Annotated in this window: 64 protein-coding genes (2 of these 64 cut by a window edge); 49 read left to right on the top strand and 15 right to left on the bottom strand. The window is 49.5% G+C overall.

Going from position 1 to position 57,013, the window contains the following annotated elements; genetic code table 11:
- Together HZB62_02545 and HZB62_02550 are read left to right on the top strand one after the other, a co-directional pair.
- Positions 1-66, top strand: partial view of a DUF47 domain-containing protein gene (locus HZB62_02545; protein ID MBI5074039.1) — the end only. The gene continues 552 nt to the left of window position 1, outside the view; the window shows 66 of its 618 coding nt (coding positions 553-618); the start codon falls outside the window, past its left edge; its stop codon occupies positions 64-66.
- Positions 67-139: 73 nt separating this feature from the next.
- Positions 140-1,132 (top strand): inorganic phosphate transporter, encoded by a 993-nt coding sequence (locus tag HZB62_02550; protein MBI5074040.1) that lies wholly within the window; start codon positions 140-142, stop codon positions 1,130-1,132.
- A gap of 62 nt (positions 1,133-1,194) precedes the next feature.
- On the opposite strand, the gene HZB62_02555 is transcribed toward HZB62_02550, so the two are convergent.
- Positions 1,195-1,632 (bottom strand): CBS domain-containing protein, encoded by a 438-nt coding sequence (locus HZB62_02555; protein MBI5074041.1) that lies wholly within the window; start codon positions 1,630-1,632, stop codon positions 1,195-1,197.
- A 270-nt stretch (positions 1,633-1,902) separates the two neighbouring features.
- Between HZB62_02555 and HZB62_02560 the strand changes: the two genes are divergently transcribed.
- The 4 genes from HZB62_02560 to HZB62_02575 all read left to right on the top strand — a co-directional run bounded on the left by HZB62_02560 (position 1,903) and on the right by HZB62_02575 (position 4,899).
- Complete coding sequence (locus tag HZB62_02560) at positions 1,903-2,808, top strand: nitroreductase family protein (GenBank protein ID MBI5074042.1); 906 nt, start codon at positions 1,903-1,905, stop codon at positions 2,806-2,808.
- A gap of 73 nt (positions 2,809-2,881) precedes the next feature.
- Positions 2,882-3,529, top strand: coding sequence for a LysE family transporter (locus HZB62_02565; protein ID MBI5074043.1), 648 nt, complete (start codon positions 2,882-2,884; stop codon positions 3,527-3,529).
- Positions 3,530-3,535: 6 nt separating this feature from the next.
- Positions 3,536-4,309, top strand: a complete 774-nt coding sequence (locus HZB62_02570; protein MBI5074044.1) for a response regulator — start codon at positions 3,536-3,538, stop codon at positions 4,307-4,309.
- 116 nt (positions 4,310-4,425) lie between these two features.
- A complete protein-coding gene (locus tag HZB62_02575; GenBank protein MBI5074045.1) occupies positions 4,426-4,899 on the top strand; it encodes a VOC family protein in 474 nt (157 codons plus the stop codon).
- Between the two features lie 48 nt (positions 4,900-4,947).
- Here HZB62_02575 and HZB62_02580 read toward each other — a convergent pair whose 3' ends face one another.
- Complete coding sequence (locus tag HZB62_02580; protein ID MBI5074046.1) at positions 4,948-5,169, bottom strand: hypothetical protein; 222 nt, start codon at positions 5,167-5,169, stop codon at positions 4,948-4,950.
- 98 nt (positions 5,170-5,267) lie between these two features.
- Here HZB62_02580 and HZB62_02585 point away from each other — a divergent pair, with 98 nt between their 5' ends.
- The 3 genes from HZB62_02585 (at position 5,268) to HZB62_02595 (ending at position 8,139) form a co-directional block, all read left to right on the top strand.
- A complete protein-coding gene (locus HZB62_02585) occupies positions 5,268-5,423 on the top strand; it encodes a hypothetical protein (protein MBI5074047.1) in 156 nt (51 codons plus the stop codon).
- Positions 5,424-5,475: 52 nt separating this feature from the next.
- Positions 5,476-6,975, top strand: coding sequence for a hypothetical protein (locus HZB62_02590; protein ID MBI5074048.1), 1,500 nt, complete (start codon positions 5,476-5,478; stop codon positions 6,973-6,975).
- Positions 6,976-7,209: 234 nt separating this feature from the next.
- The gene (locus HZB62_02595) at positions 7,210-8,139 is read left to right on the top strand and encodes a radical SAM protein (GenBank protein ID MBI5074049.1); all 930 of its coding nucleotides are present in this window, start codon (positions 7,210-7,212) and stop codon (positions 8,137-8,139) included.
- Positions 8,140-8,161: 22 nt separating this feature from the next.
- Here HZB62_02595 and HZB62_02600 read toward each other — a convergent pair whose 3' ends face one another.
- Entirely contained in the window at positions 8,162-8,914 is a 753-nt protein-coding gene (locus HZB62_02600; protein MBI5074050.1) for a tetratricopeptide repeat protein, read from the bottom strand.
- Positions 8,915-8,959: 45 nt separating this feature from the next.
- Positions 8,960-10,045 carry a bifunctional diaminohydroxyphosphoribosylaminopyrimidine deaminase/5-amino-6-(5-phosphoribosylamino)uracil reductase RibD gene (gene ribD, locus HZB62_02605; protein ID MBI5074051.1) on the bottom strand — a complete coding sequence of 362 codons (1,086 nt, stop codon included), beginning with the start codon at positions 10,043-10,045 and terminating at the stop codon, positions 8,960-8,962.
- A gap of 115 nt (positions 10,046-10,160) precedes the next feature.
- Here ribD and HZB62_02610 point away from each other — a divergent pair, with 115 nt between their 5' ends.
- From HZB62_02610 to HZB62_02770, 33 genes are all read left to right on the top strand, one after another.
- The gene (locus HZB62_02610) at positions 10,161-10,544 is read left to right on the top strand and encodes a DUF948 domain-containing protein (protein MBI5074052.1); all 384 of its coding nucleotides are present in this window, start codon (positions 10,161-10,163) and stop codon (positions 10,542-10,544) included.
- Entirely contained in the window at positions 10,541-10,849 is a 309-nt protein-coding gene (locus HZB62_02615; protein ID MBI5074053.1) for a YtxH domain-containing protein, read from the top strand. The genes HZB62_02610 and HZB62_02615 overlap by 4 nt, the downstream gene beginning before the upstream one ends.
- Before the next feature lies 1 nt (position 10,850).
- Positions 10,851-11,195 (top strand): hydrogenase maturation nickel metallochaperone HypA, encoded by a 345-nt coding sequence (hypA, locus tag HZB62_02620; GenBank protein ID MBI5074054.1) that lies wholly within the window; start codon positions 10,851-10,853, stop codon positions 11,193-11,195.
- A gap of 2 nt (positions 11,196-11,197) precedes the next feature.
- Positions 11,198-11,845: a hydrogenase nickel incorporation protein HypB gene (hypB, locus tag HZB62_02625; GenBank protein ID MBI5074055.1), complete on the top strand. Its 648-nt coding sequence runs from the start codon at positions 11,198-11,200 to the stop codon at positions 11,843-11,845.
- 14 nt (positions 11,846-11,859) lie between these two features.
- Entirely contained in the window at positions 11,860-14,265 is a 2,406-nt protein-coding gene (locus HZB62_02630; GenBank protein MBI5074056.1) for a carbamoyltransferase HypF, read from the top strand.
- Entirely contained in the window at positions 14,262-15,356 is a 1,095-nt protein-coding gene (gene hypD, locus HZB62_02635) for a hydrogenase formation protein HypD (GenBank protein ID MBI5074057.1), read from the top strand. Before HZB62_02630 ends, hypD begins: the two co-directional genes overlap by 4 nt.
- The gene (gene hypE / locus HZB62_02640) at positions 15,352-16,356 is read left to right on the top strand and encodes a hydrogenase expression/formation protein HypE (GenBank protein MBI5074058.1); all 1,005 of its coding nucleotides are present in this window, start codon (positions 15,352-15,354) and stop codon (positions 16,354-16,356) included. The genes hypD and hypE overlap by 5 nt, the downstream gene beginning before the upstream one ends.
- Before the next feature lie 10 nt (positions 16,357-16,366).
- Positions 16,367-17,266 carry a SurA N-terminal domain-containing protein gene (locus HZB62_02645; protein MBI5074059.1) on the top strand — a complete coding sequence of 300 codons (900 nt, stop codon included), beginning with the start codon at positions 16,367-16,369 and terminating at the stop codon, positions 17,264-17,266.
- 19 nt (positions 17,267-17,285) lie between these two features.
- Positions 17,286-17,720 (top strand): hypothetical protein, encoded by a 435-nt coding sequence (locus tag HZB62_02650; protein ID MBI5074060.1) that lies wholly within the window; start codon positions 17,286-17,288, stop codon positions 17,718-17,720.
- Between the two features lie 20 nt (positions 17,721-17,740).
- On the top strand, positions 17,741-18,466 hold the full coding sequence (locus tag HZB62_02655) for a pyridoxine 5'-phosphate synthase (GenBank protein ID MBI5074061.1): 726 nt from the start codon (positions 17,741-17,743) through the stop codon (positions 18,464-18,466).
- A gap of 15 nt (positions 18,467-18,481) precedes the next feature.
- Positions 18,482-18,859, top strand: coding sequence for a holo-ACP synthase (acpS, locus tag HZB62_02660; GenBank protein ID MBI5074062.1), 378 nt, complete (start codon positions 18,482-18,484; stop codon positions 18,857-18,859).
- On the top strand, positions 18,856-20,436 hold the full coding sequence (locus HZB62_02665; protein ID MBI5074063.1) for an NAD(P)H-hydrate dehydratase: 1,581 nt from the start codon (positions 18,856-18,858) through the stop codon (positions 20,434-20,436). Before acpS ends, HZB62_02665 begins: the two co-directional genes overlap by 4 nt.
- Entirely contained in the window at positions 20,414-21,091 is a 678-nt protein-coding gene (pgeF, locus tag HZB62_02670) for a peptidoglycan editing factor PgeF (protein ID MBI5074064.1), read from the top strand. The genes HZB62_02665 and pgeF overlap by 23 nt, the downstream gene beginning before the upstream one ends.
- 81 nt (positions 21,092-21,172) lie before the next feature.
- On the top strand, positions 21,173-21,646 hold the full coding sequence (locus HZB62_02675; GenBank protein MBI5074065.1) for a CBS domain-containing protein: 474 nt from the start codon (positions 21,173-21,175) through the stop codon (positions 21,644-21,646).
- Positions 21,618-22,064: a tRNA (adenosine(37)-N6)-threonylcarbamoyltransferase complex ATPase subunit type 1 TsaE gene (gene tsaE / locus HZB62_02680; GenBank protein MBI5074066.1), complete on the top strand. Its 447-nt coding sequence runs from the start codon at positions 21,618-21,620 to the stop codon at positions 22,062-22,064. The genes HZB62_02675 and tsaE overlap by 29 nt, the downstream gene beginning before the upstream one ends.
- A complete protein-coding gene (locus HZB62_02685) occupies positions 22,033-22,884 on the top strand; it encodes an NAD(+)/NADH kinase (protein MBI5074067.1) in 852 nt (283 codons plus the stop codon). Before tsaE ends, HZB62_02685 begins: the two co-directional genes overlap by 32 nt.
- Before the next feature lie 4 nt (positions 22,885-22,888).
- Positions 22,889-23,593, top strand: a complete 705-nt coding sequence (locus tag HZB62_02690; GenBank protein ID MBI5074068.1) for a uracil-DNA glycosylase — start codon at positions 22,889-22,891, stop codon at positions 23,591-23,593.
- Between the two features lie 11 nt (positions 23,594-23,604).
- On the top strand, positions 23,605-24,120 hold the full coding sequence (locus HZB62_02695) for an HIT domain-containing protein (GenBank protein MBI5074069.1): 516 nt from the start codon (positions 23,605-23,607) through the stop codon (positions 24,118-24,120).
- Entirely contained in the window at positions 24,108-25,058 is a 951-nt protein-coding gene (locus tag HZB62_02700) for a peptidylprolyl isomerase (GenBank protein MBI5074070.1), read from the top strand. The genes HZB62_02695 and HZB62_02700 overlap by 13 nt, the downstream gene beginning before the upstream one ends.
- Positions 25,007-28,909: a hypothetical protein gene (locus HZB62_02705; GenBank protein MBI5074071.1), complete on the top strand. Its 3,903-nt coding sequence runs from the start codon at positions 25,007-25,009 to the stop codon at positions 28,907-28,909. The genes HZB62_02700 and HZB62_02705 overlap by 52 nt, the downstream gene beginning before the upstream one ends.
- Position 28,910: 1 nt before the next feature.
- Positions 28,911-30,044 (top strand): hypothetical protein, encoded by a 1,134-nt coding sequence (locus HZB62_02710; protein ID MBI5074072.1) that lies wholly within the window; start codon positions 28,911-28,913, stop codon positions 30,042-30,044.
- 23 nt (positions 30,045-30,067) lie between these two features.
- Positions 30,068-31,495, top strand: coding sequence for a hypothetical protein (locus HZB62_02715; GenBank protein MBI5074073.1), 1,428 nt, complete (start codon positions 30,068-30,070; stop codon positions 31,493-31,495).
- 78 nt (positions 31,496-31,573) lie between these two features.
- Complete coding sequence (locus HZB62_02720) at positions 31,574-33,706, top strand: hypothetical protein (protein ID MBI5074074.1); 2,133 nt, start codon at positions 31,574-31,576, stop codon at positions 33,704-33,706.
- Between the two features lie 102 nt (positions 33,707-33,808).
- Positions 33,809-35,053, top strand: coding sequence for a cobalamin B12-binding domain-containing protein (locus HZB62_02725; protein MBI5074075.1), 1,245 nt, complete (start codon positions 33,809-33,811; stop codon positions 35,051-35,053).
- 108 nt (positions 35,054-35,161) lie between these two features.
- Positions 35,162-35,380, top strand: coding sequence for a NifU family protein (locus HZB62_02730; GenBank protein MBI5074076.1), 219 nt, complete (start codon positions 35,162-35,164; stop codon positions 35,378-35,380).
- A 12-nt stretch (positions 35,381-35,392) separates the two neighbouring features.
- The gene (locus HZB62_02735) at positions 35,393-36,571 is read left to right on the top strand and encodes an N-acetylmuramoyl-L-alanine amidase (GenBank protein ID MBI5074077.1); all 1,179 of its coding nucleotides are present in this window, start codon (positions 35,393-35,395) and stop codon (positions 36,569-36,571) included.
- Entirely contained in the window at positions 36,561-37,178 is a 618-nt protein-coding gene (locus tag HZB62_02740; protein MBI5074078.1) for a hypothetical protein, read from the top strand. The genes HZB62_02735 and HZB62_02740 overlap by 11 nt, the downstream gene beginning before the upstream one ends.
- Positions 37,162-38,748 (top strand): D-aminoacylase, encoded by a 1,587-nt coding sequence (locus tag HZB62_02745; protein ID MBI5074079.1) that lies wholly within the window; start codon positions 37,162-37,164, stop codon positions 38,746-38,748. The genes HZB62_02740 and HZB62_02745 overlap by 17 nt, the downstream gene beginning before the upstream one ends.
- Positions 38,749-38,752: 4 nt before the next feature.
- Positions 38,753-39,418: a gamma-glutamyl-gamma-aminobutyrate hydrolase family protein gene (locus tag HZB62_02750; GenBank protein MBI5074080.1), complete on the top strand. Its 666-nt coding sequence runs from the start codon at positions 38,753-38,755 to the stop codon at positions 39,416-39,418.
- Positions 39,405-40,472, top strand: coding sequence for an AI-2E family transporter (locus tag HZB62_02755; GenBank protein ID MBI5074081.1), 1,068 nt, complete (start codon positions 39,405-39,407; stop codon positions 40,470-40,472). Before HZB62_02750 ends, HZB62_02755 begins: the two co-directional genes overlap by 14 nt.
- Positions 40,450-42,024, top strand: a complete 1,575-nt coding sequence (locus HZB62_02760; GenBank protein ID MBI5074082.1) for an ABC transporter substrate-binding protein — start codon at positions 40,450-40,452, stop codon at positions 42,022-42,024. The genes HZB62_02755 and HZB62_02760 overlap by 23 nt, the downstream gene beginning before the upstream one ends.
- Positions 42,025-42,053: 29 nt before the next feature.
- Positions 42,054-42,953 carry an ABC transporter permease gene (locus tag HZB62_02765; GenBank protein ID MBI5074083.1) on the top strand — a complete coding sequence of 300 codons (900 nt, stop codon included), beginning with the start codon at positions 42,054-42,056 and terminating at the stop codon, positions 42,951-42,953.
- On the top strand, positions 42,937-43,749 hold the full coding sequence (locus tag HZB62_02770; protein ID MBI5074084.1) for an ABC transporter permease: 813 nt from the start codon (positions 42,937-42,939) through the stop codon (positions 43,747-43,749). The genes HZB62_02765 and HZB62_02770 overlap by 17 nt, the downstream gene beginning before the upstream one ends.
- Positions 43,750-43,834: 85 nt before the next feature.
- Here HZB62_02770 and HZB62_02775 read toward each other — a convergent pair whose 3' ends face one another.
- The 11 genes from HZB62_02775 to trxA form a co-directional block, all read right to left on the bottom strand.
- The gene (locus HZB62_02775) at positions 43,835-44,758 is read right to left on the bottom strand and encodes an NAD-binding protein (protein MBI5074085.1); all 924 of its coding nucleotides are present in this window, start codon (positions 44,756-44,758) and stop codon (positions 43,835-43,837) included.
- Positions 44,759-44,902: 144 nt separating this feature from the next.
- Positions 44,903-45,754 (bottom strand): hypothetical protein, encoded by an 852-nt coding sequence (locus tag HZB62_02780; protein MBI5074086.1) that lies wholly within the window; start codon positions 45,752-45,754, stop codon positions 44,903-44,905.
- Between the two features lie 34 nt (positions 45,755-45,788).
- Positions 45,789-46,454: a FeoA domain-containing protein gene (locus HZB62_02785; protein ID MBI5074087.1), complete on the bottom strand. Its 666-nt coding sequence runs from the start codon at positions 46,452-46,454 to the stop codon at positions 45,789-45,791.
- 26 nt (positions 46,455-46,480) lie between these two features.
- The gene (locus tag HZB62_02790) at positions 46,481-47,101 is read right to left on the bottom strand and encodes a ribonuclease HII (protein ID MBI5074088.1); all 621 of its coding nucleotides are present in this window, start codon (positions 47,099-47,101) and stop codon (positions 46,481-46,483) included.
- Positions 47,102-47,107: 6 nt separating this feature from the next.
- Positions 47,108-47,458: a 50S ribosomal protein L19 gene (gene rplS / locus HZB62_02795; GenBank protein MBI5074089.1), complete on the bottom strand. Its 351-nt coding sequence runs from the start codon at positions 47,456-47,458 to the stop codon at positions 47,108-47,110.
- Positions 47,455-48,159 (bottom strand): tRNA (guanosine(37)-N1)-methyltransferase TrmD, encoded by a 705-nt coding sequence (trmD, locus tag HZB62_02800; GenBank protein ID MBI5074090.1) that lies wholly within the window; start codon positions 48,157-48,159, stop codon positions 47,455-47,457. Before trmD ends, rplS begins: the two co-directional genes overlap by 4 nt.
- 80 nt (positions 48,160-48,239) lie before the next feature.
- A complete protein-coding gene (rimM, locus tag HZB62_02805; GenBank protein MBI5074091.1) occupies positions 48,240-48,764 on the bottom strand; it encodes a 16S rRNA processing protein RimM in 525 nt (174 codons plus the stop codon).
- 87 nt (positions 48,765-48,851) lie between these two features.
- A complete protein-coding gene (gene rpsP, locus HZB62_02810; protein MBI5074092.1) occupies positions 48,852-49,088 on the bottom strand; it encodes a 30S ribosomal protein S16 in 237 nt (78 codons plus the stop codon).
- 62 nt (positions 49,089-49,150) lie between these two features.
- Complete coding sequence (gene ffh / locus HZB62_02815) at positions 49,151-50,470, bottom strand: signal recognition particle protein (protein ID MBI5074093.1); 1,320 nt, start codon at positions 50,468-50,470, stop codon at positions 49,151-49,153.
- Positions 50,470-50,994: a TlpA family protein disulfide reductase gene (locus HZB62_02820; protein ID MBI5074094.1), complete on the bottom strand. Its 525-nt coding sequence runs from the start codon at positions 50,992-50,994 to the stop codon at positions 50,470-50,472. Before HZB62_02820 ends, ffh begins: the two co-directional genes overlap by 1 nt.
- A gap of 36 nt (positions 50,995-51,030) precedes the next feature.
- Positions 51,031-51,360: a thioredoxin gene (gene trxA / locus HZB62_02825; GenBank protein MBI5074095.1), complete on the bottom strand. Its 330-nt coding sequence runs from the start codon at positions 51,358-51,360 to the stop codon at positions 51,031-51,033.
- Between the two features lie 141 nt (positions 51,361-51,501).
- On the opposite strand from trxA, the gene HZB62_02830 reads away from it, so the two are divergent.
- The 7 genes from HZB62_02830 to rplU form a co-directional block, all read left to right on the top strand.
- Positions 51,502-52,281: a hypothetical protein gene (locus HZB62_02830; protein ID MBI5074096.1), complete on the top strand. Its 780-nt coding sequence runs from the start codon at positions 51,502-51,504 to the stop codon at positions 52,279-52,281.
- Between the two features lie 17 nt (positions 52,282-52,298).
- Complete coding sequence (gene tatB, locus HZB62_02835) at positions 52,299-52,577, top strand: twin-arginine translocase subunit TatB (protein ID MBI5074097.1); 279 nt, start codon at positions 52,299-52,301, stop codon at positions 52,575-52,577.
- Position 52,578: 1 nt separating this feature from the next.
- Positions 52,579-53,349: a twin-arginine translocase subunit TatC gene (gene tatC / locus HZB62_02840; protein MBI5074098.1), complete on the top strand. Its 771-nt coding sequence runs from the start codon at positions 52,579-52,581 to the stop codon at positions 53,347-53,349.
- On the top strand, positions 53,342-53,620 hold the full coding sequence (locus HZB62_02845; protein MBI5074099.1) for a hypothetical protein: 279 nt from the start codon (positions 53,342-53,344) through the stop codon (positions 53,618-53,620). Before tatC ends, HZB62_02845 begins: the two co-directional genes overlap by 8 nt.
- A gap of 43 nt (positions 53,621-53,663) precedes the next feature.
- Positions 53,664-55,313, top strand: coding sequence for a HEAT repeat domain-containing protein (locus HZB62_02850; GenBank protein ID MBI5074100.1), 1,650 nt, complete (start codon positions 53,664-53,666; stop codon positions 55,311-55,313).
- Entirely contained in the window at positions 55,303-56,706 is a 1,404-nt protein-coding gene (locus HZB62_02855; protein ID MBI5074101.1) for an HD-GYP domain-containing protein, read from the top strand. Before HZB62_02850 ends, HZB62_02855 begins: the two co-directional genes overlap by 11 nt.
- Before the next feature lie 88 nt (positions 56,707-56,794).
- Positions 56,795-57,013, top strand: the 5' portion of a protein-coding gene (gene rplU, locus HZB62_02860) for a 50S ribosomal protein L21 (GenBank protein MBI5074102.1). It continues 102 nt past the right edge of the window; 219 of the gene's 321 nt are visible here — the first part of the coding sequence; the start codon lies at positions 56,795-56,797; the stop codon falls past the right edge of the window.

Genomic DNA, 57,013 nt, shown 5'->3' on the forward strand with positions numbered 1-57,013 from the left:
GATGCATCGGATAAGTGCGAGGACGTGGCGAATGTCCTTGAAGCTATTGTTCTGAAGTATGCATGATGCGCTTCATTCATTGATTTCTGCTTATTGGCCGCCACTGCTGCATCTTCTTTGCAGTCTGCAGGATTGAGGCATGGAATTAACCGTAATCCTGCTTATTCTGCTCGCCCTTGCATTCGACTTTCTGAACGGGTTTCACGATTCTGCCAATTCCATTGCAACCGTGGTTTCGACCCGCGTTCTTTCGCCAAGGGCAGCTGTGCTCTGGGCGGCCTTCTTCAATTTCATAGCATTCCTCTTTTTCGGGCTGCATGTTGCCAATACGATCGGCAAAGGCATCATCGACATCGCGATTGTGGACAAAACAGTCATATTCGGGGCTCTGATGGGAGCCTGCAGCTGGAACCTTATCACCTGGTATTTCGGTCTTCCGACCAGCTCATCTCACGCATTGATCGGCGGTATGATCGGCGCTGCACTGGTGAAGGCAGGCACGTCAGCTCTTGTCTGGAAGGGTATTATCAAAACCGTCGTCTTCATTGTTATATCGCCGACTGTCGGGCTTTTGCTGGGCCTCGGCTTCGGCCTCCTTATTTACCGAATTTTCAGAAGCAGCCCCAGAACGCTGGTTGACGGTTTCTTCAGGAAGGGCCAACTGGTCTCGGCTGCAATGTATAGTCTTGGCCACGGCGGCAATGATGCGCAGAAGACTATGGGTATTATTGCAAGCCTGCTTTTCAGCGCCGGTCTTCTTGGGGAGAAGTTTTATGTTCCATTCTGGGTTGTGATCACCTGTCATAGCGCTATTGCGCTTGGTACGATGATGGGCGGCTGGCGTATCGTCAAGACCATGGGTCAGAAAGTGGCAAAATTGACGCCTGTTGACGGGTTCTGTGCGGAAACAGGGGCTGCAACTGTACTCTTCGTCTCTTCTGCTTTGGGTGTCCCGATAAGCACCACGCATACCATCACCGGATCAATTATGGGGGTAGGTTCAATTAAGAGGCTCAGTGCGGTTCGCTGGGGTGTGGCAGGAACCATTGTCTGGGCATGGATAATAACGATCCCCTGTTCGGCAGCGGTTGCCGCTGTCTCCTGCCTGGCTGTCAATCTCTTTTCCCGATAACTGCAGGCCGTAAGGAATTACCGGCCCTGTTTCTGATCTTCAGAAAAGCCGGTATCTGCAGGTCACTTCAAATGTCTGAGAACTGCCTTGAGTATGTCGGCCCTTGAAATGATCCCTACCAGCATATTCTGCTCATCCACCACCAGGAGCCTGCGAATCTTCTTCTCGTCCATGATTTGTACGATTTCCGCGATATTCGTATCGGGTGTTGTGGTCAGCGCAGGGGATGTCATAACATCTCCCACAATATCTCCCATCTTCCGCTCCGGAAGAGGCTCGCCCAGCATATGTTTCAGAAGGTCCTTGAATGTCCGGTCTTTTCGGATTCCTACCACAGACAGAATATCAGCCTGCGTTATAATGCCGACCACCTTTCCCTGTTTGTCCACAACCGGGATCCCGCTGATATTGCGTGAGGCGAGGATGTCGGCTACGGCAAGGACACTCTCGAACTTCTGCACGGTAATGACGTTGGTGGTCATCACATCCTTTACCAGCATATCTAATCCTACGGTTGACCGTAAATGGCTTTTGCTCTGTGGGCTCATCATTTCTCCTTCGTTAATTATAAGTTTCGATACTTATTATAAATGACCGGTTCAAAAAAGGAAGCAAAAAAATCGTATTATTATTTCAACAGGTACAGCGACGAAGGCGCGAAGGTCAGAGCCTGTTACGAGGCACAGTATCAGAGAGAAGAATGCTATAATTGACTCTCGGGAGTGCTATCATAACCACGGCAGATACCTATCAATAAAGTGAGGTCCATAATGGCGGAAAACCGAATAGAAATAGACAGCGATCTTTGCACCGGCTGCGGTTTATGCATCAGCGTATGCCCCACAGGCACCCTCTCGCTCGTGGACGGAAAGGCTGCTGTCACGGAAGGGGATTCGATCTCCTGCGGCCATTGCGAGGCAGTCTGTCCGCAGGCTGCAATCCGTGTCCCTGCTATCGATGAAGCGATGTCGGACTATACAACCTTTAATGCAAAGAAAGACTGGCTTCCTCCCGGAACATACAGCACGTCCGGCCTGGTGCAGCTTATGGCCTCCCGGAGGTCCTGCCGAAGCTTTAATGACAAGTCCGTAGACCGGGACATTCTTGAAGACCTCGTAAAGATCGGCATCACTGCACCGTCCGGAACCAACAGTCAGGCCTGGACCTTTACCATTCTGCCGACAAGGAGAGCGGTGATTTCCCTTGCAGGTCATGTCGCATCCTACTTCGGGAAATTGAACAGTACTGCAGAAAAGACCCTGCTTCGTCTCTTCCTGAAGCTGATAGGCAAAGGAGAGCTTGACGCCTATTTCCATGGCTATTATCAGAAGGTGAAGAGGGCGCTTGAACAATGGCATGATGCCGGCAGGGAACATCTCTTTCACGGAAGCACAGCGGCTATAGTTATCGGCTCCAGACCCGGGGCAAGCTGTCCTGCTGAGGACGCCCTGCTCGCTGCGCAAAATATCCTGCTTGCTGCACACAGCATGGGCCTCAGTTCCTGTCTTATCGGATTTGCCGTAGCAGCAATGAGGAAAGATCCCTCGATCCAGCAGTCCCTCAATATGCCGGCTGAAGAAGCGATCCATGCAGTTATCGCCCTCGGATACTCCGACGAAGTGTATCAGCGCACAACTGGCCGCAAGAAGCCCATTCAACGCTATTTCGAAGGCTGACAGGCCCCTTTTTGTAATTCCGCATGGAGATTTCCACCTGAACAGTTAGGTTATAATAACCATAGTTTTTATCATGCACTACACTCTTTTTCTTATATCAGCGTTCTTTCTGGGATGCCTGGCAGCAGTGCCTGCCGGACCTGTCCAGATCGAGGTCTTGCGGCGGTCGATAAACGGCAACCTGAAGGCCTCTTTTATGGTTGTGCTCGGGGCTTTTCTTGTTGATCTGGTCTACGGTTTTATCGCTTTTTTCGGGATCGCGCCTTTTCTGAAGAATGAGAAGGTCATGGCGTTATTCTGGCTGATCGGCGGACTGATCCTGGGACTGCTCGGCATACTCAGTCTGCTGCATGGAACAAGGGAGCAGGAGAACGTCCCGCATCCTGCACATCTGAAGAGAAAGCGGTGGGCACTTCTGTCAGGGTTGACGCTTTCGGCCACAAACCCGGTGATGGCGCTTTGGTGGCTTTCTGGTGCACGTGTTTTTCAGGATATCGGCCTGATCAGGGAGCTCAATACCGTGATCGCGCTGTCATTCCTTGCAGTAGGCAGCCTTGGCCTTGCTGCGTATCTGATCGGACTCTCCCTGTTCATCTACTGGGCCAAGAAGTTCATCTCAGGCAGGACACTCAGGAGGATCAATATCTTCTTCGGCCTTCTGCTTATCCTTACCGCGTTCTATTTCCTCTATACCTCTCTCCATTCACTGCTGCATATCTAGGTCCTTGTGAACCTGGCGACGAACGCCCGGGATGCCATGCCAAAAGGCGGCACCTTCACGATCAGCACTGAAGTGGTTGCCCTGGATGAAGAGTTTACCTCCAGCCGGGGGCTCAGTATGCCGGGCATGTATGCCCTGATCAACATTTCAGATACAGGCCTTGGTATGGACAGGGAAACCCGGCAGAAGATCTTCGAGCCCTTCTTTACGACAAAAGAGGTTGGCAAAGGCACAGGGCTCGGTCTTGCCGTTGTGTACGGCATCATCAAGCAGCATGACGGATATATCAATGTGTACAGTGAAAAGGGGACGGGTACAACATTCCGGATATATCTTCCGCTCATGGCCTCTGAACAGACAGAAGACAGAGCAGCTATAGCGCAGGAGCTGCCTGTTGCAGGAGGCACGGAAACGATTCTGATGGCCGAGGACGAGGAAGCGCTGCGGAAGCTTAACCACAGCGTACTTGAGCAATATGGGTACACGGTCATCGATGCTTTTGACGGCGTGGATGCTGTTAACAAGTTCAGGGCGAATAAAGACAGGATCAGTCTCCTCCTGCTTGACATCATCATGCCCAGGATGAACGGCAGCGAAGCCTATGATGAGATACGGAAGATAAATCCTGATATAAAGGTCATCTTTGCCAGCGGGTACTCGCCTGAAATTGTCCGGCAGAAGGTGCTGCTTGATGATGAGGCCCCGTTGATCTTCAAACCGATCTCTCCCTTTGACCTTTTGAGAAAGGTAAGGGCAACGCTGGATTACGCCGGAGCATAGCCGCGCGGCTTCTCCATTTGCTTGACCGAAGATAATTATCTGATAGACTAAGGTATGCAGGTAACCTTTACTGCACGGTAAGCAACAGATCCATTCCCGAATATGGAGGCATAATTATGACAAAGGCAAGACCGGAAGGGTATCAGAGCGTTACACCGATGCTTGTGTTGAAGGATGTACGTAAGGCGATTGAGTTCTACAAAAAGGCGTTTGGAGCTGTGGAACGGTATGTTATGCCCGGGCCGGACAACAAGGGAGTGATGCATGCCGAGATCCTGATCGGCGATTCGATCCTCATGATGGGAGAAGAAAGTCCGAACGAGCCTTGCAAGAGTGCGGAAACCGCGGGCGGCTCACCGGTCAGTTTCTACATCTACCTTGAAGACGTGGATAAGGCCTTTCAGGTCGCACTGGATGCCGGCTGCGTAATGCGGATGCCTGTGCAGGAGATGTTCTGGGGGGACCGCTTCGGCTCACTGAATGACCCCTTCGGGTACAATTGGAGCCTTGCCACGCATACCAGGGACCTGACAGATCAGGAAATCCAGGAAGGCGCCAAAGCCATGTTCGCGGCAATGGAGAAGAAGTAGAAACTCGGAAGACCGATCAATATTACGGTCGTCATTGACCGCTTTTCATCAGTTATCCAGGTGACCTGAGTGAAGTATATCCTCAACCATCCTATCAGGGGTATATTGTCCGCTGTACAGAGCAGTCAGGGCGCCGGTCATAAAGGCTATCTGCCGGTCAACAGAACCGGTATTCCCCACCCAATCTTCAACTATTTCCCGGGTTATATCCTTGTTGGCTGTCTGGACCTTTCTGGTAAGAGTATTATATAAGCTGTCTAATATGGGCATTTGTTATGCCTCCTTTATCTACACCTTTATTATACCATGCAGAGGCAATGGGGCTTCTGATAAAGGTTTCCGTTGATTATGCCGGGGGATGCTGTAGAATGAAACTAAGACTTATCAAGGAGGATACCATGAGCAAGGAAAAGAACAAACAGAAACCGAATGCAAAGAAAAAAGCGCAGCACAGCCTGAAAGAAAAAAGACTGGCAAAAAAAGAGAAGACTGACGGCAAGCCCGCCCAACTGATGTCCAGGTGAAGATGCAATGGGCAGGGCTGTCCTGATGTCATGACCAGAACTGACCCGAATAATGCAGAATAACGATACGCGATCCGGCAGCGAACTTCACCACGAGATCTTCGGTTCGATCCTTGACCGGACCGAGATGACGCCCTTTCTCCTGCTCCCGGCAACAGGTTATGCGTCAGCACTCACGCAGGCTGCCAGGATCATGGCCAACCGCGGCTTCGACATCATCAACAACACCGAACTTCAGGAGAGTGAGAAGGAACGGGCAGACGGGTACATCGAACGTGTGTACCGGTATTTCCTCTACTGGCTCTTCCCCTTTGTGAGAAGTCAGATGGAAGGACTCGCTCGACTGCAGTCCCCTAACGCCGCTCTCTACAGTCAATGCCAGAATGCCCTGGCAGAGATCGAGGCGGTCCTGTTGGACACGGAATTCAGGCGGATCGTGGGCCAGGACCCGCGGCATCTTTTCCTCCTCGCCTCGTCGCGCAGATATCCGCATGTTTTTTACGGTCATGCGAACAGGGACCGCGACGTTCCAGAGGCATGGCAGCAAATGGCCTGTTCAATGCTCAAGATGGCACATCTTATCAAGTCAGTGGAAGAAGACAGCCAGGATATCAATGACTATGCCCGGCTCGGCTTCTTTCTGGAGGCCCAGGGCCAGAGCCTTGACGACCTGTACCACTATGACTGGGACAATCCGAAGCATATCCCTGACAATGAGCCTGCGCAGAGGGCATTTGTGAAGGTCTCGACCTTCTTCCACAAATTGAAGGAATCGCTTGCGTTCGATGCGAACGAGGGCTGTCTTGTCTTTAACAGCGGAGATGGTGTATCCGTCCCTATCGTTGAGATCAAGGCAAGGCTCAAGAGCCCTGAGAGCATGTTCACCAAGCTTGGCAAGGACCTGGAGGCTGAGGCGTATGATATCCTGGACATCCTGGCAATAACCTTTATCCTCAGGAGCATGGACGACACGTTAAAGCTCTTCCATTCCCTGCAGAAGAGGGGAGTCATCCTGCAGGAAAATACGGTCTCTCAGTCGATCACCCAGACCCTTTTTGATAGTCCTGAGAGCATGCGGGAAGCGGTGAGGCGGCTGATGGTCAGTCTTGCGCAGAGCGGCGGGAGCTATGAACTGCCGTCCGAGGGCGATCTGCTTGCCAATGCCAGGACGTTCTACGAGGCCTTGAGCGTGAACGCTGCAAAGAACCTGCACTCATCGGTCGGGCATAGGAAGTTCCAGTGTAAGCTCGCATTCTCCGTGCCGATCCACCATACTGCCGAAACGAACGAGATCATGATACCCGGCACTCCTGCCTATGCCTTTCGCGGCCAGGTCAGCAAGAAGACCCAGCAGCATACGCTGGGGGTGGAGCTGCGCATATCAGACGAACAGAGCTGGCGCGCTTCCGAGCTGAAGGGAGACTCTCATCATGATGCGTATAAGTTCCGGCAGCTTGTTGCAGTGATGAACAAGATCTTTCATGGCAGGTTCCCGATAGTGAAAGAAAGCCTTGCGCAGCTCAGAAGAGACCAAAGAGCTCTTTTCCCATGAACGAGAGCCAAAACTCTGCAAGTGGTATTACTGATTGGCAGGTTGCGTATTGACATCACAAGAGAACAGGGCAAGGAGACCATATGGGAGGGAGGGGTATTGATAATATTATTAAAACCTCCCCATACCCCTCCTTGGTAAGGAGGGGATTATTATCCAACAAGCCTGTAACTGAAGGGCTACTCTCATTAGCAAGGAATCTATTGGCAGGCCAGCAGGAATGATAATACAATTATGAATAAAGCGTTAACAGATCACCTGTCCCATTGTAAATGTTGCCCGCGCAGATGCGGGGTGGACCGGCTTAACGGGAAGACCGGTTTTTGCGGGGTGAGTTCAGACATTTTAATTTCCCATGCAGGTCTGCATTTTGGGGAAGAACCGCCCATCTCCGGAACAGGAGGTTCAGGCACCATTTTTTTCAGCGGCTGCAATCTTCGCTGCGTGTTCTGCCAGAATTTTCAGATAAGCCAGGAATTTAAGAAGGGATATACCCGGATTCTCTCAGAAGATGATCTGGTATCTGAAATGCTGCGGCTTCAGGATGCCGGTGCACATAATATCAACTTTGTCTCGCCGTCTCATATGATCTTTCAGATGGCTGATGCGATCAGGAGTGCCAGGCAAAAGGGACTGGTTATTCCTGTTGTGTACAATTCGAACGGTTATGATTCCGTGGAAGCACTCCGGCAGATTCGGGGTCTTGTTGATATTTATCTTCCGGATATCAAATATCTGGACAACAGGCCCGGAAAAAAGTTTTCTTTGGTAGACGACTATGCAGATATTGTTCCCGATGCTCTCAGGGAAATGCTGGATCAGACAGGCAGCCTGAAAATGGATAACGCAGGCATAGCCATGCGCGGGTTGCAGGTCCGGCATCTGGTATTGCCCGGGCAATTGGACAACAGCCGGAACTGCCTCCGTTTCCTGGCAGACTTGTCGCCGGATATTCATGTCAGCATCATGTCGCAGTATTCTCCACAATATAAGGCAGGCGCTTATCCCCGGATCAACCGGTCACTGACAGAAGATGAATATGACGAGATTACGGACTATGCACTTGGGCTGGGCCTTAGGAATGCCTTTGTACAGGAACTCAATAGCCGTGACCATTATCTGCCTGATTTTGATCAGGAAAGTCCTTTCAACCCGAACAGCTAAAGAACTTTACAAGAGAGCAGTGCTACTTTGCAGGCTTGCCAAGGAGCAGGCCGATGTATTTATTGATCGGATTACTCCTCTTCAGAAATGGTACAGGCGGTTTTTTTCGTGAGCCGAGCTTTCTCATCTCCCACTGAATGTCGCTGTTTTCAGGGTCGTTCTTCAGACCCTGCTGCAGTGTCTTGATCGCTTCAGCCTTGCGGCCTGCCTTCAGATACGCCCTTCCGAGGTTCAGATAAAAAACAGGATAAAAGAATTCACTGCCAAAGGGCATAGAGATATCCAGTGCTTTAATGGCGTTTTCGCAGATGGCAATGCCATCCTTGGTGTTATTCTCGACGAGGGCGATGAGACAGCCGTAGTATGAGAGAAGAAAGGCATCTGTGGGATAGTTCTCAAGTCCCTCCCGAAGCGTATCGAGGGCCTGCCTGCCCTTGCCACGTCTTAACAGCTGCTGCACTTCCGAGAAGTATTCCGCCTTGAGTTTCTGTTTCTTTGATTGATCCGCGATAAAACTGGCGATAACGTTCTTGTGATGCTTCTCCATAAGGTCAGCTATCCGCGCATCAAGATCTTTTATTTTGAGCAGATGGGCATAATCAGATTTCTTTGAGGCAATAATCTCCCCCTTCAGAAAGACATTCGTAATAATCTTGCAGGATTTTCTGCCCATGTCCTCGGTCTGGACATGATAGGTCACATTGTCCACTGATATGTTGCTGCTGAACTCGTGAGAGGTCTTTGAGGTGATTTTGATTTTCGTCTTGTCTGTCATGTCTTCATTGTATCAAAAAATTAGAATAAGATAGCCATATGGTTATCATTGCTTATGAACGTAACCTTCGATAACAATATCATCTCCGAGGCGACGGACTGATGTTCTTGTCAGCACATGAGCGTCCTGAAGGCGTCTGAAGGCCTTTCCCCCGACTGCCGGAAATGATCTTTCTCCCCCGATGATCTTCGGCGCAATATAGAAAATGACCTTATCAACGATCCCTGCCTCAAGACAGGAGGATGCGAGGGATGAGCCCCCTTCGACGAGCACTGAAACGATCCCCTCAGTTCCAAGCTGTTTCATGAGCCATTGCAGGTCAACTCTGCTGCCAACATGTTCCATAATCGAAATGCCTCTTGTCTGCAGCATCTTCAGCTTTTTCTTTGATGATCCATCACTCGCAACGATGATTGTCCCGGGCGGACAGTTCAGCACGTTTGCATCGGATTTGATCTCCAGATGCGGGTCAAGGATAATCCGTATCGGGCTCTTCATCCTGCCGGTTCTGCAGGTGAGCAGGGGGTCATCAGCCTTTATGGTGCCAATGGCTGTCAGAAGAGCATCGACCTTTCCCCTCAGCATGTGTACTTCTTTTCGGGCTTTATCGCCGGTGATCCATTTTGATTCTCCCTCCGGGGTCGCGATCTTCCCGTCAAGGGTCATGGCGACCTTGAGGATTACGAAAGGGCGATGCGTCGTAATATGGCTGATATAGAATTCATTAAGTTGTCGGGCCTTTTCTTCGAGAATGCCTGAAATGACCTCGATACCGGCTCTTCTGAGTTCATCGATACCCTTGCCCGCCACCTTGGGATTTGGATCTTTCATTGCCACAACGACTTTTTTTATGCCTGCTGTCCTGATCTTCTCGGTGCAGGGAGGTGTTCGCTTGTCCTTATGGCAGCACGGTTCAAGGCTGACATAGAGCGTTGAATCCGATGCATCCAGACCGGCCTTTTCGATCGCAATCACCTCGGCATGCGCTGTGCCTGCCTTTTTGTGATAGCCCTCGGCGATGATCCTGCCGCGCCTGACCAGCAGCGCGCCGACCATCGGATTAGGGCTTGTCATGCCTTCTGCTCGTCGGGCAAGCACGAGTGTCCGCCTGATATACGCTTCATCTGTCATATTTTTTAGCTTAGCATAAATTTCTTTTTAGATAACAGGTTGGGACGGATTGAGGGGCGCAGAAAAGAACTGAAGAAATGTCCCGTAATTATGATATAATTTTACCGGAGGACCAATGAATACGATTATTTTAACTGTCTTAACCGGTGTTGTGACCATTCTCGCTGCGGTAATGATCCCTCTGCTCCTTGAAATCAGACGCACCGTAGCTGCGTTGCGCCAGACAACCGAGCAGAACCTGAACCCTGCGCTTCAGGAACTCCAGGAGACGCTGAAGAGCGTGCGGCAGATAACGGATAATGTGAATGTTATAACCTATGACGTTAAGCAGTTCTCCGGCGCCATCCAGCAGATCGGCAGCAAGATCAACGCGGCAAATGCAATCGTGGACAGCATCACCTCATCAATGACCATACGGACTCTAAGCCTGAACGCAGGCGTCAGGGCAGCTGTATCATTTTTTATTGCCAATTTACGCAGAAAAGGAGAGAGATCATGAAAGACGAAGGTTTTGGATCAGGATCACTATTATTATCATTTCTTCTGGGAGGCGTTGTAGGTGCCGGCCTGGCATTGCTCGTTGCACCCCAGTCCGGAGAAGCGACCCGCAGGAAGATAAAGGAACTGGCCGATGATATCAAGGACAGGACGAATGACTATATCAATGAGGCCAGGGAAAAAGTCGGTTCTGTCACTGATGAAGGCAAAGGATTCTATGACGAGAAGAAGTCCCTGATCAAGGCTGCCATCGATGCAGGCAAAGAGGCTTACGAAAAGGAAAAAGAGAAGTTCGCAAAGGGTTAAGATGCATGAGCTTTCGATCGCTCAGAACGTGCTCGAGATCGTTTCTGAACAATGCACCAGGAGCGGGCACACAAAAATAGATTCGGTTAATCTCCGGATAGGCAGGGCGTCAGGGATCATGCCTGACGCCCTCATTTTTGCTTTTGACGCGATCAAGTCAGACTCGATCGCCCGGGATGCTGTGCTGAATATTGAAGAAATCCCGGTGACAGGCCTTTGCAATGATTGCTCTCACAGCTTTATCGTTCAGGAGGAATACATTTTGAACTGCCCGGCCTGCAAAGGCAGCTCCTTTCAGATCAGATCAGGCAGGGAGCTGGATATTATAGATATGGAGGTCTCGTAAACGTGAAGGTCAAGGTCGTAACCAAAATACTTGAAGCAAATGAACGTATAGCACGCGAAAACCGCAGGCTTTTTGATAATGCCGCCCTGTTTGTGATCAACCTCATGAGTGGCCCGGGGGCAGGCAAGACTTCCATCCTTGAAAAGACCCTGACCCTAAAGACCGGACTGAGGATCGGCGTTATTGAGGGCGACATTGCAGGCAGCGACGATGCAGAGCGCATTGAAAAGCACGGGGCTCCGGTTGTCCAGATCAATACCGGAGGCGCCTGCCATCTCGACGCCAACATGATCCATGAGGTGCTTCAGGACCTCCCGCTCCAGGATCTTGACCTGCTCTTCATAGAGAATGTCGGGAACCTTGTCTGCCCTGCTGAATTCAAGGTCGGCGAGGATATCAAGGTCATGGTCTTAAGCATTGCAGAGGGCCACGACAAGCCGCTCAAGTATCCTCTGATGTTCCAGGAATCATCTGCCCTGCTTCTGAACAAGATCGACCTTGCTCCTTATCTTGATGTTGATATCAACAAGATCAAAAAAGACGCATTGTCCCTTAATCCGGGCCTGAAAATTTTCGAGATCTCCTGCAAGACCGGTGAGGGCCTTTCTGCATGGACCGACTGGCTTAAGGAGAAGGCGCTGAGAAGCTGATCAGCAGGCCGTCTATGCCTGACCGGAAAGATTGCATTACCATAGCCATTCAGGGGATCGTTCAGGGCGTCGGCTTCAGACCCTTTGTGTATAAGCTTGCCACTGAATTAAGGATCAACGGTTTTGTCTCGAATACCTCAGAAGGTGTTGTTATCACGGCAGAGGGTGAGGATCTCACCCTCTTTATCGAGAGAATAAGGCAGGAGGCGCCTCCTCTTGCACGGATCATGAAGATGGACATTATCCCTGCAGAAGCGGGCGGCTTTACCGAATTCCTGATCACGGGCAGTTCTGAGGCAGGCAGTTTTACGCTCATATCCCCGGACATCGCTGTCTGCGATGCCTGCTTCAGAGAGCTGTTTGACCGCAACGACAGAAGATATCTTTATCCGTTCATCAACTGCACGAACTGCGGACCCCGGTATTCGATCACAAAGTCTGTTCCCTATGACCGGAAGAATACGACCATGCAGGAATTCATACTTTGCGAACAGTGCTCTTCTGAATACCACGACCCGCGTGACAGAAGGTTCCATGCCCAGCCGAATGCCTGCGCTGCATGCGGGCCTGAGGTGTCACTTCTCGACAGCACCGGAAAAGAGATGGCAGCTGCGGATCCGATCAGGAAGGCCATTGGTCTGCTGAAGCAGGGAAAGATCATTGCGGTGAAGGGCCTCGGAGGATTTCATATTGTCTGCGATGCTCTGAATGCCGAAGCTGTAGAACGCCTGCGGACAGAGAAGAGAAAGAATAATAAGCCCTTTGCGCTTATGGCTCCTGATAGGGAATCGATCAGGATGCAGTGTGTTGCATCGGCAGCCGAAGAAGAGCTCCTCACTGGATTTCAACGGCCGGTTGTGCTTCTGAGGAAGAAGGAAGGGACTGCTCTGCCGTCTGCTGTTTCACCCGGGAACGCCCGTCTGGGGTTCATGCTGCCCTATACGCCTCTGCACTATCTGCTGTTCTATTATCCTCTGGAGGGACAGGAGCTTCCCGCTTATCCGCACTTCAGAGCGCTTGTCATGACAAGCGGCAATATCAGCGAGGAGCCGATCATCATATCCAATAACGAGGCAGTCGAAAGGCTCTCAGTCATTGCCGATGCCTTCCTTGTGCATAACAGGGATATTTTTATGCGCGTTGATGATTCTGTGATGAGAGTAGGGAATGAGACAGCGGAGGCCGGTCGTTTACCGGGGAACGGTAATGTCGAAGATGCTCACCCGCTATCCTTCAGCCCTGATCTGTTGCCATGCTTTCTTCGTCGTGCGCGCGGTTATGCCCCTGAGCCAATACCTCTTATGACTGACGGCCCTGATCTGTTGGGATGCGGTGCTGATATGAAAAACACCTTTACGCTCCTCAGGGGTAAGTATGCGATTGTAAGTCAGCATATGGGTGACATGGAGAATTATGAAACGGTCCGGTTCTTTGAAGAGACCCTCGAAAACCTGAAAACCGTTTACCGGGCAGAGCCGACTGCAATTGTTCATGATCTCCATCCCGGTTATTTTTCTGCGAACTGGGCCCTTTCTTATGGGAAAAAGCAGAATCTGAGAACGATCGCGATCCAGCATCACTATGCCCATATCGGCTCTGTCATGGCAGAGCACGGTCTCAGCAGAAAGATCATCGGTGTTGCCTTTGACGGCAGCGGGTATGGGGCGGACGGCACGCTTTGGGGCGGCGAGTTCCTTGTTGCTGACACCAGGGGTTTCAGGCGCGCCGGTCACCTGAAGCAGGTTGCGCTTCCCGGGGGTGAGCAGGCAGTCAGGGAACCCTGGCGCGTTGCAGTGAGCTATCTGAAGGACGCCTTTGGCAGCGATCTTATGCCATTCCTCGGGCCGACCGGATTTATCGAAAAGTACGGCAGGAAAAAGATATCGGACATTCTTCAGATCGCCGACAAAAGGAATTTCTCGCCGCTTTCGTCAGGAGCCGGAAGGCTTTTTGATGCCGTATCAGCGCTGATCGGAATTTGTGATCTGAACACCTTTGAGGGAGAAGCTTCCATGGCGCTCGAATCCCTTGCTGTGAACGGCGTTGACGAGGACTACCCTGTGGACATTCACCTTGATGACCTCATAGAGGTCGATTTTGGGTACACCATTATCGCCATTGTCGATGACCTGGGTAAAAAAGTCGACAGAGGGATCATCGCGGCGAAATTTCATAATACGGTAGCCATGGCGATCATCAGGGTTGTCTTAAAGCTTTCTTTGATGAATAATATAAAGACCGTAGCCCTGAGCGGCGGCGTTTTTCAGAATCGGTATCTGCTTGAGAAGGTCAGAGACAGTCTGCGCACAGAAGCGCTGATGTTATACGTAAATGAGAAAGTTCCCTGCAATGATGCAGGGATCTCACTGGGCCAGGTATTTCTGGCAAGAGAAATGATGAAAGCAGAAGGAAGCTCATGAATAGGACCATACAGGCGATAAAGGAACTTATGATTTCTATCGGCAGGCCGGTAAAGCTGATGGAAGTCTGCGGTACACACACGGTCGCCATATTCAGGCATGGGATTCGGGATCTGCTGCCGAAGGAGATCAGGCTTCTGAGCGGGCCGGGATGCCCTGTCTGCGTTACTTCGATCAGGGATGTTGATACGGCAATAGAGATCGCCAAACAGTATGATGTGATCGTTACCACCTTCGGCGATATGATGCGTGTACCCGGGGACCGGCAGACCCTTTCCCAGGCAAAGGCGGAGGGGGGGGATATCAGGATCGTATATTCGCCTCTCGATGCACTGAAGCTTGCCGAAAAGAATCCGTCCAGGACGGTTGTATTTTTTGCAACAGGATTTGAGACGACATCGCCCCTCGTAGCCGGGACTCTTGCCGAGGCCGAGGCAAGAGGGATCCTGAATTTTTTTATCTACTCTGTGCATAAGACCGTTCCGCCCGCCCTGAATGCGCTGCTTAACGCGCCTGATGTGCAGATCGACGGTTTTATCCTTCCGGGTCATGTCAGCACGATCATCGGACTGAAACCGTATGCATTTCTTGCTGCTGATTATCACAAACCGTCGGTTGTGACCGGGTTCGACGCTGCAGATATCCTGAACGGCGTTCTGATGCTGCTTCAGCAGATAGCCGGAAACAGGGCAGCTGTTGAGAATGAATATGCCAAGGTCGTAAAAGAGGAGGGAAATCCCCGGGCTGTTTCTCTGCTGCATGAGTTCTTTGAGCCTGAAGACGCATATTGGAGAGGTATCGGCGTGCTGCCCGGCAGCGGTCTCAGACTGAAGGAGAGATACCGTCATCGCGACGTCATGAAAAAGTATACGATCATTGTCCCTGAAGGACAGGAACCAAAGGCCTGTTCGTGCGGCGATGTGCTGAAGGGCATAAAGATCCCGACTGACTGCGCTCTTTTCGGAAAGGCCTGCACGCCTGACAAGCCGGTTGGGGCATGCATGGTCAGCACCGAGGGAAGCTGCGCAGCATACTATAAATATATTGGCACGGCGCTTCAGCCGGCTGCAGATCTGAAAAAGGGAGATTAGGGTGGAAAGGATCCAGTTGAGCCATGGAGGGGGAGGACGGCTGATGCATCAGCTGGTGAGAGATTACTTTGTCCCCTCTTTTCATCTTCAGACACTGAACGATTCAGCTGTTGTTGAGGGAATGCCTGCCGGGAAAATAGCCCTTACAACGGACTCTTATGTCATATCTCCGTATTTCTTCCCCGGCGGCGACATTGGCCTGCTGTCTGTCTGCGGAACGGTAAATGACCTTTCAATGGCAGGGGCGCGGCCTCTCTATCTCACGACCGGATTCATTCTTGAAGAGGGCATGCCCATAGAAGATTTGAAGAAGATCCTCGCATCCATGAAGACTGTTGCGGACGAGGTCGGCGTAAAGATCGTGGCAGGAGACACCAAGGTTGTTGAGAAGGGCAAGGGAGACGGCATCTATATCAACACTGCAGGCGTCGGTATTGTCGATGAAGGCATAGACCTTTCCCCTCATAGGATCAGAGCCGGAGATAAGATCATTCTGAGCGGCTCGATCGGCAACCACGGCATGGCAGTCATGGCAGAGAGGAACGGCATCAGTTTTGAACCCCCTATCCTGAGCGATGTCCGTGCTCTCAGTTCCCTGGTCCGGTCCATGCTCGCAACGACCGGAGAAATTCGCGTACTGCGGGATCCGACCCGAGGGGGTATTGCCACAACGCTCAAGGAGTTTGCGACTGATTCGTCAAAGTGTATGATAATAGATGAAGAGGCGTTACAGGTTCGGCCGGGCGTGCAGGGTGCCTGCGACCTGCTCGGCCTTGATCCGCTGTACGTGGCCAATGAGGGGATTCTTATCGCTGTTGTTGCTCCACAGGCGGCTGATGAGCTTGTCAGTGTGATGAAAAGGACAAGGGAAGGCTCAGAAACAGCGGTGATCGGTGAGGTGGCTGAGCAGCCGAAGCTGATGGTTCTTCTCAGGACAAAGATAGGCGGTACCAGAATTATTGATATGATTACCGGCGAACAATTGCCGAGGATATGTTAAAGGAGGATGTATGGTTATTCGTTTTGGTCTTATGGTTGCAATAGTATCTGCGGCACTGGTTATGGGGGGATGCGCCAGACCGGCCGCTACTGTTGACGGCAAAGGTATCAGCAGGGAAAAGATTGACCTTCATATGAAGGACCGGCTGAAGGAGCATAAACTTCAGAATGCGGCAGTTGACGAAAAAAAGATGAGGGCCGCCATTCTGCAGGAACTGATCGGCGAACAGCTTGTGCTGAATGAAGCTGCCGTGAAAGGCATTATCATTGCCGATGCTGAGATTGATAAAGAACTCGAACAGCTCCGCAAAAATATGGGTGAGGAGCAATATCAAAAAGCCCTTAAGGACAGGGGTCTTACCCCTGAATCTTACCGCAGCAGGCTCAGGGAGCGGATCACCTTTACTCGTTTTTTAGAAACTTTTGTGAAGCCGGAAGATGTCAGCGAACAGGAACTGCTGGATGTCTATAAGAACAGTCCGAAGCCATTCCTGAAGCCTGCTCAGGTCAATATGAAGATTGTCGAATTTCAGACTGAGGATTCAGCAATTGCTGCTGCTGCTGAAATAAAGAGGACAAAAGCGGACTTTGACGAGTATGCAAAAAAGCTTGATGCTGAAAAGAAAGCTTCTGTAACGGATTATGGCTGGGTATCTCCGGACTTTTTTTCGCCTTCAATGGCGTCATCTGTCAAGATGCTTAAAGAAGGTCAGCAGGGCGGCCCTTATAAGGGAAAGACCGCATTTTATCTCGTGAGGGTAAAGGGCGTTCAGCACGAGAGCATAGCTCCGTTCGCTGAAGTGAAGGAATCGATCCGTGCGACGCTTCTGCAGCAGAAGCGGGGCGAGGCATATACGCAGTGGCTTGAACAGAAACGAAAGAGCGCAAAGATCGTTATAAATCTGAAATAGGTCGTGAGCAGGACTGGTTATGGATGAAGAACAGGTTGTATTAAAATTTCTGGATGGAACAATTATCAAAGGCTATCTCAGAGATTTTTCCGAGAAGTCAGATGAGCTGAAACTGCAGGAGCCCGACGCCAATGCAGTCCGTACGGTCAAGAGCGATCTCCTGAAGGCGATCTTCTTTGTGAAGAGCTTTGAAGGCAACCGCCAGTATAGTGAAAAGAAGACCTATGGCATTCGGAAGCCGCATGGGCACAGGACGTTCATCAAATTTATTGATGGAGAAGACCTGGTCGGTTTTCTGGAGAGCGAGATGCCATGGGATAAGGGTTTTTTTCTCAGCCATCATACCATCAACAATCTCAAGGGATTTTTTCTGCTTCCTGCGGATGAGGGATCGAATAATATCAGGGTATTTATCTTTGTCCATGCAGTAAAGGATCTGACCGTTGTCCCGTAAGGGGAGGAGTAAGAGGCACGATGATACTCGGCATAAATATTGACCATATTGCAACGCTGCGCCAGGCCCGCATGGGTGTAGAACCGGATCCCGTGATGGCAGTGACCCTTGCCGTGCTCGGCGGCGCCGACGGCATTACGCTTCATCTGCGTGAAGACCGCCGCCATGTCAATGACCGCGATCTGGACATGCTCAGGGGTTTTGTCACGGTGGAACTTAACCTGGAGATGGCTGCTACGGATGAGATGGTCCGCATTGCTTCAAAGAAACTTCCTGACCTTGTGACCCTTGTTCCGGAAAAGAGACAGGAGCTCACGACCGAAGGAGGACTGAACCTGAAGGCCGGGCAGAGCGCTCTTAAGAAGGCGGTCAGGATCCTGAAGGACAAGGGCATCATGACGAGCCTTTTTATCAATCCATCGATAGCGGATATTGACCTGTCAAAGGATCTCGGCGCTGACATGGTCGAGATCCATACCGGCACCTATGCCAACGCCAGGGGTGATGACCAGGAGCGCGAACTTGTAAAGGTTGCCAGATCGATCACCCATGCTGCAGAGATCGGGCTCAGGGCGAATGCGGGACACGGCCTGAATTATCAGAATGTTACCAGAATTGCGGAAATGGAGGGGCTCAGGGGACTGTATATCGGCCACAGCATCATATCCCGGGCAGTGCTGACAGGCCTGGAAAGAGCGGTCAGGGATATGAAAGAGCTGGTTATGATGGCCTGCCCAGTGCAGTGACCCGGGTGTTCTGACATGATCTATGGCACGGGTATAGATATTGTGAAGACGCAGCGGATACGTGACGCCGTAGAACGCTGGGGAGAAAAGTTCCTTGAGCGTGTTTTTACGAAGGACGAAATAGGCTACGCGTATAATCAAAAGGATCCTTTTTTGTCTTTGTCGGTCCGCTTTGCTGCCAAGGAAGCATTTATTAAAGCTCTTTCGCATGATCAGAATATTCCCCTGATTGATGTTGAAGTGCGTAATAAGGACAACGGCAGACCCATGCTCGAACTGCACGGCAGAACAGGCGAGTTTTTGATGACGAAGGAGATACAGGCAATTCATCTGAGCCTCAGCCATGAAAAGGACTATGGCGTTGCGTCTGTCGTGATCGAGGCGCTGGGATGAAGGTTGTTACTGCGGAGGAGATGCGTAACATTGACCGTGCTACGATCGGGAAATACGGTATCCCCGGCACCGTGCTGATGGAGAGGGCCGGGCTGGCTGTCGCAGAAAAGATCAGAGCGTTTTTTGATAAAAAGAAGGTGATCGTTCTTGCCGGAGGCGGCAACAATGGCGGCGATGGCATTGCTGCTGCCAGGAACCTGCATAACTGGGGATGGCATGTAAGGGTGCTTCTGATGCTCAGGGAAAACAAATTGAGCCCTGACTGTCTTGCCCAATACCGTATGGCAAAGCATTCAGGCGTTGCCATCGAGTTCAGGAAAGCGGTTACGGAAAAGGACCTTCATGGCTCCCTTGTGATCGATGCGCTTCTCGGCACAGGGCTTAACAGGGATGTCGCCTCTTTTATGGCTGACGTGATCAGATTCCTGAACACAGCAGACGTGAGGGTCGTAGCTGTTGATATCCCTTCCGGCATTTCATCTGACAGCGGCCAGGTCATGGGAACTGCGGTGTTGGCAGATCATACAATCACCTTTGGTTTGCCGAAGACAGGACATTTCCTGCACCCCGGGGCGCATTATTCCGGTAAACTCCATGTTGAGGATATCGGTTTTCCGGAAACGCTCCTCTCGGCAGAGACACTTGCTTTCGAGACGATTGAAAAAGAGTCGGCGGCTCTCCTGATCCCTGAACGGCCGGGATATTCCCATAAAGGCGACTATGGGCATGTCCTGGTGATAGCAGGATCGCCGGGAAAGACAGGCGCTGCACTTATGACTGCCAGGGCCTGTCTTCGGGCAGGCGCAGGGCTGGTAACGATTGGCATTCCGGAAACGCTTCTACATGTTTTTCAGTCTCGGGTGACTGAGGAGATGCTGCTGCCGCTTCCTGACACGGGAAAAGGAGCATTTTCTGCAAAGGCATATGATCAGATACGTGATTTCCTTGATACCCGTGCGGATGTCCTGGCTATAGGTCCGGGGCTCACTGCTGATAAGGATGCTGCAGATCTTGTAAAGAGAGTTCTCGAAACCGTGACCGTGCCGATGGTTCTTGACGCTGATGCCATAAATGTGCTTGCAGGCAGGAAAGATCTTCTCAGGAAAGTAAAGGCACCGGTCATTCTCACTCCCCATGCTGGTGAAATGGCACGACTTCTGACATCTGTGGCCGGCAGATCCGCTAAGGACAGAGACAATAAGGAACTGAGAGGCGAGATAGAACGTAACAGGATAGATCTGACCCGGGCGACAGCAGTGGAAACCGGCGCATATTTCGTATTGAAGGGGTCCCCGACCATTGTTGCAGACCCTGAGGGCAGGATATTTATCAATACTACGGGCAACCCCGGCATGGCAACTGCAGGGTCGGGCGATGTCCTGACCGGCATGCTGGCCGGCCTGCTCGGACAGGACATGCATCCGGTTGATGCGTGCCGCCTTGCGGTCTTATTGCACGGGCTGGCAGGTGATACGGCTGCAGAAGCTCGGGGCATGCATTCCCTCATTGCATCGGATATTATTGAGGCAATTCCCCTCGCATTCCTTTCTCTCCGTGCATACCATCGTCATCCCTGACAATATGAAGGCGGTAGCCTCTGCCTGTTTTACCGGCAAGAATCCTGGAGTAGAAGTGGATCGCATAGCGGAGCATTACAGGATAGCAAGGAGTCGGATATATCTGCCGATCCAGAGACATACGGACAAGGTCATGATCATTGGACCTGCGCATGAATCGGCAGTGGCTGACGCTGTAATAACAAAAGAAAAGGGTCTTCTGATCGGTGTGCAGGTGGCTGACTGTGTGCCGATACTGCTCTGCGATCCGAAAAGGCAGGTTGTGGGTGCTGTTCATGCCGGTTGGCGAGGCACGGCACAGGCGATCCTGAAAAAGACCCTGCAGACTTTTTCAGACAAGTTTTTCAGCGATCCTGCCGATATCCTTATGGCTATCGGCCCTTCTATCAGGCAATGCTGCTATGAGGTGGACGGCGATGTGATCAGGGCGGTTTCCCGTGCAACAGGGAACGGCGATTATTATATCGCCAGGGGTGATAAGTTTCTTCTTGATCTCGCCGCTGCAAATCAGATCCAGGCATTGACAACCGGCGTGACTGCAGACAATGTTTGGGTAGCCGGCGACTGCACATTCTGCAATCCTCAAAAGTTCTACTCATATCGTTTCGGCAAGGGATCAGCCGGCAGGCAGGGTGGTTTCATCGGCATCTTCTGAAGCGGTTGCGTCCATCCTCAGAATTACTTTCACAATTAGCCCCTAACATGCTAGTATTATTGAAAAAATAGAGGGTGAACTATGCTCAAGGCAAAGGATGTAATGACCCGTGACGTCATCATTGTAAGCGACGGAATGAGTGTTGACGAGTTAGGAAGACTATTTATTGAAAAGAAGATCAGTGGCGCTCCGGTTGAAGATTCGAAAGGGGCTCTCATCGGTATTGTTACGGAGAACGATCTTATACGGAAGAACGCACGCCTTCATATTCCGACAGTGCTGCGGATCTTTGATGCGATCATCCCGTTGGGAAGGCCGGACAGCGTTGAGGAGGAGATCAGGCGGATCTCTGCTTCTACGGTCGGGGAGATCTGCACGAAAGAGGTTTTATCGGTGTCGCCTGATGCAAGCATACAGGATGTTTCATCGATCATGTCCGAAAAGGGCGTGCATCTTGTGCCTGTGCTTGAGGCAGGAAGGATTGTCGGTATTATCGGCAAGATCGACATCATCAGAGGCATGACCAGTGAAGCTTCTCAGCAGAAGCCCGGCTGAAACAGAGACTGCTGGCTTTAGGCTCGGCAGGCTGCTCAGGGCCGGAATGCTGGTAAAACTGTATGGCGAACTCGGAGCGGGAAAGACGACCATGGTCAAGGGCATTGCCCGTGCATTCGGTATTGACAAAGATGATGTCATCAGCCCGAGCTTCACAATAATTACGGAATACAGGAGTTCGCCCCGGTTTTTTCATCTGGACCTTTACCGCATTGCGGGAAGCAGGGATCTGGAAAGCACCGGGATATGGGATTGCATAGGGGATGATGCTGTTGCTGTTGTTGAGTGGCCGGAACATGCTGAAGACGAGCTGCCGAAAGATGCGGTGTCGGTAAGGATATTGCACCATGGACCTGATGACAGAGAGATTGAGATAGAGGGTATTGATGAAAAAGATTGGCATAATTTGCAAACTTAGCAGAAAAGAGCCCCAGGATATACTGAAGGAGCTTTTGCCATGGCTCGGACAGAGAGACTGCGAGGTCTTTGTTGACGAGGACACAGCCGCACGCCTGAACGTTAAGGGATATGATCGAAAAGAAATCCCCTCTCTGGTCGAGGCAGTGCTTGTTCTTGGCGGAGACGGGACAATGCTGAGCGTCAATCGTCTTGTGGCTCAGGCCGGCATACCTGTGCTCGGTATTAATCTCGGCAGTCTCGGCTTCCTGACCGAGGTGAATAAAGAGCAGATCTACGCTGCAGTCGAAAAGATGCTCTCAGGCGGCTGCGCGATAGAAGAGCGCCTGATGCTCAAGGCGGTCTTGCGGCGAAACGGAAATGTCGTTGATCAGTTCACGGTTTTAAACGACGTTGTCATTAACAAGGGAGCCCTTGCAAGGATCATCGACCTTGAGGTGAGCATTGACCAGTCCTACGTAACGACGTACAAGGCTGACGGTCTTATCATCTCCACGCCAACAGGTTCGACAGCCTATTCCCTGTCTGCCGGCGGTCCTATCCTTTACCCTACGATCGAGAATATTGTATTGACTCCCATCTGCTCCCATACGCTTACGAACAGGCCGATCGTACTTTCTGACAGCGTGCGGATCGCGATCCGGCTGATGTCCACCAGCGAAGATGTCTTTCTCACGCTCGACGGGCAGGTGGGATGCGCCCTCAAAACCGAGGATGTCATCGAGGTCGTCAAGGCAGATTATAAGGCAAAACTTCTCGTGGCCGGGGAAGCAGGACATTTTGACGTGCTTCGCCAAAAGCTGAAATGGGGGGAACGCTAAGGATATGGGCCTTGCTGTTGAAGATATAGCGAGCCTCCTGGCGTTCTATCAGGCGCTTGGCTTCGAAAATCTGCCGATCACCGTGAGTGCGCCCGGAAGGACCGCGCGGATGCTACCTGCACCGAAGACGGGCGATAAGGAAAAGCAGCTCGGAGAATTAAGAGAGCATATTGGTGATTGCCAAAGATGTAAACTCTCGAGACAAAGGAAGAGCATTGTTTTTGGTTCCGGTGATCCAGGGGCAAGGCTTATGTTTATCGGTGAGGCTCCGGGGAAGGAAGAAGATCTGCAGGGACTTCCCTTTGTGGGTGATGCCGGCATGCTGCTGACGCGTCTGATCGAAAAGATGGGCATGAAGCGAGATGAGGTGTATATTGCGAACATTATCAAGTGCAGACCACCTATGAATCGTGATCCTGAAGAGGATGAGGTGGCTGTCTGCAGGGAATTCATTGAAAAGCAGATCTCGATAATCAGGCCAGCGGTTATCATGACACTCGGAAGAATAGCCTTGCAGGCCCTTATGAACTCTCCCAGGCTGAAGATTACATCAGCGCGCGGACATTTTCTCGATTATGAGGGCATCCCCGTTATGCCGACATTTCATCCTGCTTACCTGCTCAGAAATCCTCAGGATAAGATGCTTACCTGGTCAGATGCCCAAAAAGTCCTGGCCAGGATCGAACTTTCAGTCGGTGAAGAGCGATGAAAGGGGAGAGCATGGATGTTTTATGGGCACCCTGGAGAATGGAATACATCAAGTCGTCACCAAGGACAGAAGGGTGCGTGTTCTGTGAAAAAATGCTTGACACCAGAGACCGGGACAATCTTCTGCTGTACCGGAGCAGTCATACATTTGTCCTGATGAACCCCTTTCCGTATAACAATGGTCACCTGATGGTCCTTCCCGGAAAGCATGCACCTGGCATGGAAGGACTTGAGGATGAGGAGCTTCTTGACTTGATGAGAACCGCGCAGCTCTGCATTGATTCCCTTCGTGAGGCAATGAGCCCCGAGGGTTTCAATGCGGGCATCAATCTTGGGAAGGTTGCAGGTGCAGGACTTGCCGATCACCTGCATCTGCACATTGTGCCGCGATGGGCAGGGGACGCAAGTTTTATGACTGTTGTCGGCGAGGTCAGGGTCATCCCTGACCACCTGCTGAGAACGTATGATTCTCTTTTCGAAATCTTTAAGAGACGGGGCGCCGAGAGGGCAGGCAGTTGCAAAGGGTGATACGGTACACTGCGGTATCGGTCCCTGTTCTTGTCCTGTTTTTTTTCAGCAGCGTATGTTTTGGACTTACGGTTGACAGAGCTCTTGCTGTTGTCAATGGCGAGGTTGTTACCCTTTCTGATTATGGCCGGTTCGTAGCGAGGATGGATCAGAAAGCTGACAGGGAAAAGGTCGGCGAGCAGTATTTGAGGACGCTGATCGAGGAAAAGCTTATCCTTCAGGAGGCAAAACGCAAAGGTTATGATGCGACTGAAGAAGAGGTCAGCCAAAGCATTGCCGGTTTTCTTGAGCAGGCAGGCATGCAGGAAAAGGATTTTGAAAAAAAGATTGCCCTGGAAAATCTCAGCATGTCGGATTACCGTTCCTTGCTCAGGGAAAATATCATATCCCTGAAATGCATTGAAAAAGAGGTCAATGCAAAGGTGATCGTAAGCAGCAGCGACCTTTCGCGCTATTATGAAAAGCAGCGTGCCCGTTTTATGGAAAGCCCGGAAAAGGTCCTTGTCATGGCAATCGTTATGAAGCTGAGCGCAACCCCGAGCCTGACCGAGATCACTGATCTTAAGATCAGGTCGCTGAAGGTCTACTCAGAGATCAGAAACGGAGAATCTTTTGAACGGCAGGTGTACAAGTATGCTGATGAGTCCGTGAAAAGCCTTGGCGGCAAACTGGGAGAATTCGAGAGGGGTGCGATGATATCTGTTCTCGATGAAAAGATCTTTTCGATGAAGGAAGGTGAGGTCAGCGAGCCGATCTGGACAAAAGATGGTGTATATATTCTCAAGATAGCAAAGAGGACTCAGGCAGTGTATACTGCCTTCGAAAAGGTGAAGGATGAGCTGTATGCCAAGGCATACGAAGAGAAGCGAGAGGAAACATTTAACGCATGGATGAAAAAGATATGGGAAAGGTCTTCTGTAAAAATACTGCAGCAATAATCTGTCTGCTCATTGCTCTGCTCTGCTCTGGCGGCAGTTCCGGCGGCGCTGTGCAGGAGGCTGATCTTTTTGAAAAGGCCTATGAATATTATCTTGCCCTAAACCCTGAGAAGTCGATTGAGACCTTTGATCAGTTTCTCAAGCAATTTCCCGACAGTTCTGCCCTTGATTCCGTCCTTTTTTGGCGTGCCAAGGCGCTTATGCAGATGAAAAGGATCGACGAAGCTGCCCGGGGACTCCGCAAATTAAGAGAGACCTTTCCTGAAAGTTCTTACTCCATATTTGCTGAAAAGGAGCTCGATGCACTTAAGAATCTGCCGCAGAGGACAGATAGAACTGATATTGTCAGGGAAAAGACAGCGAAGATCTCCGACGCCAAAATTGAGGGTTATGAGAACCGCATAAGAAAGCTTGAAGCTGAAAAGGCTGACCTGGAAAAGCAGCTGTCCGATGCGGAAAGAAAAAGACAGCTCACAGAGAAAGGCCTGTCTAAGGCACTTGATGACAAGAATGCCCTCGAATCACAACTTGATGAAGTGAAAAAAAGCAGGGATGACCTTGTGCAAAAGGGAGCAGTCCTGGAAAAGGGAAGCACGGAGACATCAAGATTAGCCGAAGAAAAGAGAGTTCTCGAATCCAGACTGAAAGCTGGAGAGGAAAAGATTGGCAAGCTTTCCGCTGATCTTAAGCGGACTGAGGAGAAGATTGCGGCCATAAGCGGTGAACTCACCGGCAAAATTCAGCAGGGTCAGAAGGACTGGGAACAGCTCGATCTGCTGTCAAAAGAGCTTAAGACCCGGAATATGGCCATCGAAACTTCACTAAAAGAGAAGGACAGTGCCCTCTCAGACGCGCAGCAGAGCATGGCGAGCATGAAAAAGAGCATGGCAGATTTTCAGTCTGCGAAACAGCGTGATGTTGAGAGCCTGAATCAGTCTGTCGCGAGATTGTCAGCTGAAAAGGTCCTGCTTGCAGAAGAGGCTGCCGCTGAAAAGAAGAAGGCCGATGATCTCCTGGCCAGGCTGCAGGCGAAAGATGGGGAAGTGAAGAAGCTCCTGTCTGATGAGACAAAACGCAAAGCTTCTGAATCTGCTGCTGAGGAGAGGTTAAAGCACGGCGTCGCAGAACTTGCAAGGATGCAAGGCGAAAGGGACGACTTGCAGTCGTCGGTCAGAACACTCGAGGCGCGTTTAAGGGAAAAGAACGATCTTGCGTCACAGGCCGGAGATATCAAAAAGCTGCGCGAAGAGGTAATTTCCAGCACCGCAGAGCTTGATAGAATAAAGAAGGAAAATAGAGCGCTCCTTGAAGACAGGAAAGTCCTCGAGACCCGGATAGCCGAGGATCAGGAAAAATCGAGACTAAGCGCGCTCAGCAGGGATAAAGAGGAAGAGAAAGAAAAGAAAGCACTCGTTGCGGAATCCCGCGAACTGGAAAGGAAACTGCATGATGCAGCAGCGCAGGTCAGGCAGCTTCTCGATGACCGGCAGAAGATGGATGCTGTTCTCAAGGATCGTGATCAGGGTCTTGCAAGGTCACAGGAAGCAATAGCTCTGCTGGAGCGGACACTGAAGGGCGCAGAACAGGAGAAGGCAAAGCAGATACAGGAACTTGTTGAGCGGAGCAGGACTGCAGACATAGAGAAGAAAACGCTGCAGGATGAGCTGGCCAGGGAGAGAAAAAGAGTTGCGGAGTTCTCAGGCAGGGTAACAGAAAGGGAGGCTGCCCTGATAGATGAGGTGAAAGCTCTGCAGGGTTCCCGGCAGGAGCTTGAGGCAAGGCTTGCATCGGAAAAAGGCGACCGTCGGGACGAAAAGCTGAAACTGGAGGCGGAGCGGGACAGTATACGAAGACAGTTCGAGGAACTTGGCGCGCAGGCAACAAAGGTCAGGGATGTGTTATCACAACTCGATGAAAGCCGCAAGAAGCAGGAAGAGCTGGCAAAGATTGCTGCGCTGAACGACAAAGAGATCACAAAGCTCAGGACCGAAAAGGGAGAATTGGAATCGAGACTCAAGGACGCCGTCAAGAGACAGGATGAAACGGATCTTGCTCTCATCAGGATATCAGAGGAGAAACAGGTCAGAGAGGCCCAGCTAAAGGATCAGCAGAACAGGCTCACTAAGTCACAGGAGTCAATAACATTGCTGGAGAAGACCCTGAAGGGATCAGAGCAGGAGAAGGCAAGGCAGCTGCAGGACCTTGATATGCGGGCAATAAAGACCAGGGATGCGTTATCACAGCTCGAAGAGAGTCTCAAGAAGCAGGAAGAACTGGTAAAGATTGCTGCGCTGAACGACAAAGAGATTACAAGGCTCAGGGCGGAAAAGGCAGGGCTGGAAGACAAGCTCAGGGTGGTTGAGGAAGGGGTCAAGACCTTATCCGGTATTAAACAGCGGGATGAACGTACGGCAGCAGAAAAACTCGATCTGGAGCAGAAACTGACGAAAGAGCGCGCCAGGTTTGATACTGAAACGCAGAAGATCGGATCAGAGCGCGATGAACTCAAAAAACAGCTCGGGGGCCTGGAAGCGTTGAGAAAGGAAAAAGAGGGGCTTGCGGCGAGACTTGATGAGACGAAGCGTTTACATGCTGATGCAATAATGAAGAGTGGTCAGGCGGAGAAAATGGCACAGGATAACCAGATCCTGCTGGATGAAAAGAAGCAGTTGGAGATCAGACTGAGAGACAGCGAGGAGAAAATTGCAGTCCTTGCCTCGCAACGTGACAAAGACACTGCTCTTGAACGTGAACGAAAAGATCTCGCTGCACGCCTTGACGAGCAGGAAAGGAAGCTTAAGGAACAACAGGCATCCATCTCAAGGCTTATGGTCGAGAAGGGTGCCATGGAAAAAGAGCTTAAAGAGGGGAGACAGGATATTGCCGCTGTAAAGGCGCTCAGGGAATCCCGCGACCATCTCCAGCGCGAGGCTGATAGGATGAAGACAGAGCAAAAGCAGATGCAGGCAGAATTATCGGAACTGAAAAAAATAGATAAAGAGCATCTGACCGCAAATAAAGCACTGTCCGGCGAACTGGCTGCACTGAGAATGCAGGCACGCGATACTGATAAGCCTTTTCTCCGGATAGGACAGGAACGTTTTACTCTTGCCACGGTGATTCGCGAAGGTACGATCGCAGGCAGCGTTGCTGATAAGATCAGGGTAAAGACCGTTCCCTGGAGGACAGGGAATATCGTTGATGACTTTATAGCCGAGCAGATACTCGCTCGCAGGGCTCGGGAAGAGGCATTCACGATTGATCCAAAGCTGAAGGGGTCGCTGGTGAAACAATATGCACTGAACGAAGAAGAGGGCGCGTATCTTGACCGATATCTGGCCATCGACGGACTGTTCAGAAGTAAGGATGCAATTCCTGCCCCAACAGAGACGGACGCCAGGGAATACTATAATAAACACCGCGAGCAATATCTTCATGGGCGCGAAAGCCGGATCAGGGTTCTCAGCATAAAATACGGAAAGTCTGATGAACTTGAAAAGAGCGTTATTGCTGTTGAAATCCACGGAGAGGCTCTTGAGGGAAGACCCTTTGATGCGATTGCGAGAAAACGCCCGGCTGTCGCTTCGATGAAAGAAATGTCTCTTTCGAAGCTGCCAGAATGGGTTCGCGTGAGGCTTGCCAGCCTTAGGGAGGGAGAGATCAGCAGTATTATTTCAACAGACAACGAGTTTATGATCATTCAGGCTTTACCCTCAAAACCGGGATATCGCCCCTTTGAAGAGGTCAAAAAAGAGGTCGAGAAGAAACTGTCGGCTGAGCATTCAGGCCGGAGGCAGTCCCTTGAGGATTGGTTAAACGCTCAGAAAAAAGAGATAGAGTTCCTGAGATAATATGGTAGACATTGACAGACAGATAGAGATTGCAAAGAAAAAGCCGCTCACGGCAGAGAACCTCAACTATATCGGCGACCTGTATCTGAAGAAAGATGATAAGCAGCGGGCTGTTGCATATTTTTTTGAGGCGGCTGACAAACTTCACTTCGCACAAAAAGAAAAGAAGATCGCCATTTACAAGAAGATCCTGAAGATCTCGCCGGTCTCGGAAAAGGCCTACATCGGCATTATTGAGATCCTCTCAAAGATGGGGCTTGTGATGGAGGAGAAGAAATACCTGCATATGCTCGCACAGCTTCATGAGAACAGAGGTGACTCGGCAAAAGCTATCGAGCTTCTCGACAAGATCAGGGAACTTGATCCCCATGTCATGCCGGACGGCACATTTTTCCACCGCGAAGCCCACGAGCAGATAATCGGATACGGCAAGGATAGTCGAAGGCAGGAGGCAGCAATAAATGAAGACGAAAACAATGTGAGCCAGCCGGGAGAGCAGTCTCTGCCGGATTTATCGGTATCCGGCCCTGCCGAAGCTATCGAGGAGGAGAAACTGATTGTGGCCTCGCTTGAAGAAATTCCCCTTGAGGAGCCTCCTCCTGCTGAGGGGGTGTTGAGCGGAATCTCCCGTCGGCAGTATCTTCTTGGCGGCATCATTCTCGTATTGCTTGTTTTTGCTTCAGGAGTTTTATACTATTCCTTTGGGACACGGGCAAAGCCGGTTGCATCTCTGCCGGTGTCGAGCCGTCTTAATGGTTATGAGATAACTGTTTCCAGGCTTGCTGACCAGACAGAGGTGACTGGCCTTATCACTGCGCAGGATCTGCGCGATAACGATTTCCTTGTGCTTGCCGTCAGCAGTCTTAGCAATTGTATTCCGGACGCATTTGCAACAGCCCCCTACAACATGATATCGTTACGAGACAGGAAAGGCGGGGCTACGCGCATTAAACCAGTGGACGGACTGCTGAAGACTTCCAGATCAATATCAAAAATGAATGTTTGCGGCAGAGACAATGCAATAGTTTTTGTAAGGATGATCGTCCCTGTTGACCGACATATCCTTTATTCCGGACTGGCCCTGGACGGACTTCAGAATACCGGGCCGCTCACAATCACATGGGATCTGCGATAAGAGTCATGCGGATCATGCGGTTCATGGTCTTGACAGCTGCTACTATGCTGATCGTGTCACTCTATGCGCCGTTAGCGTCTGCGCTGCCTGAAAAGAAGCCTGACAGCAGGCTCCTTGCCTTAAAAATACAAAAAAATATTTCTCTGAATGATCTGATCAAGACCTCGGGATACGGCATCAGCGACGAGGCTGTCGTCCTGTTCCTTACCGATTTCATCGGGCTTAACCCGTCTATCAAAAGTGTCAGTCTGCTGAAGAAGGGAACTTTGGTGCGGCTGCCGATCAAGCATCTGAAGAGGTCGGAGGAAGGTTCGGCACGTTCCCGGGAAAAAGCCGAACGCGGCAGCCCGCGCTATCGGGTTTCAAAAAGGAGAACTCCGCTTCTCCTTCCCGCTCAGGAAGTTCTGCGCATTGACAGATCCGTGTTGTTGAAGAACATACAGAGGCTCTTTTCTGAACTGGGAGAGGACGTATCTTTAGTGAAGGAAGGGTTTAAGTATTTCTCCCTGGGCGAAAAAAGCGACCTTTCTTTTGATACCGGCCGGTTCCCGATTTTGGAGCTGCGCAGTGATCTCATCCTCATCGTTGACCACACAGATACGTTTCCCGAAGACGTGAAAAACATGCTTGAGGTCTCCTGGCCCGAATATCGGGTGGTCAGTCCGCGGGGCAAAGTAGACCTCCGGGGGATTGTTCCTATCCTGCTGCATGAGTCAGGATACCTTTTCCAGGAAAACAGCAAGATGATTTCGGGCGGAGCAGCTCAGGTCGAGTATTATGCGGATTTTCTTGTTCATGGGAAAAATGGTAAGCCTATGGAGAGCGATATTTCGCTGGTCAGTGTTCTTGACAGCAGCGAATACCGGACGCCGCAGGAGATCACTTCATGGTTTAATGACCGGGATATACGGATCATCGAGCTCGCGGAGCAGGACAGAAAATATATAAACAGAAGTCCTGGATCGGCTCTCGATATGCAGGGGAATCCCCGGAGAAACGTATTTGTAGAAGGCGTGCTTACGCTCATGGGTTATCCTTTTTCGCGTGGCCAGAATATCAATATGTCACCGAAGAAGGAGATAACCTTCAACATGCGGGCTGACCTGCTTATTGATATGGGATACAGGAAGAAGATCATTGAATTTTCAGGCATCACTGAGCAGGAGCTGAAGTATGTGCAAAAGTCAGGGCTGGATATAGTGCAGATTGAACCATGGGAGTCGAAAAATGATGTGATCAGGAAAGTTATGACTCTCCTGTCTCTTAACTATACGAACTCGTCCAGAAAGAATTCCTCGGTCCTTTCGCCGAGGAATACCCGCTATCGCCTTTTGGTTCCCGGTTTTGTCGTTAAGTCTCTGAAGGGAGTATTTTTCTTCACGGATGCCAATATAGACGCGGAACTGCAGAAGAACATCATGGGCGAGGGCATATCGTTGGTCACTTTTTGATTTTTTGTTATTTTTCTTTGACATAGAGCATCAAAATATGATTTTATATACCTTAATAAATTCATAGAGGAATAAGGGATGGTTCCAGGGAAAAAAGCATCAGAAAAGTATTCTGTACTTCTCATTGCATTTGTCGTCGTGCTCTGCCTGTACAGTATGGTCTTTGCCGGGACTGTCGTCATAAAGCCCGGTCAATTCGACCATTTTACCGTGCAGATGCCGGAAAAAGCAGTTGCCGGAGAGAACTTCGTTGTTAAAGTTTCTGTGTATGATGCAAGCAAGAACCTCATAACCAATTTTTCTGAAACAGGCAAGGAGTTCAAGGTCGATGTCAGCGGCGCAGCAACCACTCAGCCTGCGGTATTGGGTGCATCCGCCTTTACAGGCGGCATTGCCAGCATTGTGGTCAATAACAAAAAAGCGGAAAAAACAACCTTTTCCATCAGAGAGGCCGGCGGTTCTGTGCCGGTGATCAGCCGCGAGATCCTGGTTATACCCAACCGCCTTGATCATTTTATTGTTCAGTCGCCGGTATCTGTCACAGCAGGAAAAAACTTTGATGTTAAGGTAGTTGCAAAGGATATATTTGAAAACACCGTTCAGGACTTTGATATCGGCAAGAATATCAAACTGACCACCACAGGAACGTCTTCCGTCAAACTGCACGGAAGTGAAGCAATTGACTTCAAAAATGGCCAGGCCGCGGCAGTCTTTGTTTCTGAAAAGGTCGGAGATGTGATCATTGAACTGCAGGAACTGACTTCCGGCAGTATGGGAAAGACCCAAAATATTCAGGTAAGCCCGGCTAACCTTGCTTATTTCAAGCTGCAGGCGCCAAAGGCAGCGGTTGCAGGCGAAGCCTTTGAACTGCTACTCTCAGCATACGATACGTACGATAATATGGTCACCAACTACGCTTCAACCGGAAGCGGTATCAGGTTATCGACAACAGGCACATCGAAGATCGATCCCTCTGCGGTTAATCCTTCTGAATTCAGGAACGGACAGGCTCTCGTGAAGGTTGCGTATGAGAAGGCTGAAGAGATCCAGATCGTGGCAAGAGAATTAAATAGCGAGCAGTCCGGCAAGACTTCTGATATTCTTGTTGCGAATGCATCCCCGGATCACTTTGTGGTAGTAACTCCTGATACCGGCGTATCAGGTCAGAAGTTCAAAATCAAGGTTGAGGCATACGACAGGTTCAATAATATTGTTAGGAATTTTAACCTTATCGGTGCTGACGTTATGCTCAGCACGTCAGGCAATGGTTCTTTGAGCCCAACGAAGGTCCCGGCTCCCGATTTCGCGAACGGTATTGCAGTTGCCGATGTCACTTACGACAGGGCAGAATCCTTCCAGATCTCTGCCAGGATGGCATCTGACAGATCGGCCGGAAGAATTTCGGTCAGCGACCGCGAGGTAAAACGCGAAGTGCCTCATGCACCTGCGAACGCCGAAACAAAAGAACTCAGGAGCCCGGCTGAAACTACGGCCAAGATATCAAAGAAGAAAGAAATAATAGATTTACAGAAGACAAAGCAGGAAAAGCATCTTCCTGTTCAGAAAAAGCAGCAAACAAAGCAGGAAGCGAAGAAGGCACCGGTCAAGGCAGCCAAAGAGGTAAAAAAGCCTGAACCCAAAAAAGAAGCTTCGGAAAAAGCGGAACAAAAACAGGAAACTGGAAAGAAAGAAGCCCCTAAGGCCGTGAGCAGAGAGGCTGCAAAGAAGTCAGCAGAGCCGCAGCAGATCGTTGCAAAGAAGGAAGTCCCTCCTGCAAGGCCTGTTGAAAAGAAAATAGAGAAGCCTGCTGCCGATGAAGCAAAAAAAGCCATTACGGAGGCACCAAAGAAAGAAGAAAAAAAGACCGAAAAAGCTCTGTATAACATAAGCAAGGTTTCTATCATTGAGGCAAAGAACAAGGCGATGCTTGTTATCAATATCACCAATCCTAATGGCAACCTTGACTACGGAGATGAGATCGAATCCAAATACGGCAAAGAGTGGCTCAAGCTGCGAATAAGACCTGCTATTAACAGCACAGAGAAAGCGTTTAAGTTTAAGTCAGCGTATGTAGGTGAAATGCTTATCGAAGAAGATAAGGCCGGCGGTCAAAATCTTATTAATGTCTTTATCGAACTCCTTCCTTCCGGCGTCACATATGATATTGCCCGTATAAAGAACACGCTTGTTGTAACATTTTCAAATCCCTGATACTGAACAGAACAAGGACCCAAAAAGCCTGCGGATATCATCTGCAGGCTTTTTTTTACCGGCCCGCTTCAGAGGAACAAACGTGAGTCCGTCAGGTTGCGAATGAAAATATTGCTGATTAATCCGAACCGCAATGTGCTCCCCCCGGTACCTCCTATTGGCCTGGAATATCTTGCGGCCAGTCTTGTTCACGAAGGGCATGAAATAAAAATCCTTGATCTTACCTTTCATGGGCATGCTGACAATCTTATAGACGATACAATCTCCGGGTTCAGGCCTGAGCTCGCCGGAGTGACGGTGCGAAACATTGACAGTGTCCTGTTCAGTGATAACGAGTTTTATCTGGATTCTGTGCGTGACGTCGTTCATAGACTGAAGGTCAAGCATGGTCAAACGGTTGTCATTGGCGGGGCAGGTGTAGTGGTTAATCCGGAAGCCGTCCTTGAATATCTCGGTGCTGACTGCGCTGTTGCCGGTCCGGCTGAAAACGTTATCCATGACCTCCTTGATGCCTTCAGCAGGGGAACAGGGGTAAAGAAGGTGTGGAGAGGATCCTTCCGGCCCTATTCGTCCTGCTCAAGAATTACCACTGACACGGATTATCAGAAGTATTACAACTCTGGTGGAGTGGCAGGATTTGAAACGCATAAGGGATGCAGTTCTTCCTGTATTTACTGCATTGAGGCACAATCTATTGTTGCCTTCAAGCGGCCAGAGGATGTGATCAGGGAGATCAGAGAGTTTGTTGAGCGAGGGTTCAGTCATTTCCATCTTTGCGATGCCGAGTTCAATGAAGATCTTGACCACTCCATTGAATTCTGTTCTACGTTGAAGCGGGAAAATATGCAGATGCAATGGGCCCTCTATATGAAGCCGGCAAATTACAATCAGAGGCTTTTCCGGCTTATGAAGGAGACAGGCGTCAATCTTATCACTCTCACGGTCGATTCGTTCAAAAAGTGCCCTCTTTATTGGCATGATGCGGAAAAGATCATCTTCAATGCACAATCGAACGGGATACGCATTGCTGTGGATTTTCTGACCGGTTTCCCGTATGAAGAGACCGATCTGCTAACATGGTGTCTCGACTTCTTCCGGAGGCTGCAGCCCGACAGGGTAACTATCAATACATTCATTCGTTTGTACAGACCCTTAATGATAACAAAGATCATTGAGAGAGACGAAACGCTTAAGGCCCATATCCTTGGCAGTCGAGATGACAAGGATATGATACTCCCGATATTTTACAACCAGACGGATCAGGCCTGGTTAAGAGATTGCATTTCCGGTGATGACCTATTCAGGATTGAAGGGGATGAAAAAGGGGTGAATTATACAAGGATCTGAACTGCATTATTCCTTTAACTCTAAGAGGAAACAGCGTTCAAGGAGAGAAATCACTTGAATAATTTAGTGTTTTTTACTAATACTATTACAGGAAAAGGAGCCGCAATGCTGAAGGATAAGATCGAGCGGGTTTTGGATAAGGTCAGGGTGAGCCTCAAGGCAGAGGGCGGAGATATTGAGCTTCTGGATGTCAGAAATGATATTGTGTATGTGAAGCTTACAGGTGCATGTGGAACGTGTCCCATGTCAACTCTCACCATGAAGAGCCTTGTTGAAACGAGCATAAAGAATGAGATCCCGGAAATAAAGGCTGTACAGGCAGTCTGAAGTATCTATGCTATGGAGAATACAATAGGGCGGCTTATTACAAAAAGATTTTTTTCTGTCGTGGGTGCACTCTTTTTCCTCGCGATATCATCAGTATTCCCTTCTTTCTCTTCCGCTGTTGATAACATAGACGTCACCGATATTCGTTACTGGTCATATCCGGATTATACGCGCGTTGTCATAAGCCTGACCAATAGTCCTGATTATGCCGGGAACAAACTTTCAAATCCGGACAGACTGTATTTTGACATCAGAAACAGCCGTCTGAAGCAGGATCTTCAGAAGACCATATCCGTTGGTAATGGCATGCTCAAGACCGTGCGGGCAGGGCAGTTCAATGAGAGCACCGTGCGCGTTGTGCTTGATCTTGATAAAGTGACCAAGTACAAGGTCTTGACCATGGAAGATCCTATTCGTCTTATTATAGACATCTATGGCGAAAAGCCGGCCGCGTCGGTCAAGAAAAGGATCGTGCTCGATCCCGGCCATGGAGGTCATGACCCGGGAGCGGTCGGTCCGAAGAATTTATACGAAAAAGATGTTGTACTCGACATCGCATTAAAACTGAAGAAGATCCTGGCGAACGATCCGAATCTTGAGATATTCCTTACAAGAGAAACGGATGTGTTTATTCCCGTTGAGCAGCGGCCCGCGATTGCGATCAGCAAGAACGCTGACCTTTTTCTTTCAATCCATGCCAATGCGAGCCCTCGAAGAGATGCGAGAGGGATTGAGACTTATTTTCTCAATTGGACTAACGATGAAGAAGCAAACAGGGTCGCTGCGCGCGAAAATGCCATATCCCTCAAAAAAATGAAAAAGCTGAATGAAGGAAGGGATGTGCTCGAGGTGATGCTGAGCGATCTCAGGAGGGACAATAAACGCGATGAGTCCCTGAAACTCGCAAACTTTGTCCAGCAGAACATGGTGAGCAGCCTGAACAAGAGCTACAGCCATATCGTAGATCACGGCGTGAAGCAGGCCCTTTTCTATGTGCTTTTCGGGGCGCAGATGCCTTCCGTGCTGGTTGAGGTGTCCTTTATCAGCAACCCTCTTGAAGAGAAGCTTCTCTCAAAGGACGGTTACCGTTCAGAACTTGCGAAATCGATTGCATCCGGGATCAACAAATACATGAGTGGGGCACCTGAGGGCCAGACCATAGCACAGCGCGGCAGGACCGTTGTCCGCTGAGTTTCGCATTTTTTCGTATCTGCTATTTATTTTCGTCCTTTTTCTCCTGCCGGATCTCAGATTGTATGCAGGCATTTTTGCACTATTGAGCCTCTGCTTGATAACCGTGCCGTTCCGAACACTGAAGGCAGGATGGATGCCGATAGCTATGTTCCTGACCTTTACGTTTGCCAGTAATGCCTTATATCATTCCGGCAGGATTGTATTTTCCGCCGGCCCGATACTGATTACGCAGGAAGGCCTGCACCTCGCCGCATTAAGAACCATGAGAGTCCTTCTCATGATAGGCAGCGTAAAGTTTCTCATGGCAAAAACAGGAACTGAACCTCTCGTCAATGCGTTGGCAAATCTGCTCAGGCCTTTTGAGAGGGCAGGCCTGCCGGTCAAAGATTATTTTCATACCGTGGGCCTTACCTTGAAATGCTTTCCGATCCTGAAAGATGCTATTGCACGTCACTACACCGAACATGTGCAAAAGGGAGTTGCGCAAGGCATTATAGCCAAGGCGGGACTCATGGCGCAGTTTATACTGCCGCTGTTCGTGGAAAGCATACAATCTCCGGAACTTCTTTTTCCGGAAGCTGATCAGCATGAAAAAAAGCTTTGATCTCATCATAAAAAGTGGTCTTGTCTTTGACGGCAGGGGTGGCGAGCCTCTCATCTCTGATATTGCAGTGAGAGATGGACGCATTGTTGGTATCGGGACATTCAGTGAGATAGGTGGTGAAACGGTAATTCAGGCAAAGGGGCTGGCAGTAGCCCCTGGATTTATAGACAGTCATGCCCATTCTGACTTCACCCTTATTGCAGACAGTCGCGCTGAAGGGAAATTATTTCAGGGCATAACTACCGAGATAAATGGCAACTGCGGCATGTCAGCCGCGCCTCTTTATGGGAAGGCGGCTGAACGGCGTGAGGAGGACCTCAAAGAGCTCGGCATACGTGAACGCTGGAATTCGGTAAGTGACTATTGCGCGCTCATGGAAAAGATTGGCCCGTCCTTAAACTGCGCGATGCTGATCGGTCACGGCAATATCAGAGGCGCCATCGTCGGGTATGACAACAGGAAGCCTTCCGCAGAGGAGCTGGTATCCATGAAGCATCTTCTTGATACCTCGATCCGGGAGGGCGGCAGAGGGCTTTCGACCGGGCTTATCTATCCCCCCGGCATGTACAGCAGAACCGATGAACTTACTGAGCTGGCAAAGGTATTAAAGCCTTACAATATGGTCTATACAAGCCATATGAGGAGTGAGGGCACAGAGCTTCTTGAATCAATTCAGGAGGTGATTGCGATCGGTCGTGGAGCCGGTATCAGGACACATATTTCTCATATCAAGACTGCAGGAGAGCAGAACTGGCATAAGTCTGATGCTGCCATAGCTTCGATTATGGCGGCAAGAGAGCAGGGATTGCAGATAAGCTGCGACCGCTATCCTTATATTGCATCGAGTACGGATCTTGATTCCCTGCTGCCTGCCTGGGCATTTGAAGGCGGCAATGAAGAAGAGTTGCAGCGGCTGAACTCAGAAGAAATGCGCATAAAGATGCGGCATGAACTTCTTGAACAGGTCAGGAACAGGGTGTACTGGGATCGGGTCATCATCTCTTCAGTTGTTTCCTCCGACAATAAATGGATGGAGGGAAAGACCATAGCCCGGATAAGCGAACGTCTTGGCTGCGATGAGATGGAGGCTGTCTTCAAGATACTTCTGGGAGAAAAACTGCGGGTCGGGGCCATATTCCTCTCGATGAGCGAGGACAATCTCAGGAAATTTCTTTCCCTGCCTTTCTGTGTCATAGGATCTGACAGTTCTGCCCGCTGCTTTGACGGTCCTACCCGTCTCGGGAAGCCCCATCCGCGGACGTTCGGAACATTTCCGAGATTTTTCGGCCAGTATGTTAGGGATGAGAAGCTTATGCCCCTGACTGAAGCCGTTCGAAGGGCGACAATGCTTCCTGCAGGGATATTCGGCCTGAAGGGCAAGGGGCAGATCAAAGAAGGCTTCTCTGCAGACATCGTTATCTTTGACCCTGATACGATATCTGACAGGGCTACGTTCGAAGACCCATTTCAAAAGCCCATAGGCATCCCGTATGTGCTGGTCAATGGCGTAACTGCTGTCTGGGAAGGTGAACGCACGCGAAATGCATCAGGCCGAATGCTGACAGAGTAAGACAATGAGCTCATTACCGCTTATTGCTGTTACCACAGGCAGCCGGGATAATTTCCTGAACAAGCCGCACCTGTATATGCAGGCAATTCAGAGGGCTGGAGGTATGGCCGAGTTCGTCTATGCCGGATCAGGGAAAAAAGACCTGATTGATCATTTTGACGGGTTTCTGATCCCCGGGGGTAAAGATATCGATCCGTTGCGGTATAATGAAAAACAGAGCTATGAGATCAGGCACGAGGAGCAGAAGAGGACTGACTTTGAGCTTTTTCTCCTAAGAGGAGCGACAAAAAGAAAGAAGCCTGTCTTTGGCATCTGTTACGGCATGCAGGTCATCAATCTGTTTTTTAAAGGTTCCCTGTATCAGGATATTGAGTTGCAGATAAAGGATTCTCTCGATCACCGAAAGGGCACGCATGCACTTGCCGTGCATCCAAATCCTTTTCTGGCAAACGGAGTTTTTGAGGTGAACAGCAGTCATCACCAGGCCGTAAAGTCGATAGGAAAGGGCCTCATACCTTTCGCATATTCGGATGATGGCATTGTTGAGGGTATTTATCTCAGCGACTATCCTTTTCTCCTGGGCATTCAGTGGCACCCCGAGAGAATGGAAAATTCACTATCAGAAGCAATTTTTAGTTCCTTTATGAAGGAGTGTCATGAGCTCAAATAGATTCTCAACTCCCATGCTTCTTTTTATCATTGCCGTACTGGGCTATCTTTCTTATCAGATCATAAGCCCTTTTCTTACTGCCACAGCCTGGGCAATGGTTTTTGCGATCGTTTTTTATCCCGTGTATGCCTTTATCTGCAGATATGTGAGATTCAAATCTGTTGCGTCATTGATCACCATAGTTCTTATTCTTATTATAATTATCGGACCGATCTCGTATCTCACTTCGCTTCTGGTCAGTGAAACACAGGCATTTCTGGCCAGCATCGATCAAGACCGGTTTGAGTCGATACAGAAGTTTTATAGTCACCTGCGTTCCTCTTTGCTATACCAGAAAATAAGTTCGTACACGGGAGAGCTTCCCTCAGAAAAAGTTATTCTGGAAGGTATGAGAAAGGTCGGAGGGACAATTCTTCAGAACATGTCTCTTCAGATAACGAATGTGCTGGCGATCATGGCAAACTTCCTCTTTATGATCTTTACTATCTTCTTCTTTCTCAAGGACGGCCCCGGATTCCTCTCGAAGGCACGTGACTTTATGCCTTTTAGCGAAAGACATAAGGACAGGCTGGCAACACAGATCAAGGACATGATCGTTTCAACCGTATATGGTGGCGCGACGGTTGCGCTTATTCAGGGCATCCTGGGCGGCCTTGCCTATTATGTGATCGGCATGGAATCTCCGGTAATGTGGGGGGTTGCCATGGCTGTCATGTCCTTTGTCCCGCTCCTCGGTACATTTTCTATCTGGGGGCCGGGATCGATTTTTTTGCTTCTCACCGGAAGCTATATAAAGGGCATAGGCCTCCTCCTGTTCGGCGTTTTTGTCATCAGCATGGTCGACAACATCCTGAGGCCGCTGATCATCGGGTCCCGCACCAAAATGCCCACGGTACTGATTTTATTCAGCGTCCTTGGCGGCATTAAGCAATTTGGCATGATCGGTTTTGTGATGGGGCCTCTCATCATGGCAGCCTTTATCTCTGTCTTCGAAATATTCCGCCATATAGAGGACGACAAGGAAGAGGACATTGGGACCGGCCGGCAGAGCTGAGATAAGAACTTTTTCCCCGGCGATTTCTTTTTTTCTTGCGCTATCTCTTATTGCCTGCACGGCAAGTGACCGGATCGCCGGATATGTTCATTACAGGATCAATTACAACCCCACGACCCTTGATCCTGCGCTGATCGTTGATGTCACCGGAGGATTGATCGCGGCCAAACTTTTTAACGGTCTCGTCAGACTTGATGAAAACCTGGAGGTCAGTCCTGACCTCGCAGAATCATGGAATATCAGTTCTAACGGAACGATATATACGTTTCATCTGAGAAAAGATGCAAGGTTTTCGAATGGTCGAGCGCTATCTGCGGCTGACGTCAAATACTCCTTTGAGCGCATTCTTGATCCCAGGGGCAAATCCCCCAATACCTGGATACTTGACAGCATATCAGGCGCAAAGGCGTTTATGAAAGGCAAGAACTCTGAGGTGGCGGGCATAAAGCTTTCGGGACCTCATACCATCCAGATAATCCTCGAAAAGCCTTTTTCCCCGTTTCTTAATCTCCTCACCATGACAGCGGCCTATGTAGTGCCGCAAGAGGAGGTCAGGAAATGGGGAGATGACTTTACTGCCCATCCGGTCGGTACCGGCCCCTTTCGTCTGACGCAGTGGAAACATAACAGTCATCTCCTGTTAGACAGAAATGAAGACTATTTCGGGGGCAGGGCAATGAGCAAGGGTCTTCGGTACAGGATCATTCCTGAGGACCTCACCGCAATAACAGAATTCGAGTTAGGCAATCTTGATGTCATCTCTGTTCCGGCATCCGAATATCGCAGGATCATTAATACCGCAGATAAAAACCTTGTCTCATCCGTGGAGGGCATTAATACCTATTATCTCGGATTTAACTGCTCCCGTCCTCCCTTTGACGATATCAGGGCAAGAAGGGCTGTTTCCCTCGCTATTGACAGGAAGAGAATCCTCGAAACATTCTACGAGGGCAGAGGCCGGCTGGCTCATGGCCCGATCCCTGATATTCTGAGACACTGGGATGCGCCTGTTTTGCCTGACTACGATCCTGCGGGTGCAAGAAAATTAGCCGATGCAGCAGGTCTGAAGGAAAGAAAAATCCAGTTCTATATAACCGCTGACCCTGAGGTTGTTGATATTGCCGAGATCATTCAATCCTATCTCCGGAGCGCAGGTCTCTCGGTCACCATAAAACAGCTTGAATGGAGTTCATACAAGGCCGCCATTAACAATGGCGAGGCGGACATGTTCTGGATCAGCTGGTGGGCCGACTACCCTGATCCTGATAACTTTCTCTTTCCGCTCTTTCATTCCTCGAATCATGGGCCAGGCGGCAACAGAACGCGGTATACGAACAGGGCGGTTGATGCCCTGATAGAGGCAGGGCAGAAAAGCTCTTCAAGGGTGACCCGCGATCGTTATTACCGATTGGCGGAAAGGGCAATCGTTGAAGACGTTCCCTGGGTTTTTTTCTGGCACAAGAAAGATATCACGGTTAGACAGACCACGCTCAGAAATTACCGCATATTTCCTATCTACAGCATTGACAAAGGAATGGAGGTATTTTTTTGAGAGCGTTCATCCTTCGAAGGATAGGGCTCATGATACCGCTTCTAGTGGGCATAACCTTTATCACGTTTTCGCTGACCAAGGCACTGCCGGGCGATCCGGTCTTCAGCATTGTGGGTGAACGTTCCAGCCCCGAGACCATAGAGAAGATACGAAAGGAGATCGGCGCTGATAAAAGCGTCATAAGGCAGTATGCCGGGTATATCACTCTCCTTTCACAAGGAGAACTTGGACGATCCTACTATACAAACAGAAACGTAGCTGACGAAATTGCTCTCAAGTTCCCCAATACCCTGCTTCTCGCGTTTGCTGCGATGGGTATTGCAGTACCGTTCGGTGTGCTTCTCGGATTCATGGCAGCATTGCAGAGGGGAAGGGCTGCTGACAAGATCATTACCATGTTGTCTGTCACCGGCGTCAGCACGCCGGTGTTCTGGAGCGGCCTGCTGCTCATGCTTCTGTTCAGTCTCAGGCTGAAAATACTTCCCCCTTCGGGAACTGATGGTCTGCAATATCTTGTTCTGCCGGCAATAACCCTTTCTCTTCCAGCTCTTGCTGCCCTTGTGAGAGTTACCCGTATCACGGTCGTTGACGTCATGGATCTGCAGTTCATCAGAACAGCGAAGGCAAAGGGTTTAACAGAAACTTCCATTAACAGGATCCATATCATGAAAAATGCCCTGATACCGGTTATTACCGTCATCGGTCTTGAGTTTGGCAGCTATCTTAACGGCGCGGTTCTTACCGAGACCATCTTCGGGTGGGACGGCATGGGACGATTTGCCATGGAAGGTATTATCAAACGCGATTATCCTGTTATTATGGGATGTCTTCTCATAGGTACGATCGTTTTTGTGCTCGTGAATCTTATTGTTGATATCGTATATCACTCTGTGGACCCGCGGGTGAGGATGCATGGGACTGACCGGTAAAATATCAGCCGTCATACTCGTCCTCATTTTCTTGCTCTCGGTCTGTTCTTTTCTTCTGGTTCCCTATGACCCGGACGCTATCGATCTTGACAGTCTCAAACAGCCGCCCTCATTCAGGCATGTCCTCGGCACTGACAACAAGGGCAGGGACATTCTTGCCAGGTTATTGCACGGCGGAAAGATCTCTGTCGGTATTTCAATGCTTGCAGCGCTCGTGAGCATGACTATTGGCATGGCGGTCGGCCTGGTTTCCGGATATGCAGGCGGCAAGACTGACACCGCCTTGATGGCCCTGGTAGACCTCATTCTCTCTTTTCCTGCATTCCTGCTTGCCATAGGGGTATCACTTGTTCTGGGTGAGGGTATTTACACGGTTATGATCGCGATCTCTGCGGTCGGATGGACATCTTTTGCACGGCTCGTCAGAGGGCATGTCTTGTCTCTGAAGGAATCCGCATTTGTTGAAGCCGCTCGCGCATTAGGCTGCAGCCACGCACGGGTGATCATGGTTCATCTTCTGCCTCAGTGCATTCCTCTTGCCTTTGTGATGGCAGGACTGAAAGCAGGGGGATATATTCTGACCGAGGCCGGCCTCAGTTTCCTCGGCCTTGGCGCTCAGCCGCCTACCGCAACCTGGGGCTCGATGATCAGTGCAAGCAGGGTCTTCATCAATTCAGCGCCCTGGATGGTCTTCTTTCCCGGCATCATGATCGCAGTCACTGCGATCAGTTTTAATCTTTTAGGGGATTCTCTTAAAGAATTCTATGATATCAGCAGAGAGAAAGGAATACGATAAATTATTAGGGTATCCATTTTTCAGCAGTTCGTCCCGATTAGTCAAATCAGACTCTGATCAAAAAAGGCATCTCACCAGAGCAGAATTATCCCACTGCATCCTTAATGCTGTTAATGGCATTAATATCACCCATGAGGATGACCACATCGCCTGATTTTAGTATCGCATTGTCAGGAGGGTTAAATTCATATGAGTTCTCTGACTGTCTGCTGAGCGCAACAACGGTCACATCCTTCCTGGACGATATTCCCGCTGTCTGAAGTGTCTTATTCCTGTAAGGAGATCGATCATCAATGGCAAGTTCATCCACCCTGATGGTCTTCTCCTGTGATCTGAGCATGAGGTCGAGGAATGACACGACCGACGGCCTGATCAGTTCCGATGCCATCCTGAGGCCACCGATAAAGTTCGGCATTACTACGCTGTCAGCCCCAGCCATTCGTATCTTCTGCTCAGACTCCTCCTCAACTGCCTTGGATATGACCCTGAGAGCAGGATTAAGTCTTTTAGCGGTAAAGACCACAAGAAGATTCTCAGCGTCTGACTGAAGTGCCGACACAATTCCCCGGGCTCTTTCTATGCCGGCGGTCTGAAGCACGGTATTATGGGTCGCATCACCCTGAACATAACATATGCCCTGCTCATCAAGCAGCTTAACCGTTACCGGATCTCTGTCTATGGCAACAACATCATTGCGCGTTCTGACCATTTCTTCAAGGACATGTTTACCGGTCTGTCCAACGCCGCAAACGATAACATGACCTTTCATGTCAGCAATTTTTCTCTGCATTTTTCTCCTCCTGAGCGTATCTGTCAGCTCTCCCTCAACGATAAAGGCAATTATTGACGAAACGCCGTACACAAGAACGCCTGTACCCCCTAATATGAGGAATATCGTAAATATCCTGCCCTGTTCTGAAAGCGGATGTACTTCCATGAATCCGACAGAAGCAATGGTAATGACGGTCATATAGAGTGAATCAAGCAGAGGCCAGTGTTCGATAAGCATATATCCGCAGACCCCTGAAGAGAACACAAACAGAAGGGCGACACTTATGAAGAACAGTCTTTTTAAGAGCATAGATAGAAGATACCAGAACGAGCAGAAGAAGATAAAGAGCAGGGATGAGAAGCTGCGCGCGCAGCCTCTCTATCATGCTTCATGAAAGGAGATAGCATCGCTATTGTCCAGGTCATCGTCCTCAGATATTTCATACGTCAGCTCTTCGGGCATTTCAACGGTCTCACAACGATCTCTCAACTCTGAAAAAAGAAACGGTCGGGTCGATTTTGGAAGACTCTCATAGGAGTACAGTTCCCTGAGATCATTTGTTTTCATGTCAGGTATGAATCGTGCCACGTGAGTCATGGGCGTATGGAAGTTCCTGATCAGACTGTATTTAACGGCATATCGTAACGACCATTTCGGATGTTCGGCTATCATACGAACTACCATGGGCTTTACGGAACGCTTATTGATTATCTCGCAGAGATGTGTTTCGGTAATAACCGTACTGTCCAAGCAGGCATTGACAACGCTGCCGTCTCCCCGGCCCATAATTGCAATGACGATGGTGCTGCTTGACCTTTTCGCTAGTGCTATACAAACTCCTGAGGGCATGGAGGGTATTTTCTCTGCAAGCATCAGTTCGATCTTCTGGCGCACGGTCACAGGGACTGCCTGATTTTTTGTCAGGTCACCGAGATCAAAGAGGCGAATAAATTTCAAAAGAGAAAAAACCACTCTCAGCGGTGTTCGGGGGTTCCTGCAGAGGGCGAGTTGAAGCTTATAGCAGTGCTTAAACCGGACATCACCGGCAAGAAAGCCCAAAGCCTCGGCAGGCGTGCTCCGTGCTTTCGCAAGAAAGACGGCCATCTCCTCATTAAGGCTTCTGTTCAGTGTTACATTCAGAATGACCTGGGGATGCGCATCGCGAACCAGTAACCAGAGTTCCTCATCCTGAGCGGTATATGCCCGATCGAGTCTCTGTTCCAGTGACATCATAGCCTATAGACGCAAGGGTAGTGATCCCAAGGGATCAGGTTATGGCCCTTCGGATATAGATCTCTTTGGCGATATCAGGATCCAACGCAACCGTGGTTTCGTCAATGCTCAAGACAAAGGACGGAGTCTTCTGGATCAGTTTGATCACACTTCCGGCAGCAATGCCAAGCGAGTTCAACTTGCTTATCCTTGACGGGTCAGAAGGCACTATGAAGGTTATCCTGCCCTTTGCGCCAACTTCGAATTCGGAAAGGCGCATAACTACGGGAGTCACGTCAATCTTGAATTTCCTGCAGCATTCACCGCGCGGAATAGCCTTGCCGTGGGGGCAGGTTGGAGGATGGCCAAGGAAAGTGCAGACGCTTTCGGTCAATTCTTCGCTTAGAATGTGCTCCATCTTGCAGGCATCGCTCACGACCGTGTCATCAGACATTTCGAACACATCGGTGAAGAGCCGCTCGGCAAGCCGCTGCCTGCGTATAAGACCACGCGCTGCTGTCTGTCCCCGCTCCGTAAGAGCGATATCATCGCCGGCAACAGAAGCGAGGCCGTGATGAAGCAGGGTTTCAATGAGGGTATCCGTATCAGCGTCATCTGAACTTAATTTGAAATGGTTCATGCCCCCATGGTTATCCTCACCGAGGACCCAAAGCAGTTCCAGTGCCTCGTCGATGCGTTCCTGATCAGCAATAATGGCCATGAATAATTATATGCTATAGAAAGATTTTATGACAATGCGAGAGGAAGGCCTCCCGTCATGACCCGTCTGAATGTTCTCCTGTGGATAGGGCAGGGTCCCCACTGTGCGATCATGTCCAGGTGATCTTTCGTGCCGTATCCTTTATGCTTCTTGAACCGGTAAGCGGGATAAAGGCCGTCATAGTGATGCATAAGCCCATCTCTGACATATTTTGCAATAATTGATGCAGCAGCTACCGAGGCGCTTTTGGCATCGGCCCTGATGATCGGAAACTGTCTGACCTCCAGGCCGGGAATGGTTACCGCATCAACAAGCAGGGCGTCCGGGGAGGAGGCAAGATCCTGTACTGCCTGCTTCATTGCTGATTTCGTTGCCTTGAGAATATTTGTCCTGTCTATTTCCAGGTTATCTACAACGCCCACGCCTACGGCAGCCGCAGATACCATAACCTCCCAGAATAAGCGGGAGCGCTCTTTTTCGGGGACCTTTTTTGAATCACGGAGGCCATATATTCTTATCTGCCGGGGGAGAATAACTGCGGCGGCTACAACGGGGCCCGCCAGGGGACCCCGTCCTGCTTCATCTATACCGGCTATGACCGGGAAACCTTCATCTCTGAAAGAATCGTCATGCCGGTAAATGTCCATAGAGCGCTACTTTGCTGCGAAATCTTTCTCTTTGATCTTTGCGGCCTTGCCCTTCTTCTCCCTGATGTAATACAGCTTTGCCCTTTTAACTTTTCCCTGCTTGATGATCTCGACCCTGTCAACCGTGGGAGAGCAGACAGGGAAGATCCTTTCCACCCCGACACCAAAGGAGATCTTTCTGACTGTGAAGGACTCGCGGGTGCCGCAGCCCTTCCTGCCGATGACAAGACCCTGGAAAGGCTGTATTCTTTCCTTGTCTCCCTCGACTACTTTTACAAAGACCTTAACGGTATCTCCGACATTAAAGACTCCAAGATCTCTCTTGAACCCTTCTTCGATTGCATTGATGACATTCATGATGCTTCCTCCTTTATCTGTTCCAAAAGTAATTTCTCTTCAACCGAGAGACTGTATGACTTCAGCAGATCCGGCCTCTTTTGAATCGTGGCCTTCAACGACTGTTTTAATCTCCATTTCCGGATATCCTCATGGTTGCCCGAAAGCAGCACCTGAGGAACACTCATATCCCTGAACTGCTCAGGCCGCGTGTAGTGCGGATAATCAAGCAATCCATGACTGAACGAATCAGCTTCTGCCGACTGGCTATCGCCAAGCACATCCGGTAAAAGTCGTGAAACGGCATCTATTATAACCAAAGCAGGCAGTTCTCCGCCAGTCAAAACGTAATCTCCGATCGAAATTTCATCATCAACAAGATGATCACGCACCCTCTCATCAATTGCTTCGTATCTGCCGCAGAGAAAAATCAATTCTTTTGTCTCATCGGCTAACTCTCGGGCAACGCTCTGAGCGAAGACCCTGCCGCCGGGGGAAAGCATGATAACTCTGCGTTTTTCCTTTTCCGGCCACTGCTCCTCAACGATCCGGAAAAACGTTTCAGGCTTCATAACCATACCGGGGCCGCCGCCATATGAATAATCATCGACCGTGTGGTGTTTGTCAGTGCTGTAATCACGAAGATTATGTACCGCTACACTGACAAGCCGCCTGTCAATAGCACGCTTCAATATACTGCATCCCAGATAGGAGTTTACCATCTCCGGAAAGATTGTTACGATGTTGAAGCGCTTATGCACAGAACACGGTCCTGTTCATGTCAATATCGGTCTTGACCAGATCAATCCAGAAGTCCATCGATCGGCGTTATGGTTATTGTGCCCGTGTTGAGATCAATATCGGCAACGATCTGTTTTACTGCAGGGATCAGATGTTCTTTGTCCTTGCCCTGAACAACATACAGTTCATTTCCCGGAGTTTCCATGATTCCCGTAACCCTTCCTATCATTGTTCCATCGGCCGTTACGACGGAAAGACCTATTATCTGATGATAATAGTACTCGTTTTTCGCCAATCCCGGCAGCATGGATGCATCCACCTCGATCATGGCATTCCTGAGCCTCGATGCCTCTTGCCGATCGGATATGCCATGAAATGAGATGATGAGGAACTCTCGGTCAGTCCTGATGGAATGAATTGTTTTTTTCTGGACGGTTCCCGCAGGCATGACTACATACGCTTCAGTCAAAGGGGGAAGTGATTGGGCTGCTTCGGAAAGGGGGAAGGCCTTTACTTCTCCTTTGATCCCCCGTTCCTTTATAATGCGTGCTACGGCAATGTGATTTAAGGCAGGATCTCCTTGCACGATGATTTCATGAACGCGGCCCCAAGGGATCTTGCCATGCTAAAATCAATCCCTTCATCATCGTCTGCCGATGAGCGGACAATGTGCTTACGCGCCGGCTTTCTCTATGAGTTTTTTTGCCGTATCCGTAGGCTGAGCTCCCTTTTCGATCCAGTGCTTTGCTCTCGCCACATCAATCTTGATCTCTGATGGCTCCTTCAAAGGATCATACGTGCCCAAAATCTCGATAAAAGGACCATTTCTGCGCGTGCGTGAATCAGTTACGAGCATCCTGTAGAACGGCTTCTTATGTGACCCTAATCTTGCAAGTCTGATTTTTACCAAAAAAAACACCTCCTGTTATGATCTAAAATTTTAATATAAATTACTGATAAAAGTAAAGGAAATCAGAGACAAAAAAATCGAGGCAGCTTTATGTTTTTCTTGCCCTTGAACATCTTAAGCATCTTTTTCAGCTCCACATATTGCTTGACCACTCTGTTGACATCAGCTACGGTCGTTCCGCTTCCCAGGGCAATTCTTTTTCTCCTGCTTCCGTTGAGGATAGTATGGTTTGAACGCTCTTTTTTTGCCATAGAACTGATGATCGCCTCGATCTTTACAAATTCGCGTTCGTCAACCTGCATGTCCTTTACCTTGCTCATGCCAGGGATCATACCCAGAATGCTTTCCAGTGGTCCCATGCCCCGTATCTTCTTAAGCTGTTCCCTCAGATCGTCAAACGTAAAGGAATCATCCTGTATTCTTTTCTGAAGTGTTTCTGCCTCCTTCTGGTCAAAGGAGCGTTGCGCATGCTCGATAAGACTGAGGACATCACCCATCCCGAGAATGCGGGAGGCGATTCGATCAGGATGAAATGGTTCGAGCATATCGATCTTTTCGCCTACACCAATAAACTTGATGGGCTTCTGAGTAATCTCGCGCACAGAAAGAGCTGCTCCGCCCCGGGCATCGCCGTCCATTTTTGTCAGGATAATACCGTCTATGCCAATCTGATCGTTAAACTGTTTCGCTATGTTCACTGCATCCTGTCCGGTCATGGCATCCGCGACAAAGAGGGTCTCTCCGGGTTCAATGCTATTCTTGACGTTCCTGAGCTCAGCCATGAGCGATTCATCTACATGCAGCCGGCCCGCCGTGTCGATGATGAGAATGTCATAGGCCTCCGACCGGGCCTTCCTGAGGGCCTCAAGGGAAACCGCTACCGGGTCTCTGGTATCTCGTGAAGAAAAGACAGGAACGCCCACCTGTGCTCCCAGAGCCAGGAGCTGATCGATAGCTGCAGGCCGTTGCAGGTCACAGGCAACAAGAAGAGGACGCCTCCCTTCCTTCTTGAAATGCTTGGCAAGCTTTGCTGCAGATGTGGTTTTGCCGGAGCCCTGCAGGCCGACCATCATAATAATAGTCGGCGGGTTCGGGGAAAGCATGATCTTGACATTGGCACTTCCCAGAAGAGCGCAGAGCTCCTCATGGACTACCTTAACGACCTGCTGCCCGGGCGTGAGACTTTCAAGAACTTCCTTGCCCAGAGCTTTTTCTTTTATTCTCTGGACAAAATCTTTCACTACCTTGAAATTCACGTCAGCCTCAAGGAGGGCCAGCCTTACTTCTTTCAGCGCTGCATCTATGTCAGCCTCGTTAATGAGACCTCTGCCTTTAAGCTTCTTGAAAATCGAATCAAGTTTGTCGCTTATGCTTTCGAACATTACAACAGCTTCTCTATGTGAGCGGACAGTTTATTATCGAGTTCTTCAGAATATCCCTTGTAGATATCGACAATATTGCCATCTTTCCCGATAAGGACGGTGGTAGGTATACTGGTGATGTTATATGTTTTAGGAGTAGCTTCATCTGCAAGAAGAACGGTGTAGTTAATGTTATGTGAAGCTGCGAACTGCCTGATTTTTTCCGACGCATCAGAATCAGTGTCTATGGACACCCCAATTAGCATAAAATTCTTCTGCCCGTATTTTTTGTTGAGTTCAACCAATGCGGGCACTGATGCCTTGCACGGCGGACACCACGTAGCCCAGAATTCGAGAAGCACCACTTTTCCCTTATAATCGGAAAGCGAAATATTCCGGCCGGCGAGATCCTTGAGCGTAAAATCAGGAGCAGCTGTATTAAGCGCTGCGGCTGACCCGGCAGGGGACTTGCTGTCTGTTTTGGTGCAGGCTGCGAAAACCAGACCGAGCGCAAAAAAAAGAAAAAAGAAATAGTTCTTTATCATATAAATTCCGTGAGTCAGCGTGTCAGAAATTCAGGCTCAGGCGAGCAGGCTGTCAATCTTTGCCTTAAGCTGAGGTTTAGGAACAGCGCCGACAATGCGGTCCGCCTCCTGTCCATTCTTGAAGAAAATAATGCTGGGGATTCCCATGATCTTGTATCTGCTTGCTATTTCCGGATTTTCGTCTGTATTAAGCTTCATCACTTTTATTTTTTCAGCATATTCCTTTGCAAGTTCCTCAACCGTCGGGGCTATCATGCGGCAAGGACCGCACCAGACTGCCCAAAAATCTACCATAACCACGCCGTTGTGACCCAATACCTCTTTATCCCATGCTGCTGATGTTGCCTCAAATACATTTTCAGACATGACTGACCTCCTCCTTAGAATTTTGTATTATATTGCCGGTGCTATTTTTTTGTCAACGAAGCATCTTAAAAGCACTGAGAAGACAGGGGGATAACAATACCACATTGACAGTTATTGCCGGTATCTGGTATGTTTCAAGGAGTGAAAGAACTCCTTATTATTATTGCTTTTTTTCTCCTTTCTGCCGAGGTTTTCGCTTTTGATATTTCGGGGCTGCAACCTGTTGCACCTGACGGCGTTTTTTCAACATTCAGCGCGGAAAGTCTTCCTAAGAACAAGGCATCCGTAGAGTTGGCCATGGAACAGTCGAAGGAGCCGAATTTCTATAGATTTCAGCTTAGGGGGGCCTATGGCCTCAGCGATCACCTTGAAGTCTTGTTCACTGTCCCCTATGTATCCGACTATCTTGGGTCAGTCAACGGAATTGAGGATGTTGCTCTCGGGTTCAAACACCGCTTTTATGACGAGGGCAAATACGGTCCTTCGCTTGCCTATATTGTTACGGCGTCTCTGCCTACGGGGAATGATTGGCTTACGAGCGGAGGCCGCACTGGTATCGGCCTTATCCTGAGCAAAAGACTTGGGCCATTTCGCGGAAACTTTAATATCTTTTATGAAAAGCCCGGCAAGGGCAGCCTTCAGCAAGAGCTTCTGTTTGCTTCGGGAGTTGAGTTCTCTGCAAAACATGATTCGGATATCCTTGCTGAGTTCCTTGCAAGAAAAATACATTTTTCCAAAGAATATGATCAATTGGAAGCTCGCTTCGGCTATCGTCTCAAGACCTCTGATTTCATTTATACAACAATTGGAGTTGGCGCTGATTTCAAGGCCAGGTCGCCGGAATTCAGACTTATGTTGTCGATAAGTTTCACGAACGCCAAAGGGGACAAGAAGATCAGGAAAATCTATGAAGAAGAGTAAGAAGGTCTGAGGTAATCATGTTTGACATAGGCTTCCAGGAGCTGATAATCATCTTTGTTGTTGCGCTTCTTGTCTTCGGGCCCAAGAAACTGCCGGAACTGGCCAAAACCATGGGCAAGTGGATGGCGGAAATCAAAAGGGGTGTCTATATCGCCAAGAGCCAGATCGAGAATGAGCTTAATGTCGACTACAAGTTGCCGGATGCAGATATTATCAATAGCCTGCCGAAGGATGAAGAGAAAGAAGAACGTCCTTCTGCCGGGGCTGAGGTCACGGGGAAAGAGGATAAGGGGTAACTTGGAAGAGGATAAGATGCCCCTCACAGAACACCTCACTGAGCTCAGGAAAAGGATATTCATTTCCCTTGGTTCCGTTCTTCTCATTTTTCTTGTTTCCTTTAATTTTTCCGGGGAAATATTCGGCGCACTTACGCTTCCCCTGAAGGCAGAGATGAAATTGTCCATGACATCTCCGTATGTGCAGCTTACAGAAAAACCGCCTACGCCGCTGGTTTTCCTTGCCCCTGCAGAGGCCTTTTGGATGCATTTCAAGGTCGCGTTCATGGCAGCCGTTGTCGCGTCGCTCCCGGTTATCTTCCTGCAATTCTGGCAATTCATTTCACCCGGACTCTTGCCGAAAGAGAAGAAGTATTTCCTGCCGTTCCTGTTCTTTGCTGTTCTTTTATTTACCGTGGGTGCCGTTTTCTGTTTTGTCATCATACTTCCTTTTGCCATGACCTTTCTGCTCGGATACAAGACTGCGCAGATGACGCCGATGCTGTCGGTCGGCAGCTATATCGATTTTTGCCTGAAGTTCATTCTTGCCTTTGGTGCGATATTCGAACTGCCGCTGGTGATCATCTTTCTCACCAGATTCGGCATAGTCACGCCGTCCGCGCTTGCACGCAACAGAAAGTATGCTGTTCTTGCAGCCTTTATTCTTGCTGCAGCTCTTACACCAACACCGGATGCCTTTAATCAGACCCTCATGGCAGTCCCCATCATTCTTCTCTATGAGATCGGCATACTTCTCTCAAGGATCATGTTCAGGAAGGCATCCCATGGGTAATGTACGGGGGAAGAGCAATAAAGCACTCACCATGGACGTAGCCGAAGGGTATGTCGCAGTAAATCCGATTTTTTTGAAACCCTTTGAGCCCGAGGCGCTGAAAGAGTTCTATCACGAAATCGACAAGACCCAAAAATTTATCCGCTCGCAGAAATTTCCGGCAAATGATATTGAGGCGATAAGGATGAGGAATCTTAAACTCCAGCGGCTGTATCTGGCGACCGTTGTAATAAGGACTTTTGCACGCGAGCGCCGGATCACGCTGATTTAGCTGTTATTGACAACCGGTTATGCCTATGATAAGTAATTAACTGATGGAACAGCAAGACGATATAAAAGCTTCGAAAGAAGTAATACAGGCGATCCTTAAATCAAAGAAGATGATACGCATGTATCCGTCGAACAATCCTATTTATGTCAAGACCCTTGAGGACACCTATGCCCGTTTCGGAGATTTCTTTGACTACCATGAGGTCCTGCTCCTGAAGATACGGCAGAACGACATCATGTGGGAGAACGAACAGGTTTATTCCAGTGCAGAGAAAGAGGACAATCTCGCTCTCTTCCTGTTCAAGGATGGTCTGAGAGAGCTGACGTTCAAGAAGGGACTGACTGCCGAAGAGATGGAAGAGTTCCTGAAGATCACGGCAACAGATTTTGAGCGTGATGTCCTGGACGACGACATTGTCACGCTCTTGTGGGAAAAGGATTTTCAGAACATACAGCATGTTGCTGACGATGTGATCCTTGCTGATGAGGAGAATTACGAGGTGAATGCCGTCGAGCAAATCGCGGAAGCTGCCAATGACCCTGACAATGTAATGAAGGCTTACCAAGATGCATTTAAGGAGGATGAGGTCCTTAAGGACGTGGATATTGTTCCGCTTACAGACAAAGACCTGCAGCATCTGATGCAGGAGCTGGAGAGGGACGCTATGGACAAGACAAAAAAACTGGTTGACATACTCTTTGAACTCATGTATCTGGCTGAATCACGCAATGACTTTGACGACCTCTCGGTCTATTTCATGAGTGCCGTTGAGTTTGCGATGACGCAGGGCGATATACCAATGGTTACCAGCATCCTGTCGCGCCTGCAGAATGTCATGGATGACGCGAACGTTGACCAGGAGATCAAGAAGTATCTGAGAAAGATCATTGCATATACCGGAAGTGATGCCATCATAAAGCTTCTCGGCGAAATTCTGGATTCCGGACAGGAGTTGGAGGATAAGATCATCGAGGACCTTGTTAAGCATCTGGACAAGAATTCGGTATCACCATTAATGAACATTTTGGGTGAACTGAAAAGTATCCATGCCAGAAAGGTTGTGATCGACGCACTCATCTTTATCGGGCCAAAGGATATCATGACCCTGTCCAAGGGGCTGAACGATTCCCGCTGGTATGTAGTAAGGAATATCATCTACATACTCAGGAAAATATCTGACAAGCGCGCGGTAGAATTTCTGCTGAAGACCGTGCGCCATACCGACATCAGGGTCAGAAAGGAAGTGATCAGGGCATTGGGAGAACTTGGCGGCGGAGGCGTCTTTCAGACACTGAGGGAGTGTCTCGATGACCCGGAGATCCAGGTGCGATCGGCAGCGGTCAGGGCACTGGGCACTATTACGTCTGAGGCAGCGAAGAGGATCGTTATGGACCGCATCAATGACAAGACCTTCAAGGACAAGGATTTCGAAGAGAAAAAAGAATATTTTGAGGTCCTTTCCCACTGGAAAGACAAGGAAGTATTTTCTTTTCTCTCAGAAACCCTTAAGAAAAAATCGTTTTTCTTTGGAAGCGCCAGAAGTGACGAAGCCAGGGCATGTGCTGCATATGGTCTCGGCCTGCTCGGGAACAAGGAAGCAATTTCTCTGCTGCAGAAATTCAAGGGAGAGAACAGCAAACTGATCAGAGAGTTCTCCTATACTGCTATCAAGAGGCTTGAACATGGACAGTAAGCAGGAGCGCGAGCTGCACAAACACTCCAAAGAATTGATCAACCAGCTCTCTGTTGTGCTGCGCACCTCCCAGATACATGATGCCAATAACGTTGCCCTGGTATCCTCGATCAGCAGGATTGTTGCAATGCTCAATACCTTCATTGAACAGGAACGGATTATTACGCTGGAACTGCGCGGCGAATTCTTTTATATCAATGAATATCGTATTCGCTATTCAATGGAGTATCTGCTCAACTTTGACTTTTTGGTCAGGGAATTCAAGAAGCGGGAACTTGGCAGCGTTGTCTTTAAGGATCAGATAAAATCGGAAGATATTAAGATCTTCATACGGGCCTTCATCGCAGCGAGTTTCTCGCAAGAACCCTTTTCGGTACTCGAAGAAAAGTTGGCTGATGTCAGGTCCATCGGTATAGGGCGGTTGCAAAAAGTTGTTGAAGAGGACTCATATGATGTCCGGAAGATGGTAAAAAAGACCTATTTTAATGCGGTTTCATTTACCCACGGCATCATGAATAAGATGAAGTCCGGAGAAAAGGTCAATGTAAAGAAGGCAAAAAGAGTGGTTGAATCCATGGTGGATCAAATCCTTGAAGAAGAACAGATGCTTCTTGGCATGACGGCAATAAAGGATTATGATGAATATACCTATCATCATTCCGTTAATGTGAGCATATTGTCGGTAGCGCTTGGCCAGAGACTGGGGCTCAATAGGAAAATGCTGACTGAACTTGGCATGGTTGCATTGTTTCATGACGTAGGAAAAATGGAGATTCCTAATGAAGTCCTGAATAAACCGACCAATTTCACTGATGATGAATGGAAGATCATCAGAAAACATCCTGTCTGGGGCCTCAAGGCTGTACTGAAACTCAAGAAATTTGATGACCTTACCATAAAATCCGCTATTGTTGCGTTTGAGCATCATATGAACTTCGACCTTTCGGGATATCCCAAAATACGCAAACCTCTTGAGCTTGAACTGCACAGTCGCATCGTAAGTCTTGCGGACCAGTATGATGCGATGACCTCAGCGCGGGTCTATTCACGAACTCCCATGTCCCCTGACAAGGCGCTCAGTATTATGATGGAGCGTGCAGGCACACAGCTCGATCCTTTGCTGTTCAAATTCTTTACCAATATGGTCGGCGTTTATCCTATCGGAACTCTTGTCATGCTCGACACAAAAGAACTCGGCCTGGTCTGTGAGAGCAATCAGATATTCCCGGTGCGTCCCCGCGTCATGATCATTGTTGACAGCAAAGGCAACAGGATCAGGGGAACAACGGTCGACCTGACCGAAAAGAACGAACGGGAAGTTTTTTTGCGTTCGATCAGCAAAACCATGGATCCCAATAAATACAAGATAAACCTCGCTGAATATCTCCTGTAACAAAGTGCGATTCTTCTGGTTTCTCCTTAAAAATATTGACTTTTTAAACCCTTATCGTTTTTAATATACGATCGGAGGTGAGTTAACTATGTATGCGATTATTGAGGCAGCAGGATTTCAGATTAAGGTTGCACCTGGAGATACCATAAGGGTCCAGAAAATAACTACTGTGGGTGATAGTGCGAATGTCACCTTTGACAAGGTTCTCTTCGTATCATCTGACGAATCGAGCATGATCGGCAGTCCTTATATTAAGAACGCGTCGGTAAAAGCCGAAATTCTGAAGGACGATAAGGCGCGGAAGGTT

This window comes from Nitrospirota bacterium (assembly GCA_016214855.1).
GTDB lineage: Bacteria > Nitrospirota > Thermodesulfovibrionia > Thermodesulfovibrionales > UBA6898 > UBA6898.

Bases quoted from the DNA above. Each gene is read 5' to 3' on its own strand.
- HZB62_02550 (MBI5074040.1), top strand. From the start codon at position 140: ATGGAATTAACCGTAATCCTGCTTATTCTGCTCGCCCTTGCATTCGAC.
- HZB62_02555 (MBI5074041.1), bottom strand. From the start codon at position 1,632: ATGCTGGTAAAGGATGTGATGACCACCAACGTCATTACCGTGCAGAAG.
- HZB62_02560 (MBI5074042.1), top strand. From the start codon at position 1,903: ATGGCGGAAAACCGAATAGAAATAGACAGCGATCTTTGCACCGGCTGC.
- HZB62_02565 (MBI5074043.1), top strand. From the start codon at position 2,882: ATGCACTACACTCTTTTTCTTATATCAGCGTTCTTTCTGGGATGCCTG.
- HZB62_02575 (MBI5074045.1), top strand. From the start codon at position 4,426: ATGACAAAGGCAAGACCGGAAGGGTATCAGAGCGTTACACCGATGCTT.
- HZB62_02580 (MBI5074046.1), bottom strand. From the start codon at position 5,169: ATGCCCATATTAGACAGCTTATATAATACTCTTACCAGAAAGGTCCAG.
- HZB62_02585 (MBI5074047.1), top strand. From the start codon at position 5,268: ATGAAACTAAGACTTATCAAGGAGGATACCATGAGCAAGGAAAAGAAC.
- HZB62_02590 (MBI5074048.1), top strand. From the start codon at position 5,476: ATGCAGAATAACGATACGCGATCCGGCAGCGAACTTCACCACGAGATC.
- HZB62_02595 (MBI5074049.1), top strand. From the start codon at position 7,210: ATGAATAAAGCGTTAACAGATCACCTGTCCCATTGTAAATGTTGCCCG.
- HZB62_02600 (MBI5074050.1), bottom strand. From the start codon at position 8,914: ATGACAGACAAGACGAAAATCAAAATCACCTCAAAGACCTCTCACGAG.
- ribD (MBI5074051.1), bottom strand. From the start codon at position 10,045: ATGACAGATGAAGCGTATATCAGGCGGACACTCGTGCTTGCCCGACGA.
- HZB62_02610 (MBI5074052.1), top strand. From the start codon at position 10,161: ATGAATACGATTATTTTAACTGTCTTAACCGGTGTTGTGACCATTCTC.
- HZB62_02615 (MBI5074053.1), top strand. From the start codon at position 10,541: ATGAAAGACGAAGGTTTTGGATCAGGATCACTATTATTATCATTTCTT.
- hypA (MBI5074054.1), top strand. From the start codon at position 10,851: ATGCATGAGCTTTCGATCGCTCAGAACGTGCTCGAGATCGTTTCTGAA.
- HZB62_02630 (MBI5074056.1), top strand. From the start codon at position 11,860: ATGCCTGACCGGAAAGATTGCATTACCATAGCCATTCAGGGGATCGTT.
- hypD (MBI5074057.1), top strand. From the start codon at position 14,262: ATGAATAGGACCATACAGGCGATAAAGGAACTTATGATTTCTATCGGC.
- HZB62_02645 (MBI5074059.1), top strand. From the start codon at position 16,367: ATGGTTATTCGTTTTGGTCTTATGGTTGCAATAGTATCTGCGGCACTG.
- HZB62_02650 (MBI5074060.1), top strand. From the start codon at position 17,286: ATGGATGAAGAACAGGTTGTATTAAAATTTCTGGATGGAACAATTATC.
- HZB62_02655 (MBI5074061.1), top strand. From the start codon at position 17,741: ATGATACTCGGCATAAATATTGACCATATTGCAACGCTGCGCCAGGCC.
- acpS (MBI5074062.1), top strand. From the start codon at position 18,482: ATGATCTATGGCACGGGTATAGATATTGTGAAGACGCAGCGGATACGT.
- HZB62_02665 (MBI5074063.1), top strand. From the start codon at position 18,856: ATGAAGGTTGTTACTGCGGAGGAGATGCGTAACATTGACCGTGCTACG.
- HZB62_02675 (MBI5074065.1), top strand. From the start codon at position 21,173: ATGCTCAAGGCAAAGGATGTAATGACCCGTGACGTCATCATTGTAAGC.
- HZB62_02685 (MBI5074067.1), top strand. From the start codon at position 22,033: ATGAAAAAGATTGGCATAATTTGCAAACTTAGCAGAAAAGAGCCCCAG.
- HZB62_02690 (MBI5074068.1), top strand. From the start codon at position 22,889: ATGGGCCTTGCTGTTGAAGATATAGCGAGCCTCCTGGCGTTCTATCAG.
- HZB62_02695 (MBI5074069.1), top strand. From the start codon at position 23,605: ATGGATGTTTTATGGGCACCCTGGAGAATGGAATACATCAAGTCGTCA.
- HZB62_02705 (MBI5074071.1), top strand. From the start codon at position 25,007: ATGGATGAAAAAGATATGGGAAAGGTCTTCTGTAAAAATACTGCAGCA.
- HZB62_02710 (MBI5074072.1), top strand. From the start codon at position 28,911: ATGGTAGACATTGACAGACAGATAGAGATTGCAAAGAAAAAGCCGCTC.
- HZB62_02715 (MBI5074073.1), top strand. From the start codon at position 30,068: ATGGTCTTGACAGCTGCTACTATGCTGATCGTGTCACTCTATGCGCCG.
- HZB62_02720 (MBI5074074.1), top strand. From the start codon at position 31,574: ATGGTTCCAGGGAAAAAAGCATCAGAAAAGTATTCTGTACTTCTCATT.
- HZB62_02725 (MBI5074075.1), top strand. From the start codon at position 33,809: ATGAAAATATTGCTGATTAATCCGAACCGCAATGTGCTCCCCCCGGTA.
- HZB62_02735 (MBI5074077.1), top strand. From the start codon at position 35,393: ATGGAGAATACAATAGGGCGGCTTATTACAAAAAGATTTTTTTCTGTC.
- HZB62_02745 (MBI5074079.1), top strand. From the start codon at position 37,162: ATGAAAAAAAGCTTTGATCTCATCATAAAAAGTGGTCTTGTCTTTGAC.
- HZB62_02750 (MBI5074080.1), top strand. From the start codon at position 38,753: ATGAGCTCATTACCGCTTATTGCTGTTACCACAGGCAGCCGGGATAAT.
- HZB62_02755 (MBI5074081.1), top strand. From the start codon at position 39,405: ATGAGCTCAAATAGATTCTCAACTCCCATGCTTCTTTTTATCATTGCC.
- HZB62_02765 (MBI5074083.1), top strand. From the start codon at position 42,054: ATGATACCGCTTCTAGTGGGCATAACCTTTATCACGTTTTCGCTGACC.
- HZB62_02770 (MBI5074084.1), top strand. From the start codon at position 42,937: ATGGGACTGACCGGTAAAATATCAGCCGTCATACTCGTCCTCATTTTC.
- HZB62_02775 (MBI5074085.1), bottom strand. From the start codon at position 44,758: ATGCTTATCGAACACTGGCCTCTGCTTGATTCACTCTATATGACCGTC.
- HZB62_02780 (MBI5074086.1), bottom strand. From the start codon at position 45,754: ATGATGTCACTGGAACAGAGACTCGATCGGGCATATACCGCTCAGGAT.
- HZB62_02785 (MBI5074087.1), bottom strand. From the start codon at position 46,454: ATGGCCATTATTGCTGATCAGGAACGCATCGACGAGGCACTGGAACTG.
- HZB62_02790 (MBI5074088.1), bottom strand. From the start codon at position 47,101: ATGGACATTTACCGGCATGACGATTCTTTCAGAGATGAAGGTTTCCCG.
- rplS (MBI5074089.1), bottom strand. From the start codon at position 47,458: ATGAATGTCATCAATGCAATCGAAGAAGGGTTCAAGAGAGATCTTGGA.
- trmD (MBI5074090.1), bottom strand. From the start codon at position 48,159: ATGGTAAACTCCTATCTGGGATGCAGTATATTGAAGCGTGCTATTGAC.
- ffh (MBI5074093.1), bottom strand. From the start codon at position 50,470: ATGTTCGAAAGCATAAGCGACAAACTTGATTCGATTTTCAAGAAGCTT.
- HZB62_02820 (MBI5074094.1), bottom strand. From the start codon at position 50,994: ATGATAAAGAACTATTTCTTTTTTCTTTTTTTTGCGCTCGGTCTGGTT.
- trxA (MBI5074095.1), bottom strand. From the start codon at position 51,360: ATGTCTGAAAATGTATTTGAGGCAACATCAGCAGCATGGGATAAAGAG.
- tatB (MBI5074097.1), top strand. From the start codon at position 52,299: ATGTTTGACATAGGCTTCCAGGAGCTGATAATCATCTTTGTTGTTGCG.
- HZB62_02845 (MBI5074099.1), top strand. From the start codon at position 53,342: ATGGGTAATGTACGGGGGAAGAGCAATAAAGCACTCACCATGGACGTA.
- HZB62_02850 (MBI5074100.1), top strand. From the start codon at position 53,664: ATGGAACAGCAAGACGATATAAAAGCTTCGAAAGAAGTAATACAGGCG.
- HZB62_02855 (MBI5074101.1), top strand. From the start codon at position 55,303: ATGGACAGTAAGCAGGAGCGCGAGCTGCACAAACACTCCAAAGAATTG.